This is a genomic window from Emticicia sp. C21, assembly GCF_003418935.1.
GTDB lineage: Bacteria > Bacteroidota > Bacteroidia > Cytophagales > Spirosomataceae > Emticicia.
The window spans coordinates 461,371-519,041 of sequence record NZ_QVMT01000003.1; the positions used below are offsets into that span (position 1 = coordinate 461,371).

Annotated in this window: 53 protein-coding genes (2 of these 53 only partly in view); 33 read left to right on the forward strand and 20 right to left on the reverse strand. The window is 40.8% G+C overall.

The window, feature by feature from the left end; genetic code table 11:
* The 4 genes from D0T08_RS09650 to D0T08_RS09665 all read left to right on the forward strand — a co-directional run.
* A protein-coding gene (locus D0T08_RS09650) for a DUF1684 domain-containing protein (protein WP_116982411.1) crosses the window boundary here: on the forward strand, positions 1-195 show its 3' portion. The gene continues 396 nt to the left of window position 1, outside the view; 195 of the gene's 591 nt are visible here — the last part of the coding sequence; its start codon lies beyond the left edge, outside the window; it ends in the stop codon at positions 193-195.
* A gap of 335 nt (positions 196-530) precedes the next feature.
* The gene (tnpA, locus tag D0T08_RS09655; RefSeq protein ID WP_116982412.1) at positions 531-962 is read left to right on the forward strand and encodes an IS200/IS605 family transposase; all 432 of its coding nucleotides are present in this window, start codon (positions 531-533) and stop codon (positions 960-962) included.
* 340 nt (positions 963-1,302) lie between these two features.
* Positions 1,303-3,777, forward strand: a complete 2,475-nt coding sequence (locus D0T08_RS09660) for a zinc-dependent metalloprotease (protein ID WP_116982413.1) — start codon at positions 1,303-1,305, stop codon at positions 3,775-3,777.
* A gap of 113 nt (positions 3,778-3,890) precedes the next feature.
* Complete coding sequence (locus D0T08_RS09665) at positions 3,891-4,454, forward strand: hypothetical protein (RefSeq protein ID WP_116982414.1); 564 nt, start codon at positions 3,891-3,893, stop codon at positions 4,452-4,454.
* Positions 4,455-4,514: 60 nt separating this feature from the next.
* Here D0T08_RS09665 and D0T08_RS09670 read toward each other — a convergent pair whose 3' ends face one another.
* Together D0T08_RS09670 and D0T08_RS09675 are read right to left on the reverse strand one after the other, a co-directional pair.
* Positions 4,515-4,931, reverse strand: coding sequence for a DUF2147 domain-containing protein (locus D0T08_RS09670; protein WP_147322742.1), 417 nt, complete (start codon positions 4,929-4,931; stop codon positions 4,515-4,517).
* A gap of 141 nt (positions 4,932-5,072) precedes the next feature.
* Positions 5,073-5,696, reverse strand: coding sequence for a hypothetical protein (locus tag D0T08_RS09675; RefSeq protein WP_116982416.1), 624 nt, complete (start codon positions 5,694-5,696; stop codon positions 5,073-5,075).
* A gap of 278 nt (positions 5,697-5,974) precedes the next feature.
* Between D0T08_RS09675 and D0T08_RS09680 the strand changes: the two genes are divergently transcribed.
* A complete protein-coding gene (locus tag D0T08_RS09680; protein ID WP_229238931.1) occupies positions 5,975-6,514 on the forward strand; it encodes a ferritin-like domain-containing protein in 540 nt (179 codons plus the stop codon).
* Positions 6,515-6,613: 99 nt separating this feature from the next.
* On the opposite strand, the gene D0T08_RS09685 is transcribed toward D0T08_RS09680, so the two are convergent.
* Positions 6,614-7,939, reverse strand: a complete 1,326-nt coding sequence (locus D0T08_RS09685; protein ID WP_116982417.1) for an alpha-L-fucosidase — start codon at positions 7,937-7,939, stop codon at positions 6,614-6,616.
* Between the two features lie 439 nt (positions 7,940-8,378).
* On the opposite strand from D0T08_RS09685, the gene D0T08_RS09690 reads away from it, so the two are divergent.
* From D0T08_RS09690 to bla, 6 genes are all read left to right on the forward strand, one after another.
* Positions 8,379-8,873 carry a DUF6896 domain-containing protein gene (locus D0T08_RS09690; protein WP_116982418.1) on the forward strand — a complete coding sequence of 165 codons (495 nt, stop codon included), beginning with the start codon at positions 8,379-8,381 and terminating at the stop codon, positions 8,871-8,873.
* A gap of 19 nt (positions 8,874-8,892) precedes the next feature.
* Complete coding sequence (locus D0T08_RS09695) at positions 8,893-9,273, forward strand: hypothetical protein (protein WP_116982419.1); 381 nt, start codon at positions 8,893-8,895, stop codon at positions 9,271-9,273.
* Between the two features lie 36 nt (positions 9,274-9,309).
* Positions 9,310-10,248 carry a sugar phosphate isomerase/epimerase gene (locus tag D0T08_RS09700; protein WP_116982606.1) on the forward strand — a complete coding sequence of 313 codons (939 nt, stop codon included), beginning with the start codon at positions 9,310-9,312 and terminating at the stop codon, positions 10,246-10,248.
* Positions 10,249-10,378: 130 nt separating this feature from the next.
* Positions 10,379-11,191, forward strand: coding sequence for an oxidoreductase (locus D0T08_RS09705; protein WP_116982420.1), 813 nt, complete (start codon positions 10,379-10,381; stop codon positions 11,189-11,191).
* 7 nt (positions 11,192-11,198) lie between these two features.
* Positions 11,199-11,768, forward strand: coding sequence for a Crp/Fnr family transcriptional regulator (locus tag D0T08_RS09710; RefSeq protein ID WP_116982421.1), 570 nt, complete (start codon positions 11,199-11,201; stop codon positions 11,766-11,768).
* A 132-nt stretch (positions 11,769-11,900) separates the two neighbouring features.
* Complete coding sequence (bla, locus tag D0T08_RS09715) at positions 11,901-12,659, forward strand: subclass B1 metallo-beta-lactamase (RefSeq protein ID WP_116982422.1); 759 nt, start codon at positions 11,901-11,903, stop codon at positions 12,657-12,659.
* Between the two features lie 197 nt (positions 12,660-12,856).
* Here the strand turns inward: bla and D0T08_RS09720 are convergent, their stop codons facing one another.
* Complete coding sequence (locus tag D0T08_RS09720; RefSeq protein ID WP_116982423.1) at positions 12,857-13,252, reverse strand: EthD family reductase; 396 nt, start codon at positions 13,250-13,252, stop codon at positions 12,857-12,859.
* Between the two features lie 126 nt (positions 13,253-13,378).
* Between D0T08_RS09720 and D0T08_RS09725 the strand changes: the two genes are divergently transcribed.
* The 4 genes from D0T08_RS09725 to D0T08_RS09735 all read left to right on the forward strand — a co-directional run bounded on the left by D0T08_RS09725 (position 13,379) and on the right by D0T08_RS09735 (position 15,976).
* Complete coding sequence (locus D0T08_RS09725; RefSeq protein WP_116982424.1) at positions 13,379-14,260, forward strand: LysR family transcriptional regulator; 882 nt, start codon at positions 13,379-13,381, stop codon at positions 14,258-14,260.
* A gap of 105 nt (positions 14,261-14,365) precedes the next feature.
* Positions 14,366-14,518 (forward strand): hypothetical protein, encoded by a 153-nt coding sequence (locus D0T08_RS27570; protein WP_158561234.1) that lies wholly within the window; start codon positions 14,366-14,368, stop codon positions 14,516-14,518.
* Positions 14,518-15,066 carry a GNAT family N-acetyltransferase gene (locus D0T08_RS09730; RefSeq protein ID WP_116982425.1) on the forward strand — a complete coding sequence of 183 codons (549 nt, stop codon included), beginning with the start codon at positions 14,518-14,520 and terminating at the stop codon, positions 15,064-15,066. Before D0T08_RS27570 ends, D0T08_RS09730 begins: the two co-directional genes overlap by 1 nt.
* Positions 15,067-15,328: 262 nt before the next feature.
* Positions 15,329-15,976 carry a response regulator transcription factor gene (locus D0T08_RS09735; protein WP_116982426.1) on the forward strand — a complete coding sequence of 216 codons (648 nt, stop codon included), beginning with the start codon at positions 15,329-15,331 and terminating at the stop codon, positions 15,974-15,976.
* Here D0T08_RS09735 and D0T08_RS09740 read toward each other — a convergent pair.
* Positions 15,973-17,844, reverse strand: coding sequence for an ATP-binding protein (locus D0T08_RS09740; protein ID WP_116982427.1), 1,872 nt, complete (start codon positions 17,842-17,844; stop codon positions 15,973-15,975). The genes D0T08_RS09735 and D0T08_RS09740 overlap by 4 nt on opposite strands.
* Positions 17,845-18,333: 489 nt before the next feature.
* On the opposite strand from D0T08_RS09740, the gene D0T08_RS09745 reads away from it, so the two are divergent.
* The 11 genes from D0T08_RS09745 to D0T08_RS09790 all read left to right on the forward strand — a co-directional run bounded on the left by D0T08_RS09745 (position 18,334) and on the right by D0T08_RS09790 (position 30,467).
* The gene (locus D0T08_RS09745) at positions 18,334-18,615 is read left to right on the forward strand and encodes a hypothetical protein (protein WP_116982428.1); all 282 of its coding nucleotides are present in this window, start codon (positions 18,334-18,336) and stop codon (positions 18,613-18,615) included.
* A 92-nt stretch (positions 18,616-18,707) separates the two neighbouring features.
* Positions 18,708-19,019: a nucleoside deaminase gene (locus D0T08_RS09750; protein ID WP_116982429.1), complete on the forward strand. Its 312-nt coding sequence runs from the start codon at positions 18,708-18,710 to the stop codon at positions 19,017-19,019.
* 159 nt (positions 19,020-19,178) lie between these two features.
* Positions 19,179-19,313, forward strand: coding sequence for a hypothetical protein (locus tag D0T08_RS28055; RefSeq protein ID WP_255413513.1), 135 nt, complete (start codon positions 19,179-19,181; stop codon positions 19,311-19,313).
* Positions 19,314-19,516: 203 nt separating this feature from the next.
* Positions 19,517-20,332: an alpha/beta fold hydrolase gene (locus tag D0T08_RS09755; protein WP_158561235.1), complete on the forward strand. Its 816-nt coding sequence runs from the start codon at positions 19,517-19,519 to the stop codon at positions 20,330-20,332.
* Positions 20,333-20,712: 380 nt separating this feature from the next.
* The gene (locus tag D0T08_RS09760) at positions 20,713-22,011 is read left to right on the forward strand and encodes a hypothetical protein (RefSeq protein ID WP_116982431.1); all 1,299 of its coding nucleotides are present in this window, start codon (positions 20,713-20,715) and stop codon (positions 22,009-22,011) included.
* Between the two features lie 178 nt (positions 22,012-22,189).
* Positions 22,190-23,971: an ABC transporter ATP-binding protein gene (locus tag D0T08_RS09765; RefSeq protein ID WP_116982432.1), complete on the forward strand. Its 1,782-nt coding sequence runs from the start codon at positions 22,190-22,192 to the stop codon at positions 23,969-23,971.
* A 280-nt stretch (positions 23,972-24,251) separates the two neighbouring features.
* A complete protein-coding gene (locus tag D0T08_RS09770; RefSeq protein WP_116982433.1) occupies positions 24,252-25,943 on the forward strand; it encodes a trypsin-like peptidase domain-containing protein in 1,692 nt (563 codons plus the stop codon).
* A 147-nt stretch (positions 25,944-26,090) separates the two neighbouring features.
* Positions 26,091-26,942: a serine/threonine-protein kinase gene (locus D0T08_RS09775; RefSeq protein WP_116982434.1), complete on the forward strand. Its 852-nt coding sequence runs from the start codon at positions 26,091-26,093 to the stop codon at positions 26,940-26,942.
* A 206-nt stretch (positions 26,943-27,148) separates the two neighbouring features.
* Positions 27,149-28,009 carry a Stp1/IreP family PP2C-type Ser/Thr phosphatase gene (locus D0T08_RS09780; RefSeq protein ID WP_116982435.1) on the forward strand — a complete coding sequence of 287 codons (861 nt, stop codon included), beginning with the start codon at positions 27,149-27,151 and terminating at the stop codon, positions 28,007-28,009.
* Complete coding sequence (locus D0T08_RS09785) at positions 28,006-29,814, forward strand: serine/threonine-protein kinase (RefSeq protein ID WP_116982436.1); 1,809 nt, start codon at positions 28,006-28,008, stop codon at positions 29,812-29,814. Before D0T08_RS09780 ends, D0T08_RS09785 begins: the two co-directional genes overlap by 4 nt.
* Before the next feature lie 20 nt (positions 29,815-29,834).
* Positions 29,835-30,467, forward strand: coding sequence for an outer membrane beta-barrel protein (locus tag D0T08_RS09790; RefSeq protein ID WP_116982437.1), 633 nt, complete (start codon positions 29,835-29,837; stop codon positions 30,465-30,467).
* A 236-nt stretch (positions 30,468-30,703) separates the two neighbouring features.
* Here D0T08_RS09790 and D0T08_RS09795 read toward each other — a convergent pair whose 3' ends face one another.
* The 8 genes from D0T08_RS09795 to D0T08_RS09830 all read right to left on the reverse strand — a co-directional run bounded on the left by D0T08_RS09795 (position 30,704) and on the right by D0T08_RS09830 (position 40,280).
* Positions 30,704-32,020 (reverse strand): PAS domain-containing sensor histidine kinase, encoded by a 1,317-nt coding sequence (locus D0T08_RS09795; RefSeq protein WP_229238932.1) that lies wholly within the window; start codon positions 32,018-32,020, stop codon positions 30,704-30,706.
* Complete coding sequence (locus D0T08_RS09800) at positions 32,001-33,374, reverse strand: sigma-54 dependent transcriptional regulator (protein ID WP_116982438.1); 1,374 nt, start codon at positions 33,372-33,374, stop codon at positions 32,001-32,003. The genes D0T08_RS09795 and D0T08_RS09800 overlap by 20 nt, the downstream gene beginning before the upstream one ends.
* A gap of 158 nt (positions 33,375-33,532) precedes the next feature.
* A complete protein-coding gene (locus D0T08_RS09805; RefSeq protein ID WP_116982439.1) occupies positions 33,533-33,898 on the reverse strand; it encodes a four helix bundle protein in 366 nt (121 codons plus the stop codon).
* A 222-nt stretch (positions 33,899-34,120) separates the two neighbouring features.
* Positions 34,121-35,278, reverse strand: coding sequence for an ABC transporter permease (locus D0T08_RS09810; RefSeq protein WP_116982440.1), 1,158 nt, complete (start codon positions 35,276-35,278; stop codon positions 34,121-34,123).
* 38 nt (positions 35,279-35,316) lie between these two features.
* Positions 35,317-36,570, reverse strand: coding sequence for an ABC transporter permease (locus D0T08_RS09815; RefSeq protein WP_116982441.1), 1,254 nt, complete (start codon positions 36,568-36,570; stop codon positions 35,317-35,319).
* Positions 36,571-36,727: 157 nt separating this feature from the next.
* Positions 36,728-37,393 (reverse strand): ABC transporter ATP-binding protein, encoded by a 666-nt coding sequence (locus D0T08_RS09820; protein WP_116982442.1) that lies wholly within the window; start codon positions 37,391-37,393, stop codon positions 36,728-36,730.
* 136 nt (positions 37,394-37,529) lie between these two features.
* Positions 37,530-38,990 (reverse strand): TolC family protein, encoded by a 1,461-nt coding sequence (locus D0T08_RS09825; RefSeq protein WP_116982443.1) that lies wholly within the window; start codon positions 38,988-38,990, stop codon positions 37,530-37,532.
* A 42-nt stretch (positions 38,991-39,032) separates the two neighbouring features.
* Complete coding sequence (locus D0T08_RS09830) at positions 39,033-40,280, reverse strand: efflux RND transporter periplasmic adaptor subunit (protein ID WP_116982444.1); 1,248 nt, start codon at positions 40,278-40,280, stop codon at positions 39,033-39,035.
* Positions 40,281-40,634: 354 nt separating this feature from the next.
* Here D0T08_RS09830 and D0T08_RS09835 point away from each other — a divergent pair, with 354 nt between their 5' ends.
* Positions 40,635-41,018: a VanZ family protein gene (locus D0T08_RS09835; protein ID WP_116982445.1), complete on the forward strand. Its 384-nt coding sequence runs from the start codon at positions 40,635-40,637 to the stop codon at positions 41,016-41,018.
* A gap of 11 nt (positions 41,019-41,029) precedes the next feature.
* On the opposite strand, the gene D0T08_RS09840 is transcribed toward D0T08_RS09835, so the two are convergent.
* From D0T08_RS09840 to D0T08_RS09855, 4 genes are all read right to left on the reverse strand, one after another.
* Positions 41,030-42,175 (reverse strand): leucine-rich repeat domain-containing protein, encoded by a 1,146-nt coding sequence (locus D0T08_RS09840; protein ID WP_116982446.1) that lies wholly within the window; start codon positions 42,173-42,175, stop codon positions 41,030-41,032.
* A gap of 140 nt (positions 42,176-42,315) precedes the next feature.
* Positions 42,316-44,742, reverse strand: a complete 2,427-nt coding sequence (locus tag D0T08_RS09845) for a 3-coathanger stack domain-containing protein (RefSeq protein ID WP_147322743.1) — start codon at positions 44,740-44,742, stop codon at positions 42,316-42,318.
* Between the two features lie 524 nt (positions 44,743-45,266).
* The gene (locus D0T08_RS09850; RefSeq protein ID WP_116982448.1) at positions 45,267-46,928 is read right to left on the reverse strand and encodes a 3-coathanger stack domain-containing protein; all 1,662 of its coding nucleotides are present in this window, start codon (positions 46,926-46,928) and stop codon (positions 45,267-45,269) included.
* Positions 46,929-47,115: 187 nt separating this feature from the next.
* Positions 47,116-48,651, reverse strand: a complete 1,536-nt coding sequence (locus tag D0T08_RS09855; RefSeq protein ID WP_116982449.1) for an SBBP repeat-containing protein — start codon at positions 48,649-48,651, stop codon at positions 47,116-47,118.
* 368 nt (positions 48,652-49,019) lie between these two features.
* On the opposite strand from D0T08_RS09855, the gene D0T08_RS27575 reads away from it, so the two are divergent.
* The 4 genes from D0T08_RS27575 to D0T08_RS09870 all read left to right on the forward strand — a co-directional run bounded on the left by D0T08_RS27575 (position 49,020) and on the right by D0T08_RS09870 (position 54,538).
* On the forward strand, positions 49,020-49,166 hold the full coding sequence (locus D0T08_RS27575; protein WP_158561236.1) for a hypothetical protein: 147 nt from the start codon (positions 49,020-49,022) through the stop codon (positions 49,164-49,166).
* A gap of 198 nt (positions 49,167-49,364) precedes the next feature.
* Positions 49,365-50,936: an SBBP repeat-containing protein gene (locus D0T08_RS09860; RefSeq protein ID WP_116982450.1), complete on the forward strand. Its 1,572-nt coding sequence runs from the start codon at positions 49,365-49,367 to the stop codon at positions 50,934-50,936.
* 263 nt (positions 50,937-51,199) lie between these two features.
* Entirely contained in the window at positions 51,200-53,896 is a 2,697-nt protein-coding gene (locus D0T08_RS09865; protein WP_116982451.1) for a 3-coathanger stack domain-containing protein, read from the forward strand.
* A gap of 267 nt (positions 53,897-54,163) precedes the next feature.
* The gene (locus D0T08_RS09870; RefSeq protein WP_116982452.1) at positions 54,164-54,538 is read left to right on the forward strand and encodes a hypothetical protein; all 375 of its coding nucleotides are present in this window, start codon (positions 54,164-54,166) and stop codon (positions 54,536-54,538) included.
* Here the strand turns inward: D0T08_RS09870 and D0T08_RS09875 are convergent.
* Positions 54,513-54,740 carry a hypothetical protein gene (locus tag D0T08_RS09875; RefSeq protein ID WP_116982453.1) on the reverse strand — a complete coding sequence of 76 codons (228 nt, stop codon included), beginning with the start codon at positions 54,738-54,740 and terminating at the stop codon, positions 54,513-54,515. The two genes, D0T08_RS09870 and D0T08_RS09875, sit on opposite strands and share 26 nt — an antisense overlap.
* On the opposite strand from D0T08_RS09875, the gene D0T08_RS09880 reads away from it, so the two are divergent.
* Positions 54,739-55,800 carry an SBBP repeat-containing protein gene (locus D0T08_RS09880; protein WP_116982454.1) on the forward strand — a complete coding sequence of 354 codons (1,062 nt, stop codon included), beginning with the start codon at positions 54,739-54,741 and terminating at the stop codon, positions 55,798-55,800. The two genes, D0T08_RS09875 and D0T08_RS09880, sit on opposite strands and share 2 nt — an antisense overlap.
* A gap of 249 nt (positions 55,801-56,049) precedes the next feature.
* Here the strand turns inward: D0T08_RS09880 and D0T08_RS09885 are convergent, their stop codons facing one another.
* On the reverse strand, positions 56,050-56,451 hold the full coding sequence (locus tag D0T08_RS09885; protein ID WP_310586258.1) for a helix-turn-helix domain-containing protein: 402 nt from the start codon (positions 56,449-56,451) through the stop codon (positions 56,050-56,052).
* Between the two features lie 48 nt (positions 56,452-56,499).
* Between D0T08_RS09885 and D0T08_RS09890 the strand changes: the two genes are divergently transcribed.
* Positions 56,500-56,898: a DoxX family protein gene (locus tag D0T08_RS09890; RefSeq protein WP_116982456.1), complete on the forward strand. Its 399-nt coding sequence runs from the start codon at positions 56,500-56,502 to the stop codon at positions 56,896-56,898.
* A gap of 396 nt (positions 56,899-57,294) precedes the next feature.
* Here D0T08_RS09890 and D0T08_RS09895 read toward each other — a convergent pair whose 3' ends face one another.
* Positions 57,295-57,671: the 3' portion of a helix-turn-helix transcriptional regulator gene (locus tag D0T08_RS09895; protein ID WP_116982457.1), read on the reverse strand. 409 nt of this gene lie beyond the right edge of the window; the window shows 377 of its 786 coding nt (coding positions 410-786); the start codon falls outside the window, past its right edge; it ends in the stop codon at positions 57,295-57,297.

Consider the following 57,671-nt stretch of genomic DNA (forward strand, 5'->3'; position numbering starts at 1 on the left):
GGCAAAGAAACCTATGGTGGCGGGCGCTACATAAATATTCCGAAAGATAAACTGGTAGGCGATAAAATAGAGATTGATTTTAACAATGCGCATAATTTCTATTGTGCTTATAATGAAAGCTATATATGCCCAATTCCACCAAAGGAGAATTTTATTAAGGCCGAGATTAAGGTAGGAGAGAAGGTTTATAAGTGAGGGGGTGAAATAAACAAAATACCGACTTGAGTAGATACATCCCGCGAGTATAAAAATAAAAAATATCGGGTGAAATAAACAAAATACCGACTTGAGTCGGTATGACTAGAAACGAATCCTTTGTTATCTTAGCCGGCGACTTTAGTCGCTGAAACAAGGGTATTGGATAATGGGAGTTTATTTGGCAATAAGTTAAGTCATAGTCTTCTGGCACAGCGACTAAAGTCGCCGGCTAAGATAACAAAGGTAATTTTGCATTCAGTACCGACTGAAGTCGGCACGTTTGAGTAAAAATTTTAAATTAAGATTAACATTTTCAAACCTAAAAGCTGCTAATGAAAAGGAATTATATCGCTTTGCATGTTCATTTAATATGGACAACAAAGAATAAAACTCCTTTTTTAGAAGCAAAATACCGCTATCCTTTATTAGAACATATCAGAGAAACAGCGTTATTAAAGGGTATAAAAATACGAATTGTAAATGGCGTTGAAGACCATTTACATTGTCTGGTAAGTTTGCATCCAACCCAAAGTATCGCAGACGTTATGAAGAGCATTAAGGGAGAATCTTCGAGGTGGATAAATCAGCAGAGGTGGTTCGGTAAAGATTTTGAATGGCAGGATGGTTATGGTGCTATTTCGGTAAGCCCTCAGCACTTTGCCCGCACAACACAGTATATCTTTAATCAGGAAGTTCATCATGCTTCTCAAAATTTAGAAGATGAATTGAAGATTTTTGAGCAATTCGCAGATGAGATAGAATAGATAATATAGATTTTCTTAAAAATTGAATATGATATATAATGAACATGTCTCGACTTGAGTCGGGAATGCATGCAAAATAAACCTTTGTTTTCTTAGACGGCGACCGCGCGGCGGACCGTTTCAGTCGCTGAATCACAGGTCAAAGGAATGCCCAAATACCCGTGGTCAACCAATAAATTGGTCGGACTGCCGAAGGGGCTCCTAAAATAAAAAAGCGGACGTCGCGCGGAAAAAAAAATCAGTATAGGCCTACTAAAGTCGGCCATTAAAGTAAAAGCCGTTATTATTTATTCATGTACCAACCCCCACAAAAACAAATAAAAAACAAACAGTAACCCCTATGAAACAACGCTTCATCAAAACATTGGCCTTGCTGGTTATCAGTGCTTATGCAATGGCGCAAGACCCTAAATCTATTGATGCCTTTACTACCGGCATGGATAAACGAGAGGGCTTTCTGAATTTCTACTGGAACGGGAAAGACGGCAAAGTATACCTCGAAATCGACAAATTTGATACCGAGCTATTGTATTACCCCTCATTGGCACAAGGCGTAGGGTCAAACGATATCGGACTTGACCGTGGTCGGCTTGGACAAGAACATGTGGTGAAATTCCAGAGAAGCGGCAACAAAATTCTCATGATTGAGCCCAACTACTCTTACAGAGCCATCTCCGATGATATGATGGAAAAAAGAGCTGTTGAACAATCGTTTGCCAAGTCGGTGCATTTTGGTTTTGATATAAAGGCCGAAAGCGGTGGCAAGGTATTAGTCGATTTGACACCTCTTCTGTTGCAGGATGCCGTAGGTGCTATTCAGGATATTGCCCGTAGCAGACAAGGCACTTTCCGACTGGATGCTTCCCGTTGTGCGGTCTATCTGCCTTATACGAGAAATTTCCCTAAAAACTCAGAATTTGAAGCCATTATTACCCTGACGGGTGATAATCCTGGAGGGTATCTGCGTGAGGTAGTGCCAACACCTACTATTATCACCATGCACCAGCATCACTCGTTTGTAGAATTACCTGATCTGGAAGCTGATAAAAAAAGCAAGGCATTTACCCCAAGGGAATTTGACCCACGCATTGGCTATGGCGGTATTGAGTATTTTGATTACGCCACGCCTGTCAGCGAGCCTATCAATAAAAGATATATTTCCCGCCATCGTCTGCAAAAGAAAGACCCAACTTCTATTCTGAGCGAAGCCGTAAAACCAATTGTCTATTATATGGATCCGGGTGCGCCGGAACCTATCCGTTCAGCTTTGATGGAAGGAGCAGCTTGGTGGAATCAGGCCTATGAAGCGGCAGGGTATAAGGACGCTTTTCAGGTAAAACTTCTACCGCCTGATGCCGACCCGATGGATATTCGCTATAACCTTATCCAATGGGTACACCGTAGTACTCGTGGGTGGTCATATGGTGCCAGTGTAATCGACCCTCGTACAGGTGAGATTCTGAAAGGTAAAGTAACGCTTGGTTCATTACGTGTCCGTCAGGATTTCATGATTGCACAAGGCTTTATAGGCAATTATGAAACCGATAGTACCAACCTCAATACTATCAACCAGATGGCTCTGGATAGATTGAAACAACTGGCAGCGCATGAAATAGGGCATACATTGGGCTTACCGCATAACTATATTTCGAGCATCAATGGTCGTGCCTCTGTAATGGATTATCCTCATCCGCTTATCAGCTATGCCAATGGTAAATTCGACCTTTCGCGTGCTTATTCAATGGGTATCGGCGAATATGATAAGGCATCAATCACCTGGGGGTATCAGGATTTTCCGGATAATGTAAATGAAAAAGCTGAATTGGAGAAGATAGTGCAAAATACCCTGAGAAAAGGCTTACGATTCCTGACCGACCAGGATGCCCGTCCGGAAGGTTCGGTGAGTCCATCAACACACTTATGGGATAATGGCGGTGATGCCGTAACGGAATTGAAAAGAGTGATGGAGTTGCGTAGAATTGCACTAAAAGATTTTACAGAAAAGAAAATCAGAGTTAATGCACCAATGGCCACAGTTGAAGAGGTATTGGTACCTATGTATATGTTCCACCGCTATCAGACAGAGGCTACCTCTAAAATATTGGGTGGCGCAGACTATAACTTTGCCCTACGTGGCGATGGACAGGTAGTTTATGACCCAGTACCTGCTGCCAAACAACGCGAGGCTTTTAATACTTTGATGCAAACCCTTACCCCGGAGTTTCTGGCTGTGCCTGACCATATCCTGAAAATGATTCCGCCGAGACCGTTTCGCTATCAGGCTAATCCGAGAGAGACATTCAAGCGTCATACTGGTTTAGCTTTTGACCCATTGGCTCCGGCAGAAGCATCAGCAGGAATGACTCTGAGATTGATTCTGAACCCTGAGCGTGCATCAAGATTGGTAAGTCAGAAAGTAATGAAACCGGATTTGCCGACATTGGCCGAAGTATCAAGCATTATGGTACAAAAGCTATGGAAAAAGCCGGAAATGTTTAAAAATAATAGCTATTATGCCCAGATAGACCGCATGGTAGCGATGCAGTTTTTAGACCAGTTGATGACACTGGCTAATAACAAAGATGCCTCCATGGAAGTACGCGCCAATGCCTACGGTGCTATCGATGATATTCAGGATTGGTTGAAAAGCAATACAGTGGATGGCGCAGGTTTTGCTCGTTTGACTTTATTAAAGATAAAGCAATTTGAAGAGAATCCGGATATTACTATTCCAACCAATAGCTTAGCGGCTCCTGATGGTGCGCCAATCGAGCCGGGCTATGAGTGGTTGGATGAGGATTGTGAGTGGAAATGAAAACGCGCCCCTAGCCCCTGAAGGGGAACAACTCGTTCTGAAACAGGTTTTACAAGCGGTTTCAGAACGAGATTTTTTTCAAAGTATTTTAAATAAATGAGTTAAATTTGTTCATGAAATATAATTTTATTCGATCTGTTTTTCAAGCAACCACTATTCTTGAAAGAGAGAGGTACGAAAGTATCAATCATCTTTTAGATGAGGAGACTAAATATTTTCTTTATGAATTTGGTTTGCCGAATTCAACTTGGTTTTCGTTTGAATTTACCAATTCAGAAATTTATAATGCTGAATATAATATCTTAAATATTGGGAATAATGGAAGAAAATTTAATGGAGAAATAGCATCTTATATAGGTATAGACCTTAATAGTAACGAAATAGTCATGTTTTATAATTTTGCAGAAAATGAGAAATGCTTTTTAGGATTATCTTTAAAGCATTTCATACTGACTATGTTTGAATTTGAAATGTTTACAAAAGAAATATGTGTAAAAAAATATTTTGGAGAGATACATAGTCAAGAAAAAAAATCATATCTGGAATATTTAAATTATAGACTATTGCAATTAGATAAAGATTTCTATGCCAATGATAGAAGTTATTATTGGGGCAGTATACTTGAAGGAATGGAACAAGGTGTTGTACAGATTGTAGACTTCAAGACTATTAAATAGGTTTGTGTAAATCTGTTTCAGGAATACAAATTGTGCATTAGAATTAATAATTATCGCCAGTTACTGAGCCTTTGTCCAGTTTACGGTTTTGCCCAGTAACGGTGAACCTATGTATCCTTTAAGCTTCAAAATATTCCCTTCAATAGTTATTTTACCACTATAGTTCTTTCCAGATGTAGGGTCATAAATAGAGCCATCTACCCACTCATCACTATCAAATACAAAATTGGAAAGCAGAATCAGGTTTAGTATAGTTTTAGTGCCAGATTTATCTTTTTTCAAAGTCTTGCCATCGGCCAGATAGGGTTCTTTAAGCCAGATTATTTTACCCATGTATTTGTCACCTGATTTGTAAATCTGAAGTTTGGTGTTTTTCTCAGGATTTAACCACATACCCACTATATCATTTGCATTATTTGAATCAGGGCTGGTAAAAGAGTTAATAACCGTTAATAAAATGATTGTTATCTGAAGCATTGTTTTGTGAATTTTAGTTGATAATTTCTTTGGGTTGAGCTGATGTGAGAATCTACCTATAAAATAGACATTCTGTTTTCTACACCTATCATCAACGAAAAAGATTACCTTTTGATTGCCCTTTCCTTTTACCAAAACACCTTACTTACTAATAAACCCCTCTTCAACCATCTTATCATACACAATTTTGGCTACTTCCATGGCCATTTTGTCAACACCACTAGGGTTTGTAGTTTCAGTAAGCCCTGTCCAGATGATTTTGTCTTCTTTTATTGAGTAAATATTCACTTCAACCCGATAAGTCTTGGTTGAATAGTATCTATCAGGCGTAGAAGAAAGTATCCAGCTTCTCCGGTAAAATCCACCAAAAGACCGATAATAGATAGGATAAGATGAAATTGTCCCGGGCACATAGTCAATATCCTTATCTACGTCTACGAGTCGCATGGTAATGGCACCATCAAAATTATCTCCTCTGATTTTATTGATTATCTGCTTCTCATCCTGTTCAGTGATACTGGTAGTATATTCATTCAGATAGTTATAAGATACTACCCCTCTGTCTTGCAGATACTTTTTCATCTCATCTTCTGCCTTACGGCGGCTTGTTTCATTCCTGACCATGGCCACTATCAATATTTTATTTAATTGCTTACCGGTAACGGTTCTATCGGGTTCTCTCCAGCTACTGGCGAGGCGTGTAGAATTACAAGACATCAAAAAAATGGCACAAAGGCCAACGAGACACAAGGCAGTTTTGTTCATGAGTATTGTTGTTTGAGTAAGTCCAGCAAATTTTTAACAGGTTTGCTACTTAGCTATTGAAAGAATCTGATTATTAAATTTTTATTATTTTTTGCAAAAACATCAGACCAACGGCAGCTGAGGAAATTCTTTCTCTCCTTGTTCTTTTAAATACCATTGTATTTCAGTTTGTGTATTTTTCTCTATGTCGTTAGGATAATTAAAGGCTTAACTTGAATGGCATATTTTTTTTATCGTTTGGAGGTAATTAAAAACTCAGAAAACAAAAAAACAGAACCATGAAAAATTCAAACAAAAGCATTTGGGATATGTTCTCGAAAGAAGAAAGTGAAAATCTGAAAGACTTATTTGTTGATGGCCTGAAAGACATTTATTGGGCAGAACAACATCTGACAGAAGCTTTGCCAAAAATGGCACAAGCGGCTACTTCGGATGAATTAAGAGCAGCTTTTGAAATGCACTTAACTGAAACAGAAAGTCATGTAATGAGAGTGGAGCAGGTATTTGAATTGATTGGGGAAGAAGCGGAAGCGAAACATTGTCCGGCTATGGAAGGTCTGGTTGAGGAAGGAGAAGAAATCATAGACACCACAAAAGAGGGTACATTTGTACGCGACTGTGGTCTGATTATGGCAGCGCAAAAAGTAGAACACTATGAAATAGGTTCTTACGGAAGTCTGAGAACTGTTGCCCGTTTATTAGGGTATCATGAAGCAGCTGATATATTACAAACGATTCTGGATGAGGAGGGTGCTGCCGATCAGAAATTAACAGCCTTGGCCGAAGCGACCATTAATGAAGAAGCGGCTCAGGAATAACGAGGAACAATTTGGTTAACTATATAATTTTTGCTTATAAAAATGCCTTATGAATACTTTGATTCATAAGGCATTTTTTGAATTAAACGAGATTTTGCCTCAATTTGCTGGCGTATCATACAATTCTACATTCGCAATCAAAGGTTTAGCTAATGTGCCTTGAATGGCTACACGAACTTCTTTGCTGTTTACTCTCGGGAAATACACAATGCGTTTATTCCCTATGGTAGTAGCTGTGGCTACGGTTTTCCATTCGTTGTTTTCTTTTACCTGTACGGTAAACTGGCTTACGCGTTGTCCGTAACGAATATCTTCCTGCACTACCAGACAGTTGAAACTCTGCGCTTTGTTCAATTTAATATCGACACTGTTTTCTCCGGCAGTTTTAGTAAAAGTGCCTTTAGCTAACAGGTTTTTCCTGAAATACTCGTCACGCATTTTCTTAAATTCCATCAACGATTTTTCGTCGTTTTCATGTACCAGACCACGGCCATCAACCGGTAGATTCAATAATAAATTAGCGCCTCTGCCTACCGATTTATTATAAATATCCATCAGAGCAGCTGCCGATTTTACTTTGTCGTCTTCGTTTTTATGATAAAACCAACCCGGACGGATAGATACATCACATTCCGCCGGAATCCAGTGCGTGCCGTTTTCATCACCTACATTCAGGTGTTTTGGTTTGTCGTAGGCCGGGAACAATTGTGCTCCGTTGATAGTACTCCAACAGGTTTCTCCGGCAAAACCTCTTTCATTACCTACCCAACGAATATCCGGGCCTGCATCGCTGAAAATAAGCGCATGTGGCTGGTAGGTTTTTACGGTTTTATTAAACAGTGGGAAATCGTAAACCTGTTTTTTGCCGTTAGGACCCTCGCCATTGGCACCATCGAACCATACCTCAAACAAATCGCCGTATTGGGTAGTCACTTCTTTCAGCATGTTTACATATACCTGATTGTATTCGGGTGTGCCGTAAGTCGGGTGGTTTCTGTCCCACGGAGAGATATAGATGCCCATTTTCAGGCCGTATTCTTTACAGGCTGCTGATAATTCTTTCAGTACATCGCCTTTACCATCTTTCCACTTCGATTCTCTCACGGTATGCGTAGAATATTTACTTGGGTAGAGCGCAAAACCATCATGGTGCTTGGCGGTGATGATAATACCTTTCATGCCTGCTGCTTTGGCGATACGTGCCCATTGGCGGCAGTCTAATTGCGTCGGGTTGAATACTTCTTCCTTTTCTGTGCCATCGCCCCATTCTTTATCGGTAAAGGAATTTGGCCCGAAATGCACAAAAGCATAGTATTCCATTTTATGCCATTTGAGTTGATCGGCAGATGGAGTGGCACCATAAGGCTTAGGTGTTTGAGCCATTGAAATGCTCGCAAGCAAGCATAAAAAGAGGATTTTTCTCATGAGTGTTTTGTAGTAGAGTGTGCTGGCCGATGGGTATCGGCTTGCTAAATATTTAGTGGGTCAAAAGTAGTGAATTTGAAATTGTTTAACATTATTTTTATGGGAGGAAATGTTTGCGGCATATTCAAAATCATTTGAGGTAAATCTTTGGATTGTTTAGAGAATGCCATAAGTGAAAATAAAGAGCCTAATGGAGGACGAATTCTTTTACTATTCAATTGCTGTCAAGTAATTTCTTGACTTTTCAGGAGTTCAAATAGCTTATAATCAGTTACTTAAATGATGCTTGCGACATTAATGTCGCAAGCATAGGTGTAATTACCCATACGTATAAATAAAGAGTATAATATAGAATGAAAGATCTAACAGTTTCGGCAATAGTCCGACAAAACATTTTAATAATCAAGTCAATAGCTTTTCAGGTAAATCAAAAACAAATATGAAAGAATTATTTTTTCAATTGCTAAATGATTACAAAGTTGACGTAAGAGAAGCTATTATACTTCTAAATAAAAAGAATGTTCGGTCCCCTTACTTTTTTAGAGAATCTGGTAAAGGCTATCTGGATGACGAACATAAAATAAAATATGAATTTCATGGTTTTGGCTGTTGGATAAAGTATGAAAATGGGATAACTGTAGACTTTGATTTTGGAGTGCTTAGTGGAAATGCACGTGGGGATGGATTTCACAAGGGAGCTATATATCAATACGTGGTAGATAATGAGAAAAATAAACAGAAGTACTCAGTCTTTAATTCGTATATTGTGGTAGATAAAATAGTTGATACACTGGTTGAAAGCGGAGAAATTATTAAGGATCCTGAACAGACACTCTATTATCGACCAGAGGATTTTATAAATCCTAACCCTATCAGATGGATTGCTACACCACCGAAGCGAAAAAACGAAAAGAAAGCTCAATCTTACAAATAACCATAAAACTCAAACCTATATGAAAAAACTAAACACATTCTTTGCAGGAATTTTACTGCTTCTGCTATCATTCTATGCTAATGCACAAACCAAAAAAGGAGTTGATTACTTTGAGGGGAAATGGAAGGTATCCATACCCGGTACACCCCTTGGAGATTTAAAACGATTAATCATTCTTGAAAAAAAAGATAATGGCTTATCAGGTGTGGTCAAGGATGATGCAACCGGAAATGAAATTGCTAAAATCTCAAAAGTAGATATCAAAGACAATGAAGTGACTATTTATTATCATGCTAATGATGTAGATGCCGTACTGGTTATGACCAGAAAGGATGATGACCATATTACAGGAAATATACTGGAAGCGTATCCTTTGGAGGGAACACGAGTGAAAGATTAGATAGCGTATTGAATGATTCACATAAACAGCAATGATATGTTAACACGAAGACTTTTTATAAAACAGACTTTATTAAGCACAGGCGCTATGTTAGTAAATCCGTCAGTATTTGCAGCCGCTAAAGACGCAGGTTTAAAAATATCTCTCGCAGAATGGTCATTCCACCGGACTATTCGTTCAGATAAACTCGATCATCTGGATTTTGCCGCCAAAGCCAAAAAAGATTTTGGTATTGATGCCGTAGAATATGTCAATGGATTGTTTGGCACTAAGACGATGACCTTTAAGGAAGCCGCCACAAACCAGAACTATCTGAAAGAACTATTGAAGCGAAGCAAAGATGCGGGCGTGTTTAATCATCTGATTATGGTTGATGAAGAAGGGCCATTGGCATTACCCAACGATAAAGAAAGATTGCAGGCTGTAGATAACCATAAGAAATGGATAGAAGCGGCAAAGTTTTTAGGTTGCGTAACCGTGCGTGTAAACCTCCACGGAGAGGGAGAATCAAATGCAAAAAAGACAGCCTCAATAGATTCGCTTTCAAGAATGGGGGAATTTGCTAAAACTATGGATATAAATATCGTGGTTGAAAATCATGGGAGCGATTCATCCAAAGGTTTCTGGGTAGCAGATGTAATGAAGCAGGTGAATAAACCGAATGTGGGTACGTTGCCTGATTTTGGTAACTTCTGTATCTCGCATCCGTGGGGTACAACGCAGGAGCCGTGTAAAGAAGAATATGACCGATATAAAGGCATAAGCGAACTATTGCCATTTGCCAAAGGTGTCAGCGCTAAGACCTATGATTTTGATGCCAAAGGCGAGCAACCCTTAATAGATTACAAACGGTTGATGGATATAGTAAAAAAATCAGGTTTTAAAGGGTATATCGGGATAGAGTTTGAGGGCTTTAATGGAAATGAAGAAGAGGGAGTGAGGAAAACCAAGGCTTTGATTGAGAAGTATTTGTGAGATAGTGGTTAAGTACATAATAACTCAGACATACTAATAACCAAACTTCACTTTTTGCCAAATGGCAAAAAAAATCATTTTCTGTTTAATCATCTTTGCCCTATAATTAGTTAATTAAAAAATTAAGAATATGGCAAAGACAGTGTTAGTTACAGGGGCATCTGCCGGCATTGGAAGAGCAACGGCCATTTATCTGGCACAAAATGGTTATCATGTGTATGGTGCAGCTCGAAGAGTAGAAAAAATGCAGGACCTGAAAATAGAGGGCATACATCCAATTTATCTGGACGTTACGAAGGAGGAAAGTCTGGTGGCATGCGTTGAACAAATTTTGAAAGAAGCAGGAAGAATAGACATTTTAGTCAACAATGCAGGTTCGGGCTATTATGGCGCCCTGGAAGATACTCCTATGGCTGACGCGAAATATCAGATGGAAGTAAACGTTTTTGGAGTAGCTCGTCTGATACAACTCGTGTTGCCGACCATGAGAAAAAATACCTATGGAAAAATAGTCAATATATCGTCGGTTGGTGGAAAAGTAACCCTGCCTATGGGTGCATGGTACCATGCCAGTAAATTTGCCATTGAAGGTTTGAGTGATGCCATTCGTAAAGAAGTAAAGCAATTCGGAATTGATGTAATCGTGATTGAACCGAGAGGCGTAAAATCAGAAATGTCAGAACTGGGAGGAGGATATCTGATGCGTGTTTCAGGGAATACGTTATATAGTTCATTGGCGAGAGGTATCGCTGATTTTTATGGAAAAGTAGGGAAAGACGCTTCAGACCCGATGGTGATTGCCAAACTTATCAGGGAAGGGATTGAGGCGAGTAATCCGAAAACAAGATATGCAGGTGCGGCAGGAGCAAAATTGATGCTGTTTTTCAGGAAAATATTGTCAGATAAACTCTTTGATAAACTGGTAATGAGTCAACTGAAATAATATTTCTATGGAGGCATTGATTAATTATTTATTGCAATTTGGCAATCTGAACAAGCAGCAGATTGATTTGATTACGAGCAAAGCTGTGTTTAAAGAAATCAGAAAAGACGAATGTTTTCATGAAGCCGGAAAGATACCCCGGGAGGTTATTTTTCTGACAGAAGGTGTTATGCGAGTGTGTTATTACAATAATAAAGGCGATGAGATTACGAAGTACTTTATTGATGAAAATAATTTTGTGGCAGATATAAATAGTTATAATCAGGAAATTCCATCTACTGAGTATATTCAAGCCATTACAGCGTGTAGCTACTTTGTGCTGTCTAAAAGCTCCATGAAAGAGTTATCAATGACCATCATTGAATGGGACAATATTGTTGCCAAGATAACCGCCAAAGGCTTGGCAGATAAAGTGAATAAAATTAGTCCGATGATGACAGAAGATGCAAAAGAACGCTATCTATCCTTTCTTGAAAAGTTTCCCAAATTGGCCAACCGTATCCCTCTCTCATATTTAGCTTCGTATTTAGGAATTACACAGTCTTCGCTAAGCAGAATAAGAAAAAATATCCGTTAAATCTCGTTGCCTGATAGAATGCCTTGTTCTGAAATAAGTAAACACAAATCTGTTTCAGAACAAGGCATATTTTTTTAACTTTACAAATAAATAGTCTCTTTAAAAATTAACGTGCAAAACTCCAAAACGGAAATGAAATCCATCGTAAAAATACTCCTGCTTATTGTATGCTCGCTAATCATTTTTAATGGTAACGCTCAAAAAAAATCTGCATTCAAACCCAAAGAAATTTACAAATCGAAAGATTTAATTGTTACTCAGATTGCTGAAAATTCTTTTGAGCATATCTCATTTAAACAAACCAACGATTTCGGGTATGTGCCTTGTAATGGCCTTATTGTAAGGAGTGGAAATGAGGTTATTATTTTCGACACACCCACCAACGACACAAATTCAGAAGAGCTCATCAAATGGATACAGGAAAAGTTGCATTGCAAGATAAATGCGATTATTCCCACCCATTTTCACGATGATTGCTTAGGTGGACTAAAAGCCTTTCATGAGAATAAGATTCCTTCTTATGCTTATGTAAAAACCATTGAACTGGCCAGAGAGAATAAGTATGAGGTTCCACAGAATAGTTTCAGCGAGCCGTTGAGTTTAAAAGTTGGCAAGGAAAGTATTACCGCAAAGTTTTTCGGCGAGGGACATACCAAAGATAATGTAGTGGGCTATTTCCCAAGCGAAAACATCTTGTTTGGTGGTTGTTTATTAAAAGAAATGAATGCAGGTAAAGGCTATCTAGGCGATGCAAACGTGGCAGAATGGTCAAGTACTGTTGAAAAGGTGAAAAAGGCTTATCCAAATGTAAAAATCGTAATCCCAGGACATGGAGAATATGGAGATGGGAAATTGCTGGATTTTACGATTCAATTGTTTAGGGTGAAATAGAGGATGAAATAAAGAAAGAATAATGCGAAGAGATAATAGCGACATTATTGGCTTTCCACAAATAATCGGTCTTAAGGAATGCCTAATTTGGTAGAGACAAGGACTAGGCGTCTCCGCAGTACCTTGTCTCTACTTTGCGCGCATTTGATAACGATTCTTTGAGAGATTAAATAAATGAAAGTTTATATCTAAAATTCTCACTTCACCACCTCACTCACCAGAATAATCGGAGCAACGTTAGTATAATTCTGAAAATCTGCTCTGATGGCATCTCTGTTCGGCGCAATTGCTGCCTGATACTCACTAAGGCTTTTTACATAAAATGTACCAATAGCCATATAAGGCAATGGTTGGTTCGGAATACCACTGGCGACTCCTTTTTCGATGGTATATTTAACCAGATTTGACCCTAAAAATGCAGCTACCATAGGCATATGCTTGGTTTCATAATATTCCATATTAAAGGTTTTACCCTCGGCGAAAGGATACATAACAGATATTTTAATTAAGCCTTTTTCAGATGGTTTTTCCTGACTAAACGCAGCAAATCCAATGGTTAAAAGTAATAGCGATAGAATAAGTTTAAACTTCATGATTGATATAAAATTAGGTGATAAAATATTTCGTCTGAAACACTATTCTGCAAATATCTGAATCCTGTCTATATTTGCAAAACGCTATTTTTCGATAAAATCAATCGATAAAACCGATTTAGAGATATGGAGCTAAGGCAACTGAAATATTTTTTGAAAGCAAAGGAGCTATTAAACTTTACCGAGGCCGCCAATGTATTGAATATCAGCCAGAGTACACTATCACAACAAATAAAACAGCTGGAAGATGAACTGCATGTACTTTTGTTTAACCGTATAGGCAAGCGAATTACGCTTACCGAAGCAGGTGAGGTATTTGGCGAATATGCGGCACAGAGTATCAACAGAGCCAATGACGGTTTATTGGTTTTGCAGGATCTGAAAAACCTCAATAAGGGAAAAATAACCATTGGCGTGATTTACTCCATGCGGATTCTTTTTGCCAGAACATTGATAGAGTTTGCAAGGCAATATCCCAATATCAAAATACAGGTGGTCTTTGGTACTACCAAAGACCTGCTCGAAAAACTCAATGCAAATGAATTTGATTTTATTCTGACATTCCACGAAAATCTCAAAGAACCCCATCTGAAATGCCAGGCGCTTCTCAAAGCAAATATGGTGCTGGTGACTGCCAGAAAATCGGCATTGGCCCAGAAAAAAAGTATATCACTTGATGAAGTGGCCCAATTGCCATTAGCATTACCTTTCAGCGGTTATAGCACCATTCATTTTTTTGTGCAATCATTCAGCCGAAAGAATCTGGAACCCAATATTTGTATGGAAATCAACGATATTCCGACTCTGTTCGAGATAGTAAAAACAGGACATTGGCATACCATATTGAGCGATACCAGTGTAAACGACCCAGAGGTAGTGGGTATTCCGATTGATGGAAAAAACATGAAGCGAACCATCATGATAATATCACTCAAAGAAGCCTACGAAAAGAAAGCCGTGAAAAAATTCTATGAGCTGCTGGCAAGCATGCATGCTAAGAATCTTTGATAGTAAGATTCCTGCAGAAGTGGGAAAAATACAACCTATATATTGTATTTTAGGAACTAAATTTAGTATCTTTACGTAGTTACTTCAATAAAAAATAATCAATTTATGGCAAAGCCAATTAAAGAGACTCCGATTTTAAAGGGAGCAGATGCAGCGAAGTTTAGAGAGCAAAATAAAACTGTTCAAAAGATTTCTGCAGAGGAGCGTGCTAGGATTAAAGAAAATTTTAAAAGATTAAATTCTATCGCTCAATTCTAATGGATTTAGAAGAATTTTTAAAGAATTTTAAGTTAATTAGATTAAGTGAAGACCATGTGTTAAAGCCATTTAATTGTGGTAATGTTGATTTAAATGACTTTTTTCTTAATGACTCTAAAGCATATCAAAAGCAGCTTTTAGCAGTCACCTATATCATAGAAAGCGACGATGAAACCGTCGCTTTTTTCAGTTTGTTAAATGACAAAATAGTTTTTGAAACAGCAAAAGATGGAAGAAAAAACTTCTGGAATTTATTGAATAGAAGTATTCCTAATTCTAAACGTACCTATAGTGGCTATCCAGCTATGAAAATAGGGAGATTAGGGGTAAGTAGTAATTTCCAAGGTAGAGATATTGGAACTTTAATAATCGACTATTTAAAGGATTTATTTATTACGAATAATAGAACGGGTTGTAAGTTTATTACCGTTGATGCCTACAAACAGTCATTAAATTTTTATATAAGAAATGGCTTTCAATTCTTAACAGATAAAGATGAAGATGATGAAACAAGGTTAATGTATTTTAATTTATCTGCAATGTTATAATATACTTTTTTCTTGCTATCAAATTATAAAATTATAGCTGCTAACTTATAAAAGAACTCAAGACAAAACTCCTTGCCTAAAACTTTGCTTGAGTTGTTACATTTCGTTTCTTCCTGAAACTTATACAACAAGGCCTACACAGTGGCTATATATTAAGCCCTGCCAGAGGCACCATAAGCAACTTATCCTCCAAACAATTGATTATCAAGCAACAATTCCTTAGCTTTGGCTCATAATTAGCGCCCTCTAACCCGAAACTGCAATGCCCATCAGAATCCTCATTGTAGACGACCATCAGATTTTATTGGATAGCCTGTCCCTCTTAATTTCTTCTATTCCGAACATGGAAGTGGTCGGTACCTTATACGACAGCCGGAAAGTACCGGATTTCTTAGAAAACAATGAAATTGATATACTGGTTAGCGATATGAATATGCCTTATCTGACCGGCATAGACCTCACACTTAAAGTCCGTAACCATTATCCGAATCTGAAAATTCTGATGCTGACTGTCAACGACGAGGCCGAGAATATCCGCCATGCGTTTCAGGCAGGTATATCGGGTTATGTGACCAAAAAAGCCAATCGTTCAGAACTGGAAAAAGCGCTTACTACTATAGCTAAAGGGGAAAAGTATTTCAGTGAAGCGGTGCTGAAAGAACTGCTGACACCCGTCTCGATGAGTGCCAGTCCAATCGAAGAAATACAGCCTGAACCCAAAGCCCTCACCCTGCGTGAATTGGAAATAGTAAAGCTGATTGCACAGGAATTATCCTCTTCTCAAATCGCCGACCGACTGTTTATCAGTGTAGGTACGGTAGAAAATCATCGACACAATATTTTGCAGAAACTGGGTGTGAAAAATACCATTGGTATCATCAAATATGCTATTAAGTATCGCCTCATTTAAAGTGTAACATCAACCTGTACATTGGTGCCATGCGTGCTTTGGCGGGTTATCTGCACCCGTCCGTTCAGATTATCTACCCGTGAATGCACATTCCGTAAGCCTACACCATTGGCGGTCTGTTTTATATCTATTCCCTTGCCGTTGTCTGATACCGTGAGCGAGATCCGGTCGTCTTGTTGTGTCAGGCTTACCCATGCCTGTGTAGCCTGGGCATGTTTCAGAATATTGTTAATCAGTTCTAAGGCAATATTGTAGAGTTCATGTTCCAGTTGAGGTTCAAGCCGATGAGTAATACCCTCGGTCAGGAAATGGAAACCTATATGGCGGTTGGAAATATTATTCAGTAGCTTTTGTAGTGCCACCACCAGCCCTTGCGTTTCTAGTTCGGCAGGCAAAAGGTTATGCGAAATGAGCCGGACATCCATATAAATATCATCCAGAACCTTGACGAAATCTGATAATATTTTCTGGTCTTGCTCACTGTATTTCGAGGTGTCCAGAGCTTCAAAGCGCCATTTCAGAGCTACTATTTTGGTATTCAGGTTATCATGGAGCTCAGACGCGACCCGTTTCCGTTCGATGGTCTGGCCTTTAAACATGGCACCCGAAATCTCATCGTTTTTGGCTTTTAGTTCTTCATTCTTGGTTTTTAGCTGCTTATTATTCCAGAATACATAGCCTACCAAACCTAAGCCTAAAAGCAGGCTGGCAATGAGTGTATTCCTTATCCACTCATCACGTTCATTGGCACGTTTCAGGTTTTCGTTTTCAAGGGTTTTTATCTGGTTTTTCTGCTTTTCGTCTTCATATTTCACCTGCCATTCACCAAAGTTCTGATTCAGTTTTCGAGTTTCGGCTTCATCTTCGTATTGCTTCACTTTTTCTAAATAAGTAAAAGCTTTAGCCGGTTGGTTGAGTGCTTTGTAGGTCTGGTATAAGGTTTTGTTCAGCGCATTGTTATAATAAGGAAAATTGAGAAAGTTGGCGTTTTGCTCGCCCATTAAAGATAGTTGCAGGGCATTTTGGTAATCTTTCTTTTCCAGATAATATCGCCCCACAAAAGCCCCGATCTGGCTTAGTACATACTTAGCTTCGTTGAGTGATTTATTCTGTTGGCACACGGCAATTATTTCATCCAGCATTGTCCGGCCTTCTTGTTCTTTCCCCATATTCAGCAAACTCAGGCTTTGGCCTAGTTTACTGATATAATAATAATCGAACCAGTCGCGGCGGTTTTTCTTTTCTATCAGTTGTATCACCTCTCCGGCATTGCGGTAGCATTCCTTGTAGTCTTTCAATACAAAAATATAATATCCGGCCAGTGTGATCTGGATATTGGCCCAAACTGCCGTGTCTTTCTTGACTTGCGGCATAGCCAAAGCATCTTTGATGTATTGCAGGTAACGCTGTTGTCCTTCTTTCGGAATCTGATTTTCAATCATATTCCAGTTCATGAGCGGAATAAATTTGTTATTGACCTTGAGGTAATGCTCGTAGTCTTTCTGTTGCTTAAAAGCCAGCATAGCCCGTTCTAAATCATAAAAGGCGGCATAGAGTTCGTTGGTGAACAGGTGCATAGTGCCACTCATGAAATTATAGTGTGCCCGGGCTTTGCTCCATTGGGTAGTTTCCAAGATTTGCTGAAAGTCTTTTTTCAGGCGATTATAGGCGGCGGTATCTCCTTTAGGTACTTCGTATGTCAGGTCTCTGAGAACCAGTATCATTAATGAATCTCTTTTGATGGAAGCCTTTTGCGTACGTAGTTTTTCAAAAGTTGTGGTAAGAGAGTCAAGGGTTTTATTAGCAGTTTGTGCTGATAGTAGGTGGCAGGTGAAGCAGTATAGTATCAGAAGAATGGCTCTTGGCATGGGGTTAAGTATTTAATTCTATGTGTTTGCAATAGATGTTTACGAAACAACATTGCTGTTCATCCTGAAAAGATACAACCCAAAAGCCTTTATATCCAAGTGCTTAGTGCAAAATGTAGGTTTCCCTACAGGAGTAAATACAGGGTTTCCTGTACATAAAATATTCGGTTTTGCAGAGTATAAGTATTAGTTATGGGTAATATTTTGTAGAAAGGTATAGTATTCGGATGCCAACGAAAGAGATTTATAAAACTTATTTTGCAGACAGGAAATAAGTTACAACTTTCTTATAGATTTGTTTAGGATGATTTCTTTTCTTTAAAATGTATTGTTGTGGCTGCGTCTGCATCAAATGAAAGCCTGAATAGGAGGCATCCGCATGAAGAATAGCTTAACAGTATGAATATTCTAAAAACCTGCCTGAAGACTTTGAAAACACAAACTTAAGTAGGAAATTTATTGGTTTATGTCTGATTACCTGCCACGAAAATGGAATTGAAAAAAGTAGACAATATAGTGACTGCCTTTTTGAACAAGGAGAGAGCTTTCCAGCTATCAGCCACGAAAGCAGCATCAGAAAAGGTTACCAATACGGGGGGAACCTTTTTGAATGAGGTGCAGAGAACTTTCCAGCTATCAACCACGAAAACGGCATCAGAAAAGGTTACCAATACGGGGGGAACCTTTTTGAACAGTGGCAGAGACCTTTCCAGCTATCAACCACGAAAGCAGCATCAGAAAAGGTTACCAATACGGGGGGAACCTTTTTGAATGAGGGTAGATAGGTTCGAGATTATCTAAGTAATGAAAATCCTGAACAACTTATATTTAAGCATCAGTAGTTATTCCTGAAATTATTTAAAATGGACAGGTCAGCATTAGAACAACATGAAACCTATATGCGTATTTGTATAGACCTTGCTAAAATGGCTAAGCAAAGGGGAGATAGCCCCGTAGGTTCAATAATCGTACAGAATGGTAGTATTATTGGTAAAGGAATTGAGGGCGGGAAAACGCATAAAGACATTACTTTTCATGCCGAAATAGAAGCCATACGCGAGGCTACCAGACATCTTGGTAAACAAGATTTATCTGATTGTATACTATATACCACACATGAGCCATGTATAATGTGTTCGTATATGATACGACATACAAAATTCCATTCATTGTAACCGGACTTACCACAGGCGACATTGGTGGGTTTAGTTCTCAATTACCTTTATTACTTGATACCACCATTAAAAAGTGGGCTGCGCCACCGCGCTTAATCAATGGTATATTGGAAAAAGAATGTAGGGAGTTGAGTAAGTAGCTAAGAAAGTAATTAAAAAATGACAAAGACCGACCAATCAAAACACAATATCTGTGTAGCTGCTATCAGGAGAAAAACGATGAAGCCATACGACTTTAAATGGACAAAGTTTTATGAGTATAATGCAGAGTTTCCTTATTCAGCACTTCAATGAACTAGTTTTTTACAATAAATCTGCCTTCATTACCTCCTTAAAACTCCTCCATTTTTCTCTTTTTGGGCAATATATATGGCATGGCATGACTTTTTAATCATCTGGGATTATAAAGATTTATGACGAATATGAGACTTATTCAAATCGCAATCGTGCTGTGTTTTTTTGCGGCTGGTTGCAATAATCAACAAAAACAACGCAATATGGAGACACAGGAAAAGAGCGAGGTAACTCAAACAACCACTGCCGTTTCAAAAGACGGTACCGCTATCGCTTATGAAAAAACCGGACAAGGGCCTGCCATTATTCTGGTGAATGGTGCTTTGTCTGACCGCAAAACCTACGACCAGACAGGTTGGACCAGCATGCTTGCAAAAAACTTCACCGTAATTATTTACGACCGACGAGGCCGGGGTGAAAGCACGGATACAAAACCGTATGATGCAGAACGGGAAATTGAAGATATCAAAGCCCTTATAGATATAGCCGGAGGTAGCGCGTATTTATTTGGCTCATCCAGTGGTGCTGCCTTGTCGCTTCTTGCTGCCGAAAAACTTGGGCCTGAAAAAGTAACCAAACTGGCACTCTATGAACCGCCCTACGGGTCTAACGTCAAAAAAGAGTTTGCTAAGCAGAAAATTAAGGTAAACGAGTTGGTAGATGATGGCAAACCTGCTGATGCCATTGCTTTCTTTATGGAAAGTCTGGGAACACCGCCTGACCAACTGGAAGGAATGAAGAAATCGCCACAGTGGGATGGCATGGTAAGCATGGGGCATACGCTTGTATATGATTTTGAGGTTTTGAGAGATGGGGAAGTGCCTAAGGATGTGGCAAAAAATATAACTATCCCAACACTGGTAATGAATGGTGAAAAGAGTTTTGATTTCATGGCTGCCACTGCAGATACTGTTGCGGAAGCTATTCCGGGCGCTCAGCGTAAAACTATCAAAGGACAAACGCATAATCCTTCTCCCGAATCAGTTGTGCCGGTATTGGTAGAATTTTTTGGTAAGTAGGCATCTGAATTAATATATTATTTGTTGACAATCTCTTTCAGAAATAGTTTAGCACAAGCCTATTTCTGAAAGAGATATGGACGATTTGCTGAACCACAGGATGCTCCATGGAATGATTGATGGCATACCCAATAACCTCGACCAAGGTAACTGCTCAGTTGTAAAGTACTCACCGTGCTACGAGACTGCTTAATCACTAATTCTCTGCATTCACCAGATCACTCAATACTACTCCTATCTGTAGGTTTCCCTACATATAAAAAATATAGGTTTCCCTACCCCCAAAATGTAGACTATTGCAGATTTACAGGTGTTGGTATTAGCCATAATTTTGTATCGTTCAAAAAGCATAGCGATTAAACTAATACACAAGCAAATCTATGAAACCCCAGCATACGACCCCAACCGAAACTACCGAAGATGATGGATTCTGGACAATACTGTACGATATTATTCAAAAGCACCCAATGATTTTTACGTTGCTGTTTCTGATACCATTGATTGCCCTGCTGATTTCTATGGCTTTTAAATGGCATTATGTATTCAGTGATTCGATGCACTATCTGTCTGATTATTCGGTAGTGAATGGTCAATGGAATGATACCAGCGCGTACTTCAGCCCGGGTATTGACCGCTATATCAGAGAACTGGATATTGCCGGATTAATGGGGGGGATTGTAGGTATTTTTATTGGGTTATATGTAGCAGTATCGACCGAGAAAATCAATCGCCAGAAAGAGCGTACCAACCAACAGGATATGGAGCGCATCAAAACCCAGACGAGTCTTCTGGTGCAAGCTACCCAATCTTTAAACACCTTAATGATTGATGTAAGTGGCAAAGTAAGCGAAAAAGTGCAATTGATGGAGGGTACAACTGAGTTACTGGATGGTATCTCGAAAGTAATAGAATCTTCAAAAAACCAGGGAAATAACTTATTGGTCTTATCAAATACGGCTCGCATTGAGGGCATCTCACCTTACAGAATGGAATACGTTGCCAAACATGCCGGATTAAAACCCCATGAACTGAAAAACGCCACCCAGTTCGACTATGCCCGCAAAGCCGAGGCCTTACAGCGTGATTCTACCGATGTAGAGAATAAACTGAAAGAAGTATCTATCTATCTGCAAAATATGGGTAGCGAAGCAAAAGTAGAATACGTAACTCTCAACGACCAGAGCGAGGGTGCTACCCATGCTTTTCTGAAATATTTAGGCAAGGTTTTCAACGAGCATGTAGTAGTAGAAACTTACCGTAGTGGAAGCAATGCGGTCTTGAATAGCCTGGAGGGCACACCTCACCATAACCGTTTTTTAGTGCCAAGCAGTACGGCAGAGGTTGATAATCCACAGGCATATCTGGTTCGGCAATTGTATGACCAACAGGTGCAAGCCATTAAGGAAATGCAGGAATTGGGTATCAGAGTCACTAAAATCAATAAAACCCTGCCGATTCAGTTGTTTATTTCGGCACCGTTAGAAAACAAACCGGGTATTTATAAAGGATTGTGCGTGTGTATTCTGGGCAGTGGCTCCAGCACTAGCGGAAGAGCTTCAAAACTAACGGCATTCCTGACAGATGACCCACATATTGTGGCATCAATGACTGAGTTATTCTACGATTATGAGAATGATGCGCAGATGAATACGAAGGAGTTTATTCGGCCGATGGCGTAGTGGTAAAAATTTGATTTCGTAGAGACGTATTGCAATACGTCTCCCGAGGGTCTATCAACATTAGAAAAATTAGCTATTCATTTAAGACCCTGAATCAAAATACATTTATTGGGTAAGACAGACCCATGAGACGTATTGCAATACGTCTCTACGAAATCGGATAAAATTTTAGACAAAAATGAACACCCTCCATATATTAAAAAAACTATTCCCTTTCATCCGGAAATACCGTGGGAGCCTGATACTGGCGCTGGTGCTGACAACAATCGGTGCATTGCTTTCGCAGGTGACACCTTTGGTGATGGAGTACTCAGTGAATACGGTGCAAGCCATGCTCGACAAGCCGGTTGACAAGGAACGTATATTTGTAATCGTTGGTACACTGGTGGCTATTTTATTAGGTAAAGAAATATTGAGCTTACTAATAACTTTAGGGCAGAAGTTTCTGAGCGACCGCATTCGTTTTCGTATGTCAGGTGATTTATATGATTATACTATTAACCGAATTACAAATTATCATCTATCGTTTTTTGCCTTGTCGCAAAACCAGACTGGAAAACTCGAAAAACGTATTGATAAGGGCATTGAAAGTCTGACCAAAACTGTAAAGAATATATTTGTAGATATTCTGCCGATGCTGGCCAATGCCGCTTTCGCACTGCTGTTGATTTATAAAAAGAATGTGTGGGTGGGGCTGGTAGCCACCATTATTCTGCCTTGCTATATCTATATCAGCAGGGAGCAGACACTCCGGCAGAAGAGTATCCGCCACAACATTCAATATGTAAGAGAAGAGAAAGCCAATTCATTATTTGGATTATTGGAGTCGATTTTTGTGGTGAAATCTTTTGTACGGGAGAAGTATGAAACGGGTCGTCAGCAGGGCATCAATCTTAGATTGACCGAAAATGAAATAAAGCACCACCGTACCAATTACCTGTTTGATGGACTGAAAAGTATTGCTGAGCAATTGGGAGTTGTGATGGTGTTTACCTTAACGATTTTCTTCGTATTAAATAAAGAAATGACGGTTGGGGCTATTCTCCTGCACATTATGTTATTCAACAATGTATCGTCGCCTGTGCGTCATTTGCATCGCATTTATGATGAATATACCGAGGCTTTGACCTACTCTGAGGGCTTTTTTGATATGATAGAGAACAATACCTATTTATCGAAAAAAGGTGGAATAACCACAGAGCATCTGCAGGGCAATTTCAGTTTTCAGGACGTAGATTTTATTTATCCGAATGGCAAGCAAGCCTTAAAAAACGTGAGTTTTGAACTGAAACATGGCAAGACCACGGCACTGGTTGGGTTATCAGGCGCAGGTAAAAGCTCAGCCATGAATCTACTGGCAGGTTTCTATGAGCCAACCAAGGGGAAGGTATTACTAGATGATAAATCATTGGCCGATTATGATAGCGATTTCGTTCGTGAAAACATCGGGCTGGTAATGCAGAAAAACCATATTTTCTCAGGCACTATTGAAGAAAATATCCGCTATGGCGATTTAACTGCCACCCGTGAAGCCATTGAAGAAGCTGCAAAAAAAGCCAGTCTGCACGACCAGATACAACGTATGCCGAATGGTTATGATACGCAGGCCCGAGAACTTTCAGGTGGACAGCAACAGCGCATTGCCATTGCCCGATTGTTCCTTAAAAATCCGCCGATTATCTTTTTAGATGAACCTACGGCGAGCCTCGATGCCATCACCACCGAGCAGATTAAAGAAAGTATTGATGCTGTGAAACATAACCGAACCGTCTTGATTATCTCTCATAATATCAGCCAGATTATGGACGCCGACCATATCTATGTGCTGAGCGAGGGCGAGGTAGTCGGGCATGGTACACATGAGTCGCTGTATAAAGAAGGCGGCTTATATAGCCAGATTATTGACTCTAATGCAAGAACCCTCAACATTGGTCGCCTTGCGGCAACGGTGTTGGGGTAAAACAAATAGCAGCCCATTTGGAAATAGCATTATCAATATGCGCTGCAAAATATATTATCCCTACGGGATACCAGAGTTCGCAACATACATTCTTTCTACCGATATAACATCCCTACGGGATATTTAAACACTGTTTTTTAGTCCCGTAGGGACGATATATCGGCGGCCGCCGCGCAGTAGAAAAAATGAGCTAAAATAAGTTCTAAATCCTGTAGGGACGATATATTAATTATCAAATGAAAATTTTTAAAATATCATTATTTAATATCTAATAAAGACCATGAGCACCACAGTACAAAATTTTGTCATCCGCCATATTGCGGGTGCAAAGGCTAACCAGATTGAAGAATTCGATTTTCAGAAACATAGCGAACTGACCCTCGGGCGTGCCAGCACCAGCGATGTGCAGTTTGACCCTGATTTAGACACAGTTGTGAGCCGTGAACACGGCAAAATCGTGAAGGATTCAAGCGGCCCGCTCTCGTTTATGCTGATTGATAACAATAGCCGCAATGGCATAATGGTGAACAAAATCAAGGTAAAAGGCTCTACAAAATTATTCCCTGGCGATGAAATCCAGTTGGGTAATAACGGTCCGGTTTTCGTATTCGACCTTGATCCTCGTCCGCAGGAATTTATGCCGCAGACTCGTATGGTAGACATCAGCAAACCTACTACCGAGTTTCTTCCGAGTGAGGTAGCTAATACGGCCAATACTGGGAAAACAGGCATTGGTAAACAGACTTTTGAGCGCGTAATTACACACGAACGCAAAAAATCGCAGCGTATGTTGTGGACGGGCTTAGCTGCTGCCATAGTATTAGTGAGTGCCGTTAGTTTTATTGTCTGGAAAAATGGACAGGATAAAAATGACGAAATGGCTCAGCAAATGGGCAATGCTACCAAGCAGTTAGATTCGCTCAGAAATGCGGTTTCTATTAAACAACAGAGAGGCGAAGCATTATCGCCGGAAGAAATCGTAGCAGCCAATCAGGATAAAGTCGTGAAAATTGAATTTGGCTGGCAATTATTTGACCCAAGTACAAGCGATGAAATCTGGCATGTATATATTCCGATGAAAATGCAGGATGGTAGTGAGCGTTACGTGGCAGCTTATCAGCAGAACTCACAAGGTAGAATTGAGCCTTATCTGAATACCAAAAGAAACGTATCGATGGGAGTACCAATCGGTATGTCAGGTGCTTCTGGTTCAGGTTTTGTCGTATCAGAATCGGGCTTTATTTTGACAAACCGTCATGTGGCAGCTTCATGGAATACAGGTTTCTCGTTTCCTGAATATGCTTTCCCGGGTGTGCTGTTAGATGCCCAAGGCAAAGTAACCAATCAGATGATTTCGGCCGGAGATGTCTATGGCTGGGTGCCATCAGAGGCCTCTATGCTGGGTGGAAGATCACTTAATTCAAGAGTTGAGGGCCGTAATACTTATCTGAAAGTAACCTTTGCCAATAATGTTTTGCGCCGTAATGCTACCGTTGAGGCAGTATCAGACAACCACGATGCCGCCATGATTAAAGTAGCGATGCCGGGCAAACTGGCAAGTGTAGAACTACTGGATAATTATGACGACATCAAAGCCGGGCAAGCCGTTACGGTAATGGGATATCCGGGAGTAGCGCCTGAACAATACGTGGTGCGTAAATCAAGTGACCCATTCAAACCAAATACAGATTTCAACTCTGTACCATCACCAACGGTTACACCTGGTAATATCGGTCGCCTGATTAAGAGTTCAGCAGATAAAACAAACTTATACAGCACCTTTGGCGATTCCTATCAATTGACCATCAACGCCACTGGAGGCGGCAATAGTGGTGGCCCGATGTTCGACGATAAGGGCCGTGTAATCGGTATCTACTACGCAGGCAAAAGCGATGCCCGCGGCACCCAGATTTCATTCGCCGTTCCGATTAAGTATGGGATGGAGTTGATGGGGAATACGAAGGTGCTTTAGGAAGAATTTAGTGATTGAGTGAATTAGTGATTGAGTGATTATGTAGGTAAACTGAAATCAAAAAGAATTTATCTCAATGAAATTGAACCAGATTTTTAATCACTCATTCACTCAATCGCTAAATCACTCAATTAATTAAATGTAATCATGCAAGAGCCATTTTTAAATAAGAATATCAGAGGATACATACTCACGCAGTGGTTAGGCTCGGGTGGGATGGGAGAGGTATATCAGGCACAACATCAAAGTACTCGTCAGACTGCTGCTGTAAAAGTATTGAACCGTATTGATCAGGTAGAAAGATTCCGGAATGAAGCCTATGTGCAATCGTCGGTGAAGCACCCCAATATTGCGGCACTCTACGAATATTCAGTCGAAAATGGGATTCCTTGCATTGTGATGGAATATGTAGAGGGGCTGACACTCGAAAGACTTATTAAAAGACAAGGCGCATTACCTGAAACCTTTGTCTGGAAGGTACTGGAACAAATGGCTGCAGCGGTAGCGCACCTACATGCCAATACGATTTTTCATCGGGATCTGAAACCTGCCAATATCAAAGTAACTAAAGAGAGTCTGGTCAAACTACTTGATTTCGGGATTGCCAAAGCCGCTTATACACCCAAACTCACGCAAGAGGGATATATCGTCGGAACATCCTATTACATGGCCCCGGAACAATTTCATGGCAAGGGCCATATACAGTCGGACTGTTGGGCGTTAGGGGTAATTCTCTATGAAATGTTAACCGGACAGTTGCCCTTTGATGGCAGGACAGAAACCGAAACCCGCATCAAAATAGAGCGTGGCGAGTACATGGCGCCCAATCTCATTAATCCGCATGTATCAAAAAAGAGCAAGCGGCTGATAGAGAAACTATTGCAGCATAACCCCAAAAAACGCATGACAGCCGAGGGTTTGTTGAGCGAATTGAGGGGGGAGAGTGATGGGAATAATCTATTTGGTAGGGTGAGTGATTGGGTTAGGAATGCGTTTTGAATATTGACTTTATATATAAGTATCAGCGACTGAAGTCGCCGTCTAAGATAACAAAGGAAATATCATCTTTCATATGCGGACTTAAGTCCGCATTCACTACTAAATTGTTCCTTTGTTATTTTAGCTACCGACTTTAGTCGGTGAAACGATGGCAGATGCATCCACCAAATATTATTTAACATCAATTCATTATAATCATCATCAAGATGTTTTGGAAAAAATGGTTATCAGGAGGCGAGCCTAAGCCTACAGAAGAACACTCCATCAAAGAAGAAGATTTGAGGGCGGTGGTGGTAACCGATGTAGGGCGCGTACGCACCAACAACGAAGATGCGGCCCGGTTTGTACGTCCGTCGAAAATTCTGGTGAGAATACAGAAAGGCTTCTTAGCCATTGTGGCAGATGGTATGGGTGGACACGCCGCCGGAGAAATTGCCTCGCAAATGGCTGTTGAAACCATTGCCAAAGCTTATTATCAACAAGAAGATACACCAGAGCCAAGTTTATTTGTGGCTTTTGCTAAAGCCAACAGGGCTATCTGGCAAACGGCAAATAAAAATGTGATGCAAAAAGGGATGGGTACTACGTGCACGGCTGTTGCCATTTGCCAGAACAGGCTGTATATGGCACATGTAGGCGACAGTCGTCTGTACCTGTTCAAAGATGGTCAGCTGATTCAGTTATCAACCGACCATACCTACGTGCAGGAACTGCTACAACAGGGGGTAATTTCGACAGATGAGGCCGAAAAACACCCTGACCGTAATATGCTGACAAGGGCGATGGGCACGCATAATAAAGTAGAAGTAGATGTACAGGCTATTTCGACCTTGTTTGAAAATAACGACAGGTTGATGCTTTGTAGTGACGGTCTCTACGACTATTTCAGCCCGGCTGAGATTGCCACTTTTCTAACGATTCCTACCCTGAATGAAGCGGCACAACAAATGGTAGATGCCGCCAAACAACGTGGAGGCCACGATAATATAACGGTGCTGTTGGTGGAGAAAGTGAACCCCGAGGAGTTTCAGCCCGCTAAACCTACCGAAAACATTGACATACCATGATAGGCCAGAAGATACAAAACTATAATGTAGAAGAGCTACTGGGCGAGGGGGGCATGGGAACCGTCTATCGGGCTACTGATACGCTTTTGCAACGCTCGGTGGCTGTCAAGATTCTGCATCCGCATCTGGTTCGTGATACGACTTTCTTTGAGCGTTTCCGTAACGAAGCTATCCTATCTGCCAAGCTCAATCATTCCAATGTCGCTGTTCTCTATAATTTTCTGAGAGACCGCAATGATAACTTCATGGTGATGGAGTTTGTAGATGGTATGACCTTAGAAAAACTACTGAAACAAAACGGAGGTCTACCCCTGGAATCAGTCTTGAAAATCATGATGCAAACTTTAGACGGCCTGCACCATGCCCACGAAAAAGGGATTCTGCACCGGGATATTAAGCCTGCCAACCTGATGCTCACCCGTGAGGGTATTGTGAAACTAATGGATTTTGGTATTGCCCGTATGGTAGGTTCTCAGAGATTGACGAGGGCAGATAGGATTGTAGGAACATTGGAGTATATGGCACCTGAATTATTAGATGGGAGCGAGCCAAGCGTACAATCAGATCTTTATGCCATTGGGATACTGATGTACGAATTGCTATCTGGCAAAATGCCTTTCGAAGCTTCAACTGATTCAACATTGATAACGCAGATTCTGACTAAAAAGCCAATTCCTTTGCGTACCCGCATAGGTAATCTGCCAAAAAAGGTGGAAGAGATTCTGGATACTTTACTTCAAAAGAAACCAGAAAGAAGATTTGAAAGTGCGGCTGATTTACGGCATATCCTCAGTACTATTGTAACACCGGGTAGAGTAGTGCCACAAACTTTGCAGCCGAAAAAAGTAGAGGTAAACATTGCCCCTACAGAAATGTACACCAAGGCCAATACCAACCCGACCCGACTGGCCGACCATCGGCAGCAAAGGGCATCGGGTTCAAATTCTACGGTGGTGCAGACGGTCAGATCCAGGATGCTGTCAACCGAGGGAATGATTCTGGGCGGAGCAGTTCTTGCGGCCTTGATGATTGTCATTGTGGGGGTATTCTTTATGTCTCCAAAAAAATCTGACAAGAATGAACAGGCTGAGAATTTTATACCAACTACAACTCTGGTGATACCCCAGCCTGTTGCTACTACTGATTCTCAAAAAGTCAGCAATAACGATGTAGGCTTTCAGCAACCCTTAGATAAAGTGTTGAATCCAATAGAAAAAAAGGAGACCAAGCCTAAAGAAACATTACCCATAGACAATAAAGAAAAGACTAAGGACAAAGAGAAAACCAAACAACCTATTGAAAAAAAGGAAGAAGAAAAGAAGAAAGAAGAGCCTAAACCGACACCATCAGAGCCTATTGCGAAGCAACCTGTTACAGAGCCTGTCAAAGAGCTCGAACCCGTACGGGAAGAGCCTAAAGCCAAAGTCACTCGCAATGTGACTGTCAGAGGCTTATCGGTAGCGGTGGTATTGGACGAAACCATATCTTCCAACGATCCGGGCATCAAGGGCAAGAGTATCAACCTGCGGGTTTTGAGTGATATACGGGTAGATGGAATTGTGGTGATTGCTGCAGGGGCAAGGGCTACTGCCAAAGTAACCAGTGCTCGCTCAAGTGATGCCGGAAAGTCATTCTTAGAGTTCAGACCCGAGCGGGTACAAGCGGTAAATGGCGATTGGGTATCGCTCAAAAGTCCTGAATTAGGTAAATCAGGGAGTTCTACTGAAGCGGTTGTTTTTACAAGGGGGATGCGCATCTTACCCGACCCTAAAACTGCCAACACTATCTTAACTATTACACTATAAACTTTTAAATCATAAACTTTATGAAAACTATCTTATTGAAAAAATACATAGCCTTTGTATGCATGTGTTCAATCATAAGCTTCTCCTCCCGGGCGCAGGATGCGCTCACGTTGCGTTCCAATACTGAGGGCTTCCATATCGGTCTGGGGGGCGGGTATAAACACTGGATTTCGTCTTATTTTAATCAATTAGACGAACTGGAGCCCACAGGTATCGGTGGCGGTCTTAATCTTGGCTTTGGCATCACGCAGCATATAGAACTGTTTGCTACACTCGATTACCATACCTTTAAATTTAAAAACGATTGGGACGACTACGGTATGACGATTGTAGGCGTAGGAACCCGTTATAATTTTGGAGGTACCCTACAAAAGGTAAGACCTTACGCTGAATTAGCCTATAATTATCAGTATCTGGTGGTTGATCCTGTACAACTGAATGGACAATTGTTTAAATATGAACTGAGTGGTGGTGCCCTCTCATTGGGTGGTGGAGTGAATTTCTTTGTCAGCCCAAGATTCGCCATTAATCTTAAAGCAGGAGCCAATTTAGGCAAATTCAATAGCTTTCTCTTAAACGAAAACGGCATAGAAGATCGCCCTGACGTAAAGACTTTTCAGTTTGGCATTGGGTTAAATTATTTTTTTAATTAGCAATGGCCTGCGTGGCACGCGTATACTCGTCCGCAAAAGCGCGTGTCACGCATAACTAGGGAGAATTCAGGTTTTACTAAAGCCAGTTGATACTACTACTTATACCTCCAGCTAAAGCAAGCGGACGCCGAGCAAAGGTAATTGAATAAATATCTTTTGCGTGGTAAAAAAACTCCTCTGCTAACTGTGCCACGCGCTTTCTCGGACGAGTATACGCGTGAAACAGTGACCTTAACTCAAAACCGAATCTGAAAAGCTGTCACCTTATCTTCATTCGTCTTTAAAGAATATTGAAAACCGTGATTTACCAAAACCTCACGGATAAGTGTCAGGCCGATGCCTTGTCCGTTTTCTTTAGTGGTGAAGAAAGGAGAGAAAATCTGTTGTTCTACTTCCGGTGAAATACCTAGTCCGTTATCTTCAATCACCAGTTGCTTTTTGGTAAAAGTAGTTTTGATATTGATTAAGCCATCCGGCGCAGAATCAGACTGGCGGAGTTTGCGTATTTCTATGGACTCAATCGAGTTTTTGATAATATTGATAATCACCTGCTCCAACTGATGTAAATCTGCCGAAATAAGAAAGGGCATTTCGGTAAGTTGTGTTTCAAGTCTGATGCCCAATGCTGAGGCTTTAAACTCCATTAATTGCACGACATTTCGTAGTAATTCGTTCAAATCTATTTTCTCGGGGCGAGGTTCGGGGAGACGAACCATGTCGGCAAAGTTCCGCATAAAATAGTTCAGGTGATCGTTCCGCTGAATGGCTATTTCGAGCGCATATTTAATATCTGAATCATGCTCCTGTAATTGAACTGTAGTATCCAGAATAGAATTAACTGAGCCGATGGAGTTGTTTACTTCATGCGCCATCATCCGTATTACCTTGCCATAGGCTTTCTTTTCCGCTTGCAGAATCTCGGCTGTTAGTTCTTCTATCATCACAAAATATCTTGGGAAACCTCTGTCGATAAAATGTGATTTCTGGCATTTATAGGTCTGTATACCGTTAAGGGAAATAGTTTTAGATTCACCTGTTTTCAGGGTGCTGATGGCTTGCAGCAATACTTTGTCAAAATCAAAAATAGACTTTCCAATAAGTTCTCTCGCCTCTAAGCCTAGTATCTCAGAAACCTTTGGATTGATATTAGCAATATTATCATCAAAATCCAGAATCAGGATTCCGGTAGGGGAGGTTTGGACTAGTTTTTCGAGGAAATAATGTTGTTGCTCCTGTTGAGTGCGTTCATGTCGGAGTTGTTCGACCATACCATTGTAGACATCAATCAGCATATCCATTTCAATCTTGCCTACTTTCAGAAACTTCACGCTGAAATCCTTATCACGCATGGCATCAATGCCCGTCATGAGTAATCGGATGGGAGCAATCAAATCATTATACAATTGCCAGGCGATGAATATCGAGATTAATACAAAAACCTCTGAAATGATGAAAACGACCTTATTATCCTGAAAAATATAGAAAGAAAGGCCAATCATTACCGAGTGAATGACCACCATGAAAAGCAAAAACTTAGTCCGGATCTTCATCATGCGGGATATTATATTTCTCCAATCTACGATATAAAGCACTGCGTGTCAAGCCCAGTGCTTTGGCTACTGTCATTACCTTGCCTTTATGAAACTCTAATGCCCGGCGTATCATCTGCACTTCCATTTCTTCTAACGTCATGGTACCCACTTCCGGCAATGCTACCGAACTAGGTTTGCGGGCTGTTGGCTGCCATTGTGCCTGAAAATCGGTTAGTTCTAAAGTATCATGATTGCTCACCAGAATTGTGCGTTCAACCAGATTTTTTAATTGTCGGATATTGCCCGGCAAAGGCAGTTGTTTAAGCCACTTCATGGCTTCCTGTGTCACCCGAAGATTCGGACGGCTATATATTTCACGTAGGTTTTGCACAAAGAAATTAACCAGTAAAGGAATATCGTTCGGACGTTTGCGTAGGGGTGGGAGATTAATCGTAATCAGGTTAATACGATACAGCAAATCTTCTCTGAACGAGTTTTTCTGTACGCTTTCTTCCAGGTTTTTATTGGTGGCACAAACCACCCGAACATCTAACGTTTTGGTGCGGCTACTGCCTAATACTTCATAGGTGCGGTCTTGCAAGACGCGCAATAGTTTCACTTGACTGCTCAAATCCAGATCCCCGATTTCATCCAGAAAAATAGTGCCTTTATTGGCCATTTCAAAGCGGCCGACACGGTCAAAGCGGGCATCAGTGAATGCTCCGCGGACATGTCCGAACATCTCTGATTCAAATAAACTGGTTGAAATTCCACCTAAATTTACTTTTACAAAAGGCTTCCTGTTTCGCTGACTATTCTGGTGGATGGCTTCGGCAATGAGTTCTTTACCTGTGCCGCTTTCGCCCATAATCAGTACTGAGGCATCGGTAGAGGCTACCCGACCTATGGTTTCCAGTATCTTCAAAAACTCGGCATCTTCACCAATTAACTGACTGAAATTGTATTGGGCATCCAGTTTCTTGCGTGTCAGTGTCAGGGTTTTCTTTTCTGATAAATCCAGTATGGTGCGGATAGATTGCATCAGGTGGGCATTTTGCCAGGGTTTATTGATGAAATCACTGGCCCCTAATTTCATGCCTTTCACGGCTAAATCGATGGTAGCCCAACCAGTAATCAATATGACAGGGATACTATTATTGATTTTCTTGATTTTTTCTAATAAACTCAACCCGTCGTTGCCCGAGGTATCGTTCGAAAAATTCATATCCAGAATAACCAAATCAGGTACTTCCAGTTGTAAAAACGACAAAGCCTCCTGCTGCGAACCCACAGCAACAAAATCGAAACCCTCTTTTTTCATTAAGAGAGAGAGGGAGGTGCGCACGGCTATGTCATCGTCAATGATTAAGAGCATGGGGCAGAGGGCATGGGGCAGGGGGTAAGGGCAGGGAGCAAAGGGAATGGGGTGAAGCGTGTAGTTATGGCAAAGGGCACAATTTATTTCCTTTGTACCCATAACTACATGCTTTAAGCAAGTCACCCATTGCCCTCTGCTCCATGCCCTCTACTCCCTTACCCGCGCAATGTTTTTTGGAAATTGGTTATTTTTCTACTTAAAACTTCTAATTCTTCAAATAATTGATTTTTTATTGATTCATCAATTAAATTCCTTCTCAATAAAATGATAAGGATATTGGCACTTTCAAAACAGGAGCGTCGAGCATAATTTAAGAATAATATAAATTCTTTGTCAGAAAATGAGCCAGAACCTTCAGCAATATTATTCGATATGCTCATGCCACAGCCCCTTAATTGCTCAGCAAAACGGAAAAGTTTTTTGCCCTCTAAAGCATCAGAAATATTAAACAGATGGTCTCCGACTTCAATGGCGGTCTTCCATATTTCTAAATCTTCAAAGCGAAACTTTCGTTTTGTCATGGTATTAAGGGTAAAGGGATTAGGCGCTTGCTTTTGGCAAATATAGGTAAAATTTGCATGGGGCAAAGGGCATGGAGCCTGGGGTTTTGGGTAGAGGGCTGGTTGCCATGATTGTGTAATGTTGTAAACCCTCTGCACCCTTTCCTTTGCTCAATACCCTTGGCTCTCTGCGCCATGCCCTAAAGTTAACCCTATGCCCTCTGCTCCATGCCCCCTGCCTGATCACTCCTCATGCAAAGCCACAGCAGGATAAATCTCCGAAGCCTGTTTGCTAGGAAACAATGCACAGGCAATTACAAGGATATAAATTGAAATTATCGCCAGCACAATCCCAACTATATAAACAAATGCCTCTAAATCGAAGACATTCAGCAAAGGGAATTGGATGGCAAAAAAGAGGCCTAAAATAATCCCAAAGGTTGTAATTACAGCAGTTTCCCCTACAAAATGCCACAGAATATGGCTTTTGGTGGCACCAATGGCTCTGCGTACGCCAATCTCCTGCTTGCGGCGACTGATGGTCTGAAACAATACTCCGAAAAGCCCTAAAGCCACATTGAAAATCAGGAAGCTGCAAACTATCAGCAATATCAGAATGGGTACCCAGATAATACGGTTTTTGTTGGCTTTCATATTATCTAAATGCTGAATCTCCACCGACCAGTCTTTGCCTAATTGCACAATTGCCTTTGATACCAGCGCTTCTGTCTCTACAGTAGTTCCCGGTTTTACTCTTACAAGCATATCTGTTTGCCAACCACCAAGAGGCTCTAGCATACAAGCCGATTCTGCCTGGAAGTCGTTTTCAAATTTAAAATGACTTAGCACGCCTATTATCTGCTTTCTGTCGTCTTTCTCGCCAATTATTTTCCCCAAAGCATTATCGTTACCAAATAAATCCTCTTTCATCTTTTGGGTGATAACAATGGGTTTGATTTTATTGACTTTGTCGCCTTCGGTAAACCAGCGGCCTTCTGCCAATTTCATTTTCAGCACGTCTGGATAAGTCGGGTCGACACTCATGAATTCAGGATGCGTATGCTTTCCATTGTAAGTCATATCGCTGTTAGATGAACTAAAACTATAGGGCATGTTGCTCGAAGTAAATGCTGAGGCTTCTATTTCAGGAAAACTCTTGAGTTTTTGTCTGACTAAATCACGGTAAATCGTTTTCAGACTGTCGTTATCCGTATTGAAATCAATAAAAACTGCCCATACGTTTTGGTGTTCTATGCCCGATGGTTTTGAGTAATTGCGATAATTGTAAAAACTCAATGTCCAGACGGCAAATAATATCAGAAAGGATACAAAGATTTCGAGCATCATCAGAAAGTTGCTCTTTTTCTTCTTCCATATTAGTTTAAAAAGATGTTTTAACATAATAGTAAATGAATAAAGTGTGATTGATTAACCTGAACTTATTCGCCCCCTCTTAAAGCAGTAACTACTTGCAAACGAGACATACGCCAGGCCGGATAAACCCCGGATAATAGCCCGAATACCAGACTCACTAAAATGGCTATCACAAAAACTTTCCAGTTGATGGCCAGGTCGGCGTAGTTAATCATTCCACTGCTATTGATAAAGTAAATAACCCCAACTGAAAGAATAAGCGCAATAAAACCTCCGATCAGCGTAAGAATGATATTTTCGGTGATAAACTGGTAAGTGAGCACTTTTGATGATGCTCCGAATGCCTTGCGGATGCCGATTTCGGAGGCGCGTTCCATGATACGGCTGATGTTGACATTGACCAGATTAATGGCAGGTAAAGACATGAAAAGCAAGGCTATCCCTACAAGAGCCATATACAGATATGCCTTTTTGGTATCACCGTCAGAACTCGTAAACTGGCTCAGGAATGAACCTACGTAGGTATCAGCAGTAGACTCTAATTTGTTGGGTTTGAACCACTTGTCTTCGCTTGTGATGGGTACTTTACGCATGATTGACTCATATTCGGCCTTGATTTTTGAAAAATCCTCCGGACCTTTAGCCAATAAGAATGCCATATAACTGCCATTCAGGTTTTTCTTAGTCTGGTCTCTTTTAGAGGTATTATAAGGCAGATACACGTCTGATGCCACATATATACGGGTAACAGGACATCCACGCACCACACCAATGATGCGGTAAGTGAGGTTATCCAACTCCATCGTTTTACCTACTGCCGATACTCCTTTGCCAAAATATTTGTCACGGGTATCATCGTTGATAACCATTACGAAATCATTATTGTCGATATTTTGCTTGTTAAACGGCTTGCCCTCCAGGAAATCAAAACTGGTGATATTCCAGAAATTGGCATCGGTATATTTATACATCAGTTTTATTTTATTCTGATTGGCGTAGGCATTAACCGTGTTCGGATATGAGGCAAAGCCTATCATTTCGGGTGTTGACATTTTCAGGACAAAGTTCTCAAGGAAGTACATACTTACAGGACCGCTACTTTGCCCGTTTTGTGTAGTATCTCGTTGTACCATTCTTTCGATATATAAAGAGCGGTCTCTATTAATTTCCGGGTATCCTGCCGAAACAAGATGGTCAATAAAAGACGTAATGACTACCAGCACCAATAAGGTAAAACTGATGCCGAAGAGACTGATAAACGTGAAGAACTTTCTACGTTTCAGTACGGCAAATGTTATTTTTAGATAATTCTTAAGCATGAGAGAGAAATTTATTTAGTGATTGAGTGAATTAGTGATTTAGTGATTGTTTTAATTTTTGCCACTATGTACACAAAGGACACCAAGTGACACAATTAAAAAGTGAAGTTGTGAAGTAATAATCACTCATTCACTCAATCGCTAAATCGCTCAATTTTTACATTACCTGCGTTCCATCAAAGAGTCTTACTAAACGATTGGTTTTCTTGGCCATGTTTTCGTCATGAGTTACCATTACAATGGTGGTGCCGTCGTTTTTGTTGAGGCCAATCAGAATATCCATGATTTCATTACCCATGGCACTATCCAGGTTTCCTGTCGGCTCATCTGCCAGGATGATTTCCGGGCGGCCCACAATGGCACGGGCAATGGCTACTCGCTGTTTTTGTCCACCTGATAATTGGGTAGGGTAGTGCTTCATCCTATTACTTAAACCTACTTTCTGTAGGGCTTCTGTTGCCAGTTGCGTACGTTCGCTGGCTGATGAGTTGCGATAGAGTAGGGGCAACTCTACGTTATCCAAAACAGGTAAATCGTTAATGAGATGATAACTCTGGAAGATAAAACCCAACTTCTGATTGCGGAAACTAGCCAGTTTTTTGTCAGAGAAATCTCTGATGGTCTCATTATCGACCGAAATCTCTCCTTTTGAGGGTTCGTCTAACAAACCCATGATGTTGAGCAGCGTACTTTTACCACAGCCCGACGGCCCCATAATAGACAGGAATTCTCCTTTACCAACCTCAAGGTTAATCTCATTCAGGGCGAGGGTTTCGATGGTACTGGTACGATAAACTTTTTCGATGTTCTTTAACTTAATCATAATATTTGCTGGTTTAATGTGATTATTTAGATTTATGGGTATGGAGTGATTTAGTGAATGAGTGAGTTAGTGATTATATTATTTAGTTTATTTTAATTAATCACTCAATCACTAACTCACTCATTCACTAAATTCTTTAATTCTCCACCGCTATCTTCCTGTTCTTTTCAAAATCATACAACGTCAGATACCGAAGTTCATAGTGCGTTTTCCAGTAATCCTGTAGGGCGTTGATATAATCGCGTTTGGCCTGGTCTTTTTCCTGGAAAGCAATACTTAAATCGGTGATGCTCAGGTTGCCCAGCACGTAGCGGTCTTGGGCAATCTGATATTTTTCAGAGGCAATGCTATCGGCCTGAGAGGTCAGACTCAACTGATTTCTCAACATTTCAAAAAGCGTTACCTGTGTATAAATCTCCTGTCTGAATGTCTGTTTTAATTGTTCCACGGTGTATTCAGTCAGTTTTTTCTGTGCTTCGGCTGTTTTGGTTCTTGATTTCGAGCGACCCCAGTCCAGAATCGGAATATCCAACTGCAATTGTATCGATTCCTGACTTTGTGGTTTTTTGTAGAGTTCCGGAATCCTCAAGCCTGTATTTGAGAAACCTAAACTAGCCGTTAAAGTCATATTTAAACCATTATCGCCAATGGCTTTAGAAACCACACGGTCAGCCTCCAGAAGCAGGCGGCGGAACGAAATAGCATCCGAGCGATTTTCAAAGGCCTGCTCCAAAGCTATCTGATTAGAGATGGGAATGGCAGTAATTCCGTCAGGCACAACTAATTCTAATCGGGTATCTGTCTGCAAACCTATATAAGCTTTCAGGTTCAGCGTAGCAATTTCTAAATCTCTTTTCGCAGTAGCAATGGCCTTTTGCGCTTTCAGTGATTCGAGTTGTAATTGCAGGATTTCGTTACGGGTCGTTTTGCCAATGTCGTATTTTTCGTTGGCTATCTTTACGATGGTCTGCGTATTGCTGAGGTTGGTTTCTGCAATCTGCAGATTCACTTGTGCCAATAGCAGATTGAAGAAATATTCAGTCGATTTTACCGCAATTTTCTCTAACGATTCAATAAAAACCTGCCGACTCTCGTCATATTTCAAAGGTTCAATCTTTTTATCCCATTTCATCGGATTGAATCTGAAAAACGGTTGTGAATATCCCACCGCAAAAGGCGTACTGTTGTAAAGTGTGTTTTTACGTGCAAAATCATCAAAACGCTGCAATTCAGTGGTGGCATAGATTTGTCCGCCCGTTTGCATGACCGATTGACTTAAAGATAAATTCAACGACGAATTATTATAGCGAACTGGCTGAAACTGAATGGTACCATCGGGTTGCACTACCTGAATGAACGACCGTGTAAAGGCAGGCAGATTTCCATTTAATGTCAACTGAGGTTTATAGTTCGACTGAAACGTGCGCCACTCCCAATACTTGGTTTCTTTGGTGGTAGCCGCTTGCCGTGCTGCAATTGACTGACCTTTGGCCATTTCTACCACTTCGGGCAGGGTGAGCTTCGTCACTCCCTGTGCCTGCGAGGTGTAGGTATGGGTTAGTAAGTATGTGATTAATATGTAAATTAGCTGTTTCATAATGGGTAATCGCGAATTAGTGAATTGTGAATTAGCGAATGATTACTTAATTTCTAATTCTTTGGTGTTTTTGTATTCGCTCAGGTCTGAAATAATAACTGTTTCTCCGGGTTTGACCCCTTCTGTGATTTCTACGTAATCAAAGTTGGAAAGACCTAATTTCACTGTGCGTTTCTCGGCTTTGCCGTCTTTTCTGAGTACGAATACATCTTGCACGGTGGCGCCTTTGAATGCCGGGCCGTTGGCTACCCGAACTACATTCTGTTGGGCTGCCGTAATGAGGAATACCTCTACTTTTAGTTTTGGGCGAAGCAAGCCGGTACTTTTGCTATCCAGTGCCACATCAAAACTCAGAATATTGTTTTGTACCGATGGCTGGATATTGGTCAGGCTACCGCGCAATTGGGTATTGTTGATGCGGATAATGACAGGCATCCCGATTTTCACCTGGTCAGCATAATTATCAGAGATAGCACCGATAATTTTGAAGCTACCCAAATCGGCCAGACGAGCCAGGATTTCGCCCTCTGATACCTTAGAACCCAGATTTTTGTTGACATAGGTGAGTACGCCTGGACGGCTGGCGATGATATTAGCCTTTTGCAATTTGCTTTGGTACTCCATCAATTGTTTTTCCTGAATCTGAGCTGATAGTTCTGAATCCTTAATATCAGCACGCATCGTTTGCTGCTTGATTCTGATGTCGTTTTCAAGCTGTTTTTTCTCCAGTTCGGCTATGCGGAGGTTCATTTCTGCCGTTTCGATGGCCTCACGGGTACCACCTCCGGCTTTTTGCAGGCGTTTGGCATTTTCAACATCTGCTTTCAGGCTTGTGATTTTCATAGCCTTGATAGAGTCATCGATTTTCAGGTCGTAGAAACTTTTGTCGAGGTCGAGGCGTAGTTTTACAATCTTGTTTTTCTTCAGGTCTACCTCATCTTTTTCTTTGTCGAAGGTCAGTTGGGTAGCTTCTTTATCCAGTTCCAGAATTTTTTCTCCGGCTTTTACCTGCGTTCCGGCATCTAATAGCACCTGCTGAATTACGGCTATGATAGGGCTGGTAATTACCTGCTCAAACTCAGGTTGTACCTCACCCGAAGCTGTGAGTGTATTTTCTACATCCCCCATTTCGGCCACAGCCATTCTGATTTCAGATTTGCTGATAGAAGACGAGAGTGTGTTTCTTACTAACCAGACAATTAGCGCAACCACCACCAGTGCCGCTACACCAATCAACCAGTTTTTACTTTTCTGTTTCCGGACCTCAGTTATTGAGAGTTCTTTGTCCATAGCTTTTTTATAATTTTGTATATGTGTTGAGGCTTATTGCATCTGTTCATTTTTGAACAAATACAATATAAGTCCTCCAATCAACGTGCCAATTAGTAATTGATTGATAATAAGTGTTTTATGTGATTTTTGGATTTGAAAAAGTGTCCGATAATGGGACGGGGTGTGCGGTTTTGGGATGATGATTTAAATAGTTTTTACCAAAACTGATATTCATCTGAAAAATAACAAATTGCAGACCGAACTAACGGAAGATAGGTTCAATATTTAAGATAGTAAAGAGATATTAATTTATAGCCATATTCTTTTATTTAGTAATTTAGCAGATATTTAAACCACCCTAGAAAATACCCTATGGAAATAAAACAAGGAGTCATTGCGCTTCTTTCCAGTAAATATTCTGCGTTTTTTATTACCAGCATGCTATTTTTGCTATTCTCTATGCCCACTAAGGGAATTGTCAAAGGTATGGTTAGTAGTGGTGTGAAAGTAAATGGTTATCTCGATAAAATGGCGCATTTTGTGGCATTTGCAACATGGTCTTTCTGCTGGCAATTTGTCTTTAAAGATTACTTACAAACCTTTTTGATAGGCATTGTCTATGGTATTCTGCTGGAAGTATGGCAAGATAAATTACCCGGAAAATACAGAAGAACTTTCAGCTGGTATGATGGCCTGGCAGATGGCCTAGGCGTAATAATGGGATTACTCACATATTATATTATTCAGCTATTCTGAGGAAACAATTTTCAGCTCTCTGTATTTTTGTACCTGGCTGCTACTTTAGTAAAATCTAAAGAAGAAGTATCAACAGGATTGTTATTTAGGCCTAAATGAAAAAGTTGAGGTAGACCTATAAGCATAGAGACCTGATTTTTATCATTAATATAATTGGAACCAAGAGATACAGACTTTAATTGAGTTAGATTTTGCAGTGAATTAGTATCCTGAATTTGATTATTGTTAAGAAATAAAGTCTGCAATTGCGTCAAATTTTGTAAAGGATTAATATCCTGAATTTGGTTGTAATCAAGGAATAGAAACTGTAATTGTTTCATATTTTGCAGAGAACTAATATCCTGAATTTGATTCTCGCTAATATGTAAGTGCTGCATTTGGGTCATATTTTTCAGGGAACCGATATCCTGAATTTGATTTTTAGCAAGGGTTAAATGCCATAGTTGCGTCAGATTTCGTAAAAAGTTAATATCCTGAATCTGGTTACCATAAAGGTTCAGTACTCTCAAATGAATCAAATTTTGTAATGAGCTTATATCCTGAATTTTATTGCTACCAAGGTGTAAGGTTCGTAATTGCCTTAAGTTTTCTATAGGAGATATATCCTGAATTTGATTGTCCCTAAGATTTAAAAACCGTAATCTGGTAAGGCTCCCAACAGGGCTTATATTATAAATTTTGCTATAGTAAATTTCCAGATTCTCCAACCTGATCAGGTGTTGCAAAAAACTAATCTCATTTATTCCAGTAAAACTAATATCTAACGTCTGTAATTGGGCCATATCCTGCAAGAAGCGACTATCTTGAATGGAAGGATTTTCACTAATATTTAATGAGTGTAAATGTGTTAGATATTTTAAAAAACTAATTTCAATTATACTACAAGCGTTAAGATATACAGCTTCTAATTGAGGCAGTTTCTGTAAGGCTGATAATTCACTGCCCTGAAATTGATTTAGCTCTCCACTATTAGTCGATTCAATAATTTCATAAGGTTCATATTTAGCATAGGCCCATCCCAGATTTAATTCTTTTAACCAAACACACTCCAGTAATTTTTCTGGTAGCTCATTTTCTAAGCTACAACGCCCTAAATCCAAAAAAGTGTTTTTCGTTTTTTTATTCTCTTCAATCAATTGTAAAGCTAATTCAGACATAGAAAAATTGGATGTGTAGGTATTAGGTAAAAGTTCTTTTCCAAAAATAGAAAATTTAATCCTACTTTACAGTGTAGTAAATAAAAAAGCAGTCATAGACCTTTATTCTATGACTGCTTATATTATGTTTTGGGTACTGACTACTCACATCCCCTAATCTCAGCCTTAAAAGTACTATACTTTTCGGCCACAAAACCTGGTTTCAGGAGGATGGAACGGCCTGCTTCAAAGGAGACATTAGGAGCAGGGGTATAATCTGGGTCGCCTATTTTTCTGGATGATTCAAGGGCTAGAATGGCTTTCATCCGTTCTACTCCCGTAGATACATTGTTGGTCACTACTACATTTGTATTGGCTACTACTACGTCCACATTTGTCATTCCGCCTGTGCTGCAATTGATAATATAAGAAGTAGTAACACTAGGGCTTACTTTTATGTAGGTTCCGGTATGAGTTGAGTTGCCGTTCATCCAGGTAACAGTGCCACTACAGCCGCTGGCGGTGAGCATGACAGTGGTATTGGGGCAAATAACAGGTTTTTCGGGAGTAATTGTGATAAAATTCTGTCCGTTACAGTTAGCACCCTGAAGAATAGTAATACTCGCTTCATTGCTTCTACAACCGAATGCCGATTCGCTCCAGCCTTTATAAATACCGGGCTCGGTTATCATTCTTATATTTTTATTACTGCTGGTTACCCGGTTATTCTGTGTGGGTGTGCTCCAATAAAAAGAATCGGCAGCATTGGCAGATTCTCCGGTTATCAGGGTTGAACCACCTTTACAAATAGCCGGATTATTCGTAGTAATACCGGGAGGTGCAGGCTTTGGGTTCACAATAATATTGAATGCATCCGAAGAGTCGCTGGGGCAGCTATTCTCCTTTACTAAAACCTGATAACTGGTATTAGCCGTAGGCGAAACATCGACAGAAAAACCTGTTGCGCCATTTGACCAGTAATAAGTGCCATTGGCATTGGTAGTAGTGGCAATAAGCCTGATACTCTCTCCGCTACAGATGGTTGTAATCCCCGAAATACGAGGTTTGACAGGTTTAGGCTTCACCAGTAATTGGGTACTGGCTACTCTCACACTCGTACAACCTCCGGTTTCGCAGGCAGCATAATAGGTGGTAGTTACTAATGGATTATGAACCAGATTATTACCTGAGCCAATGCTTGTTCCACCAGAGGCTTCTGTATACCATTTAAGCGTGCCTGCTGTAAAATTGGCTGAAAGTGACACCGGACTGCCCCCGCAAACTTCTGTTTTATCTATTACTACATTGCTTGGTACTGAGGGATGGTTATTCACTACTACTTCATCGGTGCGTACGCGTTCGCTTACACAGATGTCATTTTCGCAGGAAGCAAAGTAGGTATTGGTTGAATCGGGGACGAAACTAATCGAATTACCTCTACCCACATAGGTACGCCCACCAACCGGATAAGAATACCAGGTAGCTGTGCCAATAGAACAACTAGCAGTTAATGTAACACTTTCGCCCTTGCAAATGCTGGTTTTATTAGCCATTACATAGGTGGGAAGCTCAGGTTGAGAAATCACTTCTACCGGACTGGTAGGTACTCTAGGGCTCTCACACATCTGGTTAACACATACACAATAATAGGTAGTAGTTGCTTCCGGCGATTGGGTGCCACCGTCCAATACTGTTCCGCCGATAGGGGAGTCGTACCATGTTGATGCCCCTGTCGAGCATACACCCGACATATTTACCACAGCTCTGCTACAAACCTTTAGTCTGTCGGCAAATACTTGGGTGGGTTGGTCGGGCACATCGAGTACCATTACCGAGTCTGTGGCTACTCTGTTTGTAACGCATGTGCCATTACTACAAGCGGCAAAATATCGGGTATCCTGCGAGGGAATGATATTGAAACTATTGCCATAGCCCATACTATCTGCTTCAGATTCGGTCAGATACCAGACTAAAGTACCATCAGTACATGCACCTGTTAAAGTAACCTCACTACCCCGGCAGACTTTTGTTTTGTTGATATGCACATTGATGGGCATATTGGGTTTAGCCAGTATCACTACCTCATGTGTTGCCACCCGGCTACTTGTCTGAAAGTCGTGGTCGCAGGCGGCATAATAGGTTTCGTTGGTTATGGGAGCGATATTCAGCACTGCGCCTGTGCCGATGATTTCTGTTCCGGTAGCTGAGTTATACCATACTACTGTTCCGACATAGCAAGTGGCGTGTAAATCTACGCTATCGCCACCACAAACCCTGTCAGAACCTGCATAGACATACATGGGGGCATCCAAAGCACGTTTTTTAGTGTTAACTTTTTGAACACCTTTGGTAATCGGATTACCTGCCAAAGCGGGCTCAATACCACTTGGAACTGCAAAGGCTTCCGGCTTTAGTTTCTCATCAACCGATAAGAAGGACTCAGTTTTGCTGGTATATAAAGTTGAAGTAGGGGATAGGCCTATGGGTGTATCCTGAACAATGTTGGTATATTGTGCAAAGGTCAGACTAGCTGTTAGGAAGCTTAAAATCAGCATTGCGCAATTTTTAAAAGTAGAGTTATACTTCATTTGCGTGTATTTTAGTTTTTCTAAAAAGGAAGATTTATATCAAAAACTTTAGATAGACCTATGCTGGCACAAAGCCGGAATCAGGTTTCTCTAAGGCAAAAAATCTGTTTTGTGTTAATTCTTATTGGGCGTAAACTTTGGCAGAAAACTGCTTATAGCATGAGAATATACCTAATGTGCCAGGCTGAAACGCGCAGCAGCCATTCAGTAGTTCTTTCAGGAGAGGTACTTAGGGAAAATTGGTGAGACAGTAAAAGCTGTATATTAGACTAAAACTATTTTTGAGTTGGTTTGTTTTGGGGAATAAGGAATTATTCTACTAAAATTTTAATAGATTGATTAATTGGCATTGATACAGGTTAGGCAGGTACAGATTATTTTTCAAGAATAGCTAATTCATTGATTATTTGTAGGTTCCGTAATGTAAAAAATAAAGATTGGTTTTAGCTATGCTGTATTGATAGACTGCTCTCAGATACCCGTACCACGCGCGTTTGCGGACGAGTAGACGCTTGGCAAGGGGATTAATTACACCCGCTTCGCTCGGTTTTGAATACTGTGCCTTGATTGGCCAGAAAGCCTGGTATTAACAAAATGCTTCGCCCGGCACGGAAGGTGATGTTGGCGGCTCCAGTAATCTGGTTGCTTGCTGTGATTTCTCCGGTGGTTTTATCTGTTTCAAAGGCCTGAACGCCTGAATTTACATCGTTAGCTGTGCTTTGAAGTGTAAGCGATTGCGGACAAGGACAGGCACCTGCATTAGTAGCGCAGAAGTCTGTAAAAAGTGCTGCCAAGCCCACATTTGTATCAAAACTGGCACCTCTGCTGCATAGTTTTTTCAGGTTTGCAGGATAGCAACCCGTCAATAAATTATTATAAGCACTCAATGAAACATAGCCTGATGTACTCCCCATTTCACCCAGTTCTGCAGGAATACTTCCGGATAACCGATTGTTGCCTAATGACACCAGCGTTACATTTTTTAGTTTGCCCAATTCTGGTGGAATAGGGCCGCTCAATGAATTATCGTATAGCAACAACCAATTCAGATCAGTTAAATCACCTATACTTGCCGGAATGCTTCCGGTTAACTGGTTTTCAGACAGACCAAGTGATGAAAGCAATTTCAGATTTCCAATGTTTTCCGGGATGCTTCCGGTCAGGTAATTATCGTATAGGTACAGATAATAAAGTTTAGTTAGATTACTAATGGTACTGGGTATACTGCCGGTAAATATATTTCGGCCTAAATGCAAGGAAGTGAGATTGACAAGATTACCAATCTGCGGAGGAATAGTGCCTGTTAGAAGATTGTCATTCAGATAGAATTCGGTAAGAGTTGTCAGGTTAAATAAGGAAAGAGGAATATTGCCCGTTAGCTGATTATCTCCCAAGCCTATGCGTTGAATCACAGGTAAATCTCCCAATTCGGCGGGAATATCGCCCGTCAGCCGATTATTGTCGAGCATTAGGATAAGAAGGTTGGATAAGTTCCCTAATTCACGTGGAATACTACCTGATAAAATATTCATATACAGGTAGATATACTTGATTTTCGGCAGGCTACCAAGTTCGGATGGGAGGGGACCACTGAGTCTGTTGCTGTAGATGTTTAGGTACTCCAGATTCACTAAGTTTGCTATCTCCGGGCGCACAGGGCCTGTAAGCCAGCAGGCATCCATATCCAGGTGATTTAGTAAAGTAAGGTTAAAAAATTCTACCGGCATATCTCCGGCTATGGGGTTCAGACTTAAATCAAGTACTTCTATTTTGGTCATAGTACAGAGCCCTGCAGGAAACGGCCCCGACATTTTATTATCATGCATCTGCATACCTGTCACTCGTTCTTCGCCATCTATAATGGCGCTCGTAATGCCATGCATACTGGCAAAGGTGCAGTAGGGTGGGGGCGAATCATTGTTTTTTACCAAAGACCATCCTGTTTTATTGCGCCAGTTATCTCCGTGCAAGGTTTCATAAAAATCTTTGAGGGCTGCAAAATCGACAGCTGAACAGGTAGGAGCAAGCCAGGTGGATGATACCTCTGTAGATATGCTATCGGCAGATGATTGTACAGAAAAGCTATTTAAAAAAATATTGTCAGCATCAGCAAGCAGTTGTTTATCGGGTGTTTGAGCAAGGATAGACAGCGGTAACAGGAACAAAAGGAAGAAAAGTTCTCTCATAAAACAGTGTATACAATAGGGGTAGGTTAATCACAACGCCTAAAATTAAGATTTAGAGTTTGATTGGGCAAATAAAATTATTTTCTGTCATAAAATTTCCTCACCCCTCGACATCGGCTGTTCAAAAAAGACACCCCTGCGAGAGGCCAGGATAGCTCATGCCCGCAGGAGTGAATGGATGGTATAATCAATCAACTCTACTCACAAAAACATCTGTCAAGCCCTGTGAGGTTTTGGTGGTTGGGCCAAAGGTGGCTGTGCCCAGATAATAGCCAATGGCAAAGGCTCTGCCAGTGCTGTCAACTGTTATATTATTGCCGTAATCCTGACCTGTGCCGCCTGCTGCCTGTACCCACTGGCAAACGCCGCCATTGGAGTATTTGGCTACAAAAATATCGAAGTCTCCATAGCCACTCACGGTGTTTGTGCCGAAGGTGGCCGAGTTTGTGAAGAAGCCAGTGAGATATACGTTGTTGCCGAACACAGCTACGCCGGAACCATTGTCAAAAGCTGTGCCTCCGGCTGCCTGTGCCCACTGCAAAGCGCCGCTATTGTTGTATTTAACCAGAAAAATTTCATAGGTATTGGCGATACTGGTGCCGATATTGGTGGCCTCAAAAGTAGCTGTGCCGTAGAACTGGCCAGTTATATATACATTTCCGCTTGCATCTATGGCAAGGCCATTGCCGTGGTCGTCTGCTGTTCCGCCGCCCGATTTTACCCATTGGCAATCTCCACTGGTATTATACTTAGCTACAAACATATCCGATAGCCCGGTGGCAGTTTTGTTGATAGCACCAAAGGTGGCTGTACCTTCAAAATCGCCAGTCAGATATATACCGGTGTTGTCTGCTACGATGCCTTTTCCCTGGTCTTTATTTTCGCCTCCGGCGGTTTGCACCCACTGAAAGGTACCTGTATTATCCATTTTGGCTATAAAAATGTCTGACTCATCTAATTCTCCCTGAGCATTTATCGTAATACTGGCACCAAAATGGGCGTAATCGATATAAGAGCCTGTAAGATAGACAAGCCCGCTATTATCTACGGCAATGCCCAGGCCGACATCATTCTGTTCGCCACCGGCAGCTTTTACCCACTGAAATACTCCACTTGTATTGTATTTAACTACAAAAATATCGGTACCACCATAGGTTGATAGTGTAACCGACTCAAACGTAGCTTCACCTCCATGAGAGCCTGTTACGTATACGTTTCCACTGGCATCTACAGCGATAGATGTGGCCGCTTCGCCATTTTCTCCGCCCGCCGATTTTACCCATTGCAGAATCGCACTGCTATTGTATTTGGCTATAAAGATGTCGGAAGACCCTTCTGAAGTTTTACTGATTGCGCCAAACTGGGTTGTACCGGTAAAGGTGCCTGTAATATAAATATTGCCACTGTTATCAACGGCAATGTCCTGACCCATATCAGCTCCGGTGCCCCCTGCTGATATAATAGGAGCTATACTGGATACATACGCATTGGGATCCTGATAGCTGCATAGCCATTTGCCTTCTATGTAAATGCGTAGGCATTTATAGGTAGTATCAAAAGCCAGATCGCCTTCCTGCGGGTTAGGTAAAGCCAGGATGGCAGTATAGCTGATACGGGGATAAGTGTTTTTAGGGGTGATTCCGTCGGGGGTGATAGTTACCTGTTGTGCATACGAATGAGTAAATAGCGCAAGCGCTAAACAGAAGTAGAGGATTTTTTTCATAAGCTAATAGGAATAAATGAAGAAGTGGAATAGATAATCTGAGGTATAAAATTAATAAAATATTAAGGAAGATTACTAGCAAATGCCTATAAATAAATTTATGATAGCACTTAATGGCGATTTTTATAAATATTTGATAGCCAGTTGGTTGTCTTAGAGGTCTTTGAAGGTAGCTCCGGCTAATAAATTAACAAAAAAATAACCTTAACTCAATAGGTTGCAGTTGATCAGGGTTAGTTTTGGGTGAAGTTTCGGGTGAATAGTAGAACAGGGAAGAACCATAGTGGATAAGGGAGGCATATGGGGCGAGGAGGACAATTGACACCTAAGTGGTGTTGCCCCTTTTCCCTAATAAATGTGCTATCTGAATGAATTTTGTTGCTGTGATAGTTGATAACTGGGCAAAAGAACAATTAGCCCGCAAGAAGCTCAGGATGAAAAACAGCGGTTTCTTCAGAGAAGATGAAAACTTTTTAGCCACGGAAGAAGAATGTAATAGTAGGTTTTGCGTATAAGGTAAAATCCTAACAAAGAAACGGAATTGGAAGTAGAATAGAAAACTATCTGGGAGCGATAGGTTACCCGAAAGTATATTCTACTTCTTCTACGATTCTTCTACCTTTCCTTGCCTGTTTTTGACCATTAGGCAAGGTATTTTTTATGGGTACGGGCCTGAGCTTTATTTTTGAACAATCATTGTTATTAAAGCTTTTATGAAAACTAATTTCTTTTTTAATCTCACAATTCGCTCTATTGCCACTGTATTGTTATGGCTGGTTCTCTTTCTATCTGCCAATACCGTTTTCTCGCAGCATGTCACCATTCTGCCCAGTGGAATTACGCCCAAGCAGTCGGGTGCTATTCCGCGTTTGAGTTATGAGAGCATTATGGCCTTGCCTAATCCGCAGGACGGCGATGAAGCCTATGATATTACTTTCCATTGCAAGCGTCTGTATTGCAAAAACAGATGGGTAAAGATATTGAGCAATATTGATCTGGCAAACCCATCTACGCTTATCTGGCAGATAGGGGGGGCAAAAAATGACTGGGGAAGCGGCCTGGCTACAGATGCCAGCGGGAATGTATATGTAGGAGGCTATTTTCAGGAGTCTGCCATGTTTGGGAATACAGAAGTGACCGGAAATGGCGTAGACCTGACAACACTATTTATTGCTAAATATGCCAGTGCCGGGCAATTGCTTTGGGTTCAAAAAATAGCTTATTGTTTTTCTGCTGAGTTTTTGGACCTGGTATTGGATGCCAACGGAAATATTTTTGTAACCGGGTATTTTCATAATACTATTACTTTTGGGGCAAATACCCTGACAAGCTCGGGACAGAAAGATGTTTTTATAGCCAAATATAGCAACAACGGCACTTTGCAATGGGTACAACGGGCAGGTGGAACCGGTGATGACGAAGGTAAAAGTTTAGGCGTGGATAGTAATGGAAATCTTTATATAACCGGAGTAATTAACGGGAATGTTACCTTTGGAGGCAACTCTTATCTGAGCTCTGGTAATAGTGTTTTTATTGTTAAATTTGATGCAAATGGCGACCTACTATGGTTGCGTAGAGGAATATGCTCTAATGGAATAGCCTCACACAGTATTGTAGTTGACACTAATGGAAAGATAACAGTTATCGGCTCTTTTTTGGGAACTGTTACTTTTGACTTTGATACCTATACCTCATCTGGTAATACAGATGTATTTCTGGCGCAATATAGCAGCAATGGCAATTTAACATGGGCTAAACGTCTGGGTGGCTCCAGCACTGATTATGGTACAGATATAGCGTTGGATAGTGAGAATAATCTTGTCATTAGTGGTAGTTTTCAAGGATCAGCTGGTTTTGATAACTTTGGCTTGACCAGCAGCGGAGGGTCTGATATTTTTCTGGTTAAGTTTACTAGCTCAGGAACTGTACAATGGGTAAGGAAAGATGGAGGAACTTCTAATGAGCTATGCCATTCAATGGCCATTGATGTGAATGGCAATATATATATAACCGGAGAGTTTCTGAAGCCTTCAGTATTTGGAGGCACTACTCTGTATGGTAAAGCCTATGCAGGTATGTTTGTGGCAAAATATACTCCTGATAGTGAGGTGCAGTGGGCAAAAGAAATGGGAGGAAATAATCTGGAGGCACCTTTTGAAATGGTAGCAGATACCAAAGGAAATGTTTACAGTATGGGATATTTTGGTGGCATGTTTACCTGTGATAATGCTACTTTAAACACCAAAGGGGTGAATGATATTTTTATAGTAAGATTTACAGATTGACAGGAGTAAAGTTATTAGAATATTTTGGTTAATAAAAGGATAGATTATTACTGCAAAGCCCACTAATTGATGGGCTTTGCGTGTTATTGGGTTACAGGATATAGGCATATAAGATGGTTTGCTTTTTGGTGCCAGTGCTTTTTTATGATAGATTATTTTATTAGCATTGCATATAGAAACAAAGGCCCGATTATTACACAGGTAGTAACCACTGATAAAAGCAGCCTTTTAATTATTTGTGACTATATTATTCTATTTCGCATATGATTTACCGTTATATTACTGTTGTTGTTTTATTGTTCTTTGCCGACTTTGCCTGTTTTTCGCAGAATATCCGTAATAATATTGTTGCAGATATTAATACTGACCCCAGAAGTACCAGCATACTGGATTTTATGGATTTTGGCGGGAAGACCTATCTGCTGATTGCCGGAGTTACAGAAGAAGTTCCGGCAGAATATACCAGTCATAAAAAGGTACAGTTGGCCGCTATTGACCACACTACTGGTCAGTTTAGTATAATTAAAGAAGACCGCGTTACTTTCCCGGGGGATGCCATTTTGGGGAAGTTTTATAAGACCAGCAGTAACTATTTTTATTTTGTTATTTCTAATCATATGCCCACTGATATCTGGTATAGCGATGGAACAAGTGCCGGAACGCAGAAAAAAGCTAATTATGAACAGGTAGATGATGTAATTGGTGTAATGAATAACGATTTTTATTTTCATAAAGAAATTAATAACGATTCGAATTTTGAGGTACGGAAAATAGTGGCAAACAATGCTCCGGTAGCAGTGACAACGGGGCAGAATATGGTATATAAATTTACGTATGCAGGTACAGATAAAGTCTATTTTGCTACCGTTGGTGAAGGCGGGAATGTTTCGATAAAAGCAATGGATGCCAACGGAAATATTGTGGTTTTGAAGACGATGTATGATTACATGATGTACGCTGTCGGAGAAGCAAATGGAAAATTTGTGTTTACGGCAGCCGGTACTTATGCTACTGATGGAACAGTGGCAGGTACCACAAAGATTTCTGACTTAAACCTTGTTTCCTGGTATGATCCGGCAACTTATAGGCTTAAAACTTACCTGTATGTGGCACCCGGAGGAAAAATCTGGGCAACAGATGGCACCGCCGCTCATACTTCTGATGTTGTGAGTTGGTCTTCCAGGTTATTACCATTCAATATAGGTGATAATTTATATTATGTGCTGGATAATGACCTGTTTACATTTAAAGCCCGCGAAACCAATAATATTACGCACACCAAGCTGCATGATTCGTTGGCGGTTAAAAGTTTTGCCATTGCGCCGGATAGCAGTAAGGTCTACTTCGGGGCTGATAACGGGCAAGTGTGGCAATATGTAAAGAGTACATCGGCCTTTATTAAACTCAATGCAGATTTTGAGAATATTGAGCGTATGGCTTGTATTGGCCATGATTTGTTTGTAGTGGGTAAAGTAAGGAATTCAAATCTGGGTACGCAGTTGTATGTCTATAAAAACAATGTGTTTTCGGTGTACAGATTCTTGAATACCAATACAGAAGGAAGGCTTGCAGAGTATGTAAGGATGGTAGATAAATACCTGGTTTATAAAGCAGAAAGGAGAACCAGCGAACCTGTTGTGGTTTTTACCCAGGGCTTACCTGAAAATACAATAGTTATACCGGATACGACTTCCAGAGGTTTGGGGTGGGAGTTTTTTATTAAAAACGATAGTGTTTTTTATAGTTTTGATTCTGAAGGAGTGAGAGAAATTAATTTAAAAACAAGAAGCCATAGTTCTAAAAAACTATTTGCCACCCACGATTATGCTATGAAAACGGTTAAGGTAAATCAGCGGTTTGTCTTGATTCATCAGGATGAGTTATATGAGTATAATCCTTCTAATCATTCTCAGACATTGATTAAGCGTTTTCCGAATGCGCTAAATTTTTGGAAAACTGAGTTCACGTTATTTCAGAATAAGTGGTATTTCTTTGTTAACGGATCTGATGGTTATGAGCTCTGGCAAACAGATGGAACCATTACAGGAACAAAACTATTAAAGACTTTTTTGCAGAATAATAATGCGACAATGAATCTGGGTTTTTTTGAGGTAAATAACACGCTCGTGATGCTGATACGCATTGACTATAAATCTTATCTGTGGAAAACGGATGGTACTGTGGCCGGTACTACGTTTATTGCGGACATGAAGGGAATGTTTGATCTGGAATTCAGGGGCCATTCAAATCTGACCTCAGATGGCAAGAATCTGTATTTTGCCTTGAAAGTAATAGAAAATGGAAGCGGTGCCATGCATTTGTACCGCACCAACAATGCAATGAATGGCCTGGAGTTTTTGATGAGAAGCGATGAAATATACGAGACCTATAATCTTTGTAATTGTGCCAATAGTATTTATTTTCTGGGGGATTATCCTCGCCAGCTTTGGAAGTATGACATTGCCGCAGCCACTTTATCAAAGATAGGCCCGGAGTTTTCTGCTGGTTTTTATGAAGACCAACTCCCGGCCTGTTTAGGCAATACCCTCTGGATGCCGAGAGTAGAATATAGCCCGCACCGTGGCGAATTTATTGAGGTAGTGGATCTGACTACAGGTCAGAGTAAGCGTATCATGCAGGCTGTTATCTCTACGAATTATCCTTATTCCAGACCCATTGAGAATGGGGTGCTGGTGTACAACAACTCGGTAGTTTACCGTAGAGACGATTATAAATATGGCAATGAAATGTTTATTGCCGGGCTTTGTGAGGATACCAATACCCGTAACAGTATTTCACTGACGGGTACTTATTACCATACCGAAGCAGTTACGAGTACTGAGAAAATAGTATTACCTACAGCAGTTAATCTGTTTTCGGCCAGAAACATTACGCTGATGCCGGGCTTTGAGGCGAAATCCGGTTCGGTCTTTTATGCCAATATTAAACAATGTAAATAAAGTGAAGATAGCAGGAACCGAAATGATAAAATTTTCTGCAATTGACTTTTGAATAGGCTGCAAATCTTGTGGGTTTTGCAATGGCAGGCCTTTTAAGTTTTTCGGCTTACTACCCTGAACCCCCTCTGCACTAAACAACTCACTCCCGCATTCATTACAACTCAGTTGTTCTTTTCTGCTATTAACAGAGCTATTTTTTATGAGCGTAGGCTTGTGCTTTAGTTTTGGGTATTCATTTACATTCAAAACTTTAGAGACACGTCGTCTATGAAAACAATTACTATTACTTTTCAAACTGTTATTCGCTCCATTCAGGCAGTGGTGTTGTTGGCTATTTTTGCCTATACGCCTGCGGCTTTTTCGCAGAGTGTTACCATACTACCTGATGGTATTACACCCAAGCAGGGAAGCACTGTTCCTCGCCTGAGTTATGATGCTATTGCCGCTTTGCCCAATCCTCAGAATGGCGATATGGCCTACGACCTTACTTTCAATTGCCTGCGACTGTATAAAAAGAATAAATGGGTGAAGGTACTCACTGATTCTGAACTTGTAAGTCCTTCGATGCTTGCTTGGCATATAGGTGAGACATTTGTTTCTTCTTCTAATGCAATTACTACTGATTCGGCAGGAAATGTATAGGTGAGACATTTGTTTCTTCTTCTAATGCAATTACTACTGATTCGGCAGGAAATGTATATGTAGCAGGATATTTTAAAGAATCGGCCAGATTTGATAATACAGTGGTGACAGGATCAGGAGCAAATATCATTACACTATTCGTAGCTAAATATACCAGTACCGGAAGTTTATTATGGGTGCAGAAAATAGGGTATTCTGCCATGCTTCTGCAAGCAAATGAAATTGTGCTTGATGCTAGCGGGAACATTTATCTGGCAGGGTATTACCAAGCCAGTGCTACCTTTGGTACAACTGCCTTTGCCACTAGCGGACTGAGAGATATTTTTATAGCTAAAATGAACAGCAGCGGCAACCTTCAATGGGTACGAAAAGCAGGTGGCCCATCGGACGACGAAGCCACCGACCTGGCCCTTGCCGGCAATGGAGACTTATATTTATGCGGATACATTGGTAATAATGCTGTTTTTGGAACCACAACTTATACCACTGCCGGAGGTCTTGATATGTTTGTGGCTAAATATGACAACAATGGCATTTTTCAATGGGCAAGAAAAGGCGGGAGTACACAGGATGATAAAGCAAACGGTATTGTAATGAATACTGACGGAGAAATAACTGTAATAGGCGATTTTGCAGGTAATGCTACTTTTGGTACTAAGTCTCTTGGCCACAGTGGTTATAAAGATATATTTATGATTCGTTACGATAGCAATGGTATTGTGGCATGGGCAAAAGGCATGGGAGGTTCGGGTGATGACTATGCAAAGGGTATAGCTTCTGATGCTAATAAAAACCTGTATATTCTTGGCGAATTCTGGGATACTGCTACATTCGGTTCCGAGACACTGACTCCTACCGGAGGAGCGGATGTTTTTGTTGGTAAGTTTTCTAACGCCGGTGATTTGCAGTGGGTACAAAAAGATGGAGGAGATCATAATGAATTCCCGAAAGCAATAGCCCTTGACTCTGAAGGAAATATATATATAGCCGGAAATTTCCTTTATTATTCCTATTTTGGAGGCACTAAATTAGTAGATACCGGAAGTGCCGATGTATTTATAGCCAAATATAATTCTAAATTTAAGTTGCAGTGGGTAAAAGGAATAGGTGGGGAAGAACAGGATGATGCTTTAGAGATAAAAACAGATAGCACAGGGAATGTTTATACTGCCGGTTATTATGTAGAAGAAATTACAATAGGCGACAATACCTTTTTTTGTGGCGGCTTATCAAATGCCTTTATATTGAGAATAAGAGACTGATGGAGTAGGGGATTGTTCAGATTATTCTGGTAAAGCCCGCCAATTGGTGGGCTTTGCAGTAGATGTATAACAGCATAACCGTTGTTACGGCTATGTTGATCTGTAAAGGGCCGTGGCACGCGTCCACTCGTGTAGACTATTTGTATGTCACAATTAGCGTGGGACACCACTCCCCGTAGTATAATTCTCCGAGTGCAACCGTGATACGCCGTTGCTGGTCTGAGGATAGGCATGCAACATTGCCGTTGTTTATTTCCCAATCACCTGCTTGCGGTGCAATAAACCCCAGAGGTGGAGTTCCTGCAGCACTTTTTCAAGTGATAAACCGTGCGCGGTGATAGAATACTCGACCGTTGGCGGAAAAGTATCATGTACTTCCCGTTTGATGAGTTCGTTGGCTTCCAGATTCTTCAGTTCTCTGGAGAGCGTTTTGTCTGTGATGCCGTTTACGTCTTTGCTAATCTGTTTAAAACGTTTAGGCCCCGACGATAGCGCAAATAATATCAGCAATTTCCATTTGCCTTCAACCGCTTCGAGTGCGTCTTTGATAGAAAGCATGGTTTTAGGGCAGGTACCGTTAGTGAGCATTTCAGAGGTGTTTAGCGTTACTATCTCGTGGGATAGCGCTATCCAAAAGGATAGTACTATCATTCGGATAGCAAATTTACGTAATCTTGTGCCATAAAAAAATACAACACTATGGCAACACCTCAAAAAGTACTTAATATTACGGCATGGATTTGCCAGCTTTTACTGACGGCTACATTACTATGGGCCGCAGGCATGAAATTATTCCAACCGATTGAGCAGCTAGCCCAGATGTGGCCCTGGACAGGCGATAATCCGACTCTCACCAGAGTGACAGGCGTATTTGATTTATTAGGAGGCCTGGGACTCACCCTACCCGCTGCCTTGCGTATAAGACCTGTTATTACTATTTATGCTGCTTACAGTGTAATCGCCCTCATGTTAGCTGCTATTGTCTTTCATATTTCAAGAGGGGAGGGTGCTCAGACAGGCTTTAATGTTTTTGTAGTGATTGTGGCCGGGTTTGTGGTTTGGGTAAGGAGGGGTAAAGTGGTTATTAGTGAGCGGTAGGCTAGCTACCTTGATTGTATTAATAAAAGATTATAAACTGGAAGATATATTCAAAAAAGAATAAAAACCATTTCTGTAGAGCCGAGGTGGCGACCCATCTCAATGCATTGCTTTTTCAAAGGTCTATAAATAGGGAAAATCTAGCAACAATTTACAAACCCCAGAAGGTGCTGTGTTAAAATTCACAAAATAAGCGTTCACAGACTTTATTCTTTATTTGGCTAAAGCTGATGCGGATAATTGTTTTCATTTTTTACCCCATTTGAAAATGGGCAGACGCCGAGTGGGGTTATTGAATCAATTGCCATGGTATATTACATTCTATTTGACTTTAGCCAAAACGTTTATTTCGTGAATCTTAATCATTGCGTCTCTACAAAAAAAGTTTTCTCTCCCCTAAAATATCCTCTTCAAAACCTTAAAAACCTGATGGACTTCCCGCAATGATAATTCAAAATCTGAATATTCGGGGCTTGGGTTGCGCGAATGGCAGGTGATGATTCCCCGCGATTTATCTAATGATACGATGTCTTTAAAAAGAATATTACGGTCGGTGAGTATCACCCAACCGTAGCCGTATTTGTCGATTTTCAGGCCGCCATCAAACCACAGGTTTTTGTCTACCTCGCGGCCCAGCACAATGGCTTTATCGGGGGTGTCATTCAGCCGCCCCCCATTCATCGAATCTCCGTAGACTTTAAAAGCCAGGTGAAACGCGGGGTCAAATTTATCGACCACAAATGTCACCAGCTTTTCACTTTCATAAATGCGGG

Excerpts from the sequence above, each read along its gene's own strand:
- tnpA (WP_116982412.1), top strand. The coding sequence starts at position 531 with ATGAAAAGGAATTATATCGCTTTGCATGTTCATTTAATATGGACAACA.
- D0T08_RS09660 (WP_116982413.1), top strand. The coding sequence starts at position 1,303 with ATGAAACAACGCTTCATCAAAACATTGGCCTTGCTGGTTATCAGTGCT.
- D0T08_RS09665 (WP_116982414.1), top strand. The coding sequence starts at position 3,891 with ATGAAATATAATTTTATTCGATCTGTTTTTCAAGCAACCACTATTCTT.
- D0T08_RS09670 (WP_147322742.1), bottom strand. The coding sequence starts at position 4,931 with ATGCTTCAGATAACAATCATTTTATTAACGGTTATTAACTCTTTTACC.
- D0T08_RS09675 (WP_116982416.1), bottom strand. The coding sequence starts at position 5,696 with ATGAACAAAACTGCCTTGTGTCTCGTTGGCCTTTGTGCCATTTTTTTG.
- D0T08_RS09680 (WP_229238931.1), top strand. The coding sequence starts at position 5,975 with ATGAAAAATTCAAACAAAAGCATTTGGGATATGTTCTCGAAAGAAGAA.
- D0T08_RS09685 (WP_116982417.1), bottom strand. The coding sequence starts at position 7,939 with ATGAGAAAAATCCTCTTTTTATGCTTGCTTGCGAGCATTTCAATGGCT.
- D0T08_RS09690 (WP_116982418.1), top strand. The coding sequence starts at position 8,379 with ATGAAAGAATTATTTTTTCAATTGCTAAATGATTACAAAGTTGACGTA.
- D0T08_RS09695 (WP_116982419.1), top strand. The coding sequence starts at position 8,893 with ATGAAAAAACTAAACACATTCTTTGCAGGAATTTTACTGCTTCTGCTA.
- D0T08_RS09700 (WP_116982606.1), top strand. The coding sequence starts at position 9,310 with ATGTTAACACGAAGACTTTTTATAAAACAGACTTTATTAAGCACAGGC.
- D0T08_RS09705 (WP_116982420.1), top strand. The coding sequence starts at position 10,379 with ATGGCAAAGACAGTGTTAGTTACAGGGGCATCTGCCGGCATTGGAAGA.
- D0T08_RS09710 (WP_116982421.1), top strand. The coding sequence starts at position 11,199 with ATGGAGGCATTGATTAATTATTTATTGCAATTTGGCAATCTGAACAAG.
- bla (WP_116982422.1), top strand. The coding sequence starts at position 11,901 with ATGAAATCCATCGTAAAAATACTCCTGCTTATTGTATGCTCGCTAATC.
- D0T08_RS09720 (WP_116982423.1), bottom strand. The coding sequence starts at position 13,252 with ATGAAGTTTAAACTTATTCTATCGCTATTACTTTTAACCATTGGATTT.
- D0T08_RS09725 (WP_116982424.1), top strand. The coding sequence starts at position 13,379 with ATGGAGCTAAGGCAACTGAAATATTTTTTGAAAGCAAAGGAGCTATTA.
- D0T08_RS27570 (WP_158561234.1), top strand. The coding sequence starts at position 14,366 with ATGGCAAAGCCAATTAAAGAGACTCCGATTTTAAAGGGAGCAGATGCA.
- D0T08_RS09730 (WP_116982425.1), top strand. The coding sequence starts at position 14,518 with ATGGATTTAGAAGAATTTTTAAAGAATTTTAAGTTAATTAGATTAAGT.
- D0T08_RS09735 (WP_116982426.1), top strand. The coding sequence starts at position 15,329 with ATGCCCATCAGAATCCTCATTGTAGACGACCATCAGATTTTATTGGAT.
- D0T08_RS09740 (WP_116982427.1), bottom strand. The coding sequence starts at position 17,844 with ATGCCAAGAGCCATTCTTCTGATACTATACTGCTTCACCTGCCACCTA.
- D0T08_RS09745 (WP_116982428.1), top strand. The coding sequence starts at position 18,334 with ATGGAATTGAAAAAAGTAGACAATATAGTGACTGCCTTTTTGAACAAG.
- D0T08_RS09750 (WP_116982429.1), top strand. The coding sequence starts at position 18,708 with ATGGACAGGTCAGCATTAGAACAACATGAAACCTATATGCGTATTTGT.
- D0T08_RS28055 (WP_255413513.1), top strand. The coding sequence starts at position 19,179 with ATGACAAAGACCGACCAATCAAAACACAATATCTGTGTAGCTGCTATC.
- D0T08_RS09755 (WP_158561235.1), top strand. The coding sequence starts at position 19,517 with ATGGAGACACAGGAAAAGAGCGAGGTAACTCAAACAACCACTGCCGTT.
- D0T08_RS09760 (WP_116982431.1), top strand. The coding sequence starts at position 20,713 with ATGAAACCCCAGCATACGACCCCAACCGAAACTACCGAAGATGATGGA.
- D0T08_RS09765 (WP_116982432.1), top strand. The coding sequence starts at position 22,190 with ATGAACACCCTCCATATATTAAAAAAACTATTCCCTTTCATCCGGAAA.
- D0T08_RS09770 (WP_116982433.1), top strand. The coding sequence starts at position 24,252 with ATGAGCACCACAGTACAAAATTTTGTCATCCGCCATATTGCGGGTGCA.
- D0T08_RS09775 (WP_116982434.1), top strand. The coding sequence starts at position 26,091 with ATGCAAGAGCCATTTTTAAATAAGAATATCAGAGGATACATACTCACG.
- D0T08_RS09780 (WP_116982435.1), top strand. The coding sequence starts at position 27,149 with ATGTTTTGGAAAAAATGGTTATCAGGAGGCGAGCCTAAGCCTACAGAA.
- D0T08_RS09785 (WP_116982436.1), top strand. The coding sequence starts at position 28,006 with ATGATAGGCCAGAAGATACAAAACTATAATGTAGAAGAGCTACTGGGC.
- D0T08_RS09790 (WP_116982437.1), top strand. The coding sequence starts at position 29,835 with ATGAAAACTATCTTATTGAAAAAATACATAGCCTTTGTATGCATGTGT.
- D0T08_RS09795 (WP_229238932.1), bottom strand. The coding sequence starts at position 32,020 with ATGATGAAGATCCGGACTAAGTTTTTGCTTTTCATGGTGGTCATTCAC.
- D0T08_RS09800 (WP_116982438.1), bottom strand. The coding sequence starts at position 33,374 with ATGCTCTTAATCATTGACGATGACATAGCCGTGCGCACCTCCCTCTCT.
- D0T08_RS09805 (WP_116982439.1), bottom strand. The coding sequence starts at position 33,898 with ATGACAAAACGAAAGTTTCGCTTTGAAGATTTAGAAATATGGAAGACC.
- D0T08_RS09810 (WP_116982440.1), bottom strand. The coding sequence starts at position 35,278 with ATGTTAAAACATCTTTTTAAACTAATATGGAAGAAGAAAAAGAGCAAC.
- D0T08_RS09815 (WP_116982441.1), bottom strand. The coding sequence starts at position 36,570 with ATGCTTAAGAATTATCTAAAAATAACATTTGCCGTACTGAAACGTAGA.
- D0T08_RS09820 (WP_116982442.1), bottom strand. The coding sequence starts at position 37,393 with ATGATTAAGTTAAAGAACATCGAAAAAGTTTATCGTACCAGTACCATC.
- D0T08_RS09825 (WP_116982443.1), bottom strand. The coding sequence starts at position 38,990 with ATGAAACAGCTAATTTACATATTAATCACATACTTACTAACCCATACC.
- D0T08_RS09830 (WP_116982444.1), bottom strand. The coding sequence starts at position 40,280 with ATGGACAAAGAACTCTCAATAACTGAGGTCCGGAAACAGAAAAGTAAA.
- D0T08_RS09835 (WP_116982445.1), top strand. The coding sequence starts at position 40,635 with ATGGAAATAAAACAAGGAGTCATTGCGCTTCTTTCCAGTAAATATTCT.
- D0T08_RS09840 (WP_116982446.1), bottom strand. The coding sequence starts at position 42,175 with ATGTCTGAATTAGCTTTACAATTGATTGAAGAGAATAAAAAAACGAAA.
- D0T08_RS09845 (WP_147322743.1), bottom strand. The coding sequence starts at position 44,742 with ATGAAGTATAACTCTACTTTTAAAAATTGCGCAATGCTGATTTTAAGC.
- D0T08_RS09850 (WP_116982448.1), bottom strand. The coding sequence starts at position 46,928 with ATGAGAGAACTTTTCTTCCTTTTGTTCCTGTTACCGCTGTCTATCCTT.
- D0T08_RS09855 (WP_116982449.1), bottom strand. The coding sequence starts at position 48,651 with ATGAAAAAAATCCTCTACTTCTGTTTAGCGCTTGCGCTATTTACTCAT.
- D0T08_RS27575 (WP_158561236.1), top strand. The coding sequence starts at position 49,020 with ATGAATTTTGTTGCTGTGATAGTTGATAACTGGGCAAAAGAACAATTA.
- D0T08_RS09860 (WP_116982450.1), top strand. The coding sequence starts at position 49,365 with ATGAAAACTAATTTCTTTTTTAATCTCACAATTCGCTCTATTGCCACT.
- D0T08_RS09865 (WP_116982451.1), top strand. The coding sequence starts at position 51,200 with ATGATTTACCGTTATATTACTGTTGTTGTTTTATTGTTCTTTGCCGAC.
- D0T08_RS09870 (WP_116982452.1), top strand. The coding sequence starts at position 54,164 with ATGAAAACAATTACTATTACTTTTCAAACTGTTATTCGCTCCATTCAG.
- D0T08_RS09880 (WP_116982454.1), top strand. The coding sequence starts at position 54,739 with ATGCTTCTGCAAGCAAATGAAATTGTGCTTGATGCTAGCGGGAACATT.
- D0T08_RS09875 (WP_116982453.1), bottom strand. The coding sequence starts at position 54,740 with ATGGCAGAATACCCTATTTTCTGCACCCATAATAAACTTCCGGTACTG.
- D0T08_RS09885 (WP_310586258.1), bottom strand. The coding sequence starts at position 56,451 with ATGATAGTACTATCCTTTTGGATAGCGCTATCCCACGAGATAGTAACG.
- D0T08_RS09890 (WP_116982456.1), top strand. The coding sequence starts at position 56,500 with ATGGCAACACCTCAAAAAGTACTTAATATTACGGCATGGATTTGCCAG.